Below are 56,155 nucleotides of genomic sequence, written 5' to 3'. Positions count from 1 at the left end.
GCCGAACTAAGGGCAAGACGCGGAAGGGGGAGTTTTGCATACCAGGTTAACAAGAATGAATCTCGCTCGACAACCTCCATAATGGCATGGAAAATAGCTTCTTCTAAACTCCCCCCTAAGGCACATCCGTTGGAGGTTTCATAAACAATGCCCTCCCCATGGCCCAAACTGTAATAGGCGAGTAACTCCGGAACCAGTATGGGACGTTCTTGTAAAAACGAATAGCCCCAGACCCAATTCATTGGGTTATCAGGATGAAACGGTTTAAACGGAAAATGAGGCTTTGCATATTGTTCCTTTTCATGCAAACCTACTCTTTCAGGATTTAGAGCATCTTGCTTTACATGATGATAACTATCACGAACTACCGTCCTTTTGCCGCGGGGCTCAATCCCGCAATATCGTTCCAACCCCTCTAAAATGGCAGTCAGCTCACTCATTTCATATGAATTAGATCGGCCAGCGACTCCCTCGTCCACTTCAAATAACGGCATGTTCACTAAAACATCAGCAAATGGCAGCGTGTAATCCTGCATTTTTCCATTCATGACACCAGTACGAAAATCCAGATAGTCTTTGACTAGTACTGTTTTAAATTCATCCATCGAACGGCTGCGATAACCACTTCCATTAAATTTAGGACTAGATTCTAACCTAATTTGAGCTAATTCTGAAGTATCTTCAGGTAATGGCCTGCAAATCGGGCACAAGGGATTAGGCAAGAAAAGGTGACTAGAATTGGTTAACGTTCTTAGGTTAAGAATGAACACTCTTTCTTCTAAATTGCTGGGTTCTCCTTGAAGAACCCTTTGAACTTCGTTACATATCAATGATGCCATTTGAGATACTCCCGTTCGTGATGCCCATGCATCTTGCATGACACCTTCTCCTGCTGCCACTTTTCGCTGAAGCTGCCACATTTCTTTCCGATCGGATCCAGCTATCAAGCGCCGAATGTCAGCACAGAAAGAACATCCTGGTGTATCGGGATGTACTAAAGGACCAATGATTCCTTCCCCAAAGGATACGAAACCTCGCAGCCACGGGATACCTTTGTTCCTGAATTTTTCTTCCGCTTTTTGATAAATGACTGGATTCCAGCCATCGTGCAGAACCAGAGCTAATTCTGGTTCTCCGGGCACCTCTTCTAATTGGCTTTGACGCCTTACGAGATAATTGCCGGATAATTGATCAAAGACATAATCCGCTAATAAACCCTCTCCGTCAATGAGAATATGGGCGGCCATTAGGATCCCTCCTCTCGAACCTGCACACCATACACCCCTGCCAATTCCTGTTTTAAAAAAGGTTCGAACGCAAGATCATAAACGAAAAGAAGTTTGCTGTTCTGTTTCAAGACCTGAATGGAAGATTGTAATAGCTCCAATTGTGTCATTTCATCACAAGAAGGGATTTCGAGTTTAAATTCCTTTTCTTTCAAAAAAACAGCTGACTCCGCTATCCTTTCGGTTGCATGCACTTGATTTTGTTTATCCAAAAGCGCTTGTTGTAATGCACTCCGTAAAGCAAGCGTTGTATTTAAACCTGTACTAGTGTACCGACGCCCCTCGGATTTTACCGATATTACGGGGAAGCCCAATATTTCATTATCTAAACAGATGGTCGGTGCACCATTTAAGGTTGTCAGGGCATTTAAATAAAATCTGCAGCGTTGATCTTCAATTTCTCCCAGTTGGACGCGAAAAATAGGCTTTAGTCGATCGTCCTTTTTATTTTTCCATTCTTTTTCTAAATAGGCTTGCAAGCCGCGACAAACTGCCTCTTCGCTTGTTTCCCCTGCACCGATGCCAATTAAACCTCTAGGTATGTTTTCACCAGCCTTATCTTTTTGGTCACTTCCTCCTTTGATCATTTGTGAAACATACATTTCAATACCTGTCAGTCCCGCTTCCCTCTTTGCCTCCTCATGTGTAAATCCCGAACAGACAACCTCTGGCAGGAGATCTGCTGGTCCCTCTGACACTGGATTAACCGCTTGAACATAGCACTGCGAAAGAGGAAGCTGTTTCAAGTCTCGCTCCTCCCAGGTATGGAAAATCCCTGTTTCTTCCGAAGTCAATAGACTGAAATATTCCAAGAGGTTACTCGAAGGTTCGTTTTTACTCTTTTCTTGCTTTATCCTTACATCCAGATCTTCCACCAGTCCAGAAGAGACACTTTTATTTGTAACCAATGGATGTGTGATGAATGAAATCCAGTCTCCTTCCAGCGTTTCAAGATCAAGTTTGTAAATTTGGTTACTCTGATTGGACCCTGCAATTCCTGTAGCTTTTTTGAAAAATTCAAATACGGTGACATTGGCCAGAATGGCTCCGGCAGTTGTAGAGAAAGATTGCGGCTGCCGATCTAATTGCAATGAAGATTGATGGATTCGGCGCCATGCTGACTCCCAGCATCCGTCTGATTCCGGATGAACCAATGGACCAGCAAGCCCCACTTGGTCTAAACATATGGCAGGAAAAAATCCTTTCCTTTGCTCTTTGCAAACGATATTCAGATCCATTAGTTCTTTTACATTGCCATCCTGAGAGACATATAGAATCCAATCATATGGGTGCAATGCTTCTTGCCAATAACTCCTTCCGTCCCTTTTTTCAAAGGGTACTTGCAGGGCCTCCACTTCTGAATCAGCATTGTAGGCATTGCGTACTAACTCATGTATCCGCAATTGATTTGTAGGTACTGAATCGGTCAACATAAAGTGGAATTTGGGAAGTCCCGATTCAATTAATGCAGCAGCCAATGAAACCACAAAGGGTCCAGAACCGATAGCCAGAACTTTAGCTTGACGGTATTCTTGAAAACGGTAGGCACCAGAATCTACAAAATTCTCGACAAATTCAATTTGTGAAGCATACTTTTCTAGGACTTTTGGGTTTAAATCATGTGTCCTATCTTGGCTAACATCTCGAACAAAGCCATTCTTGTACAACGTTTCTCCAATCTCATAAACCCTGTTGCGATACGGTGCCGTTAATCCCTCTGTTAAATCTCCCAATGATTGCTCGCCGTTAAACATCGGCACTAATTTTTCAATCCATTGGTAAATCGTATTTCCTTCCATTCGGAATGAACTTAAGTTATTTCTAAAATACACACCACCCTTTGAATCTGGTAGATAAAATGAATCCCTTTTGACCTTCAAACGTGTGGACGAGTTAAGGTTTGTCATCTAGCTCCTCCTTAATTCAAATCAATCCTAATTATGCACTATCATTTTATGTACACGTATTTGTCCATTATGATTAACTAAAAAGAAGTGCCTCCTGCGGCACATGTCCATGCAGGGGCACTTTCTTATTAAAAAATAACTATTTTTTTCTGAGACTCCAAAACAACTAAATAAAACCGAGACCGAAGCCAAAACAACCAAAACCGATACCGACACAGCTAAAACCGAAGCAGCCGCCACAGCCGCCACAACCGCCACAACCAAAACCGCCACAACGACCGAAACCTCCGCAACGACCGAAGCCTCCGCAACGACCAAATCCTCCGCAACGACCGCAGCCCCCGCAACGACCAAACACTCGCATATCTTGGCTCTGAGGATTTAAAGGAATTAATTCACCCACTTGGTAATGATCCATTCCTAATGACTGTAAACCAGACTGAAAATTATGCATTTTTTCCTCCCCTTTGTATTTATTTAACAGGTTGCACCTGAAAAGAGAGTGGAAACGAAGGTAATTTGTCAGTTTTGTGTAAATCAAACTTTAAAGTACCACGAGTACCCTCTCCAACAAAATATGAATTTTTTAGGTTGTTGTCACTGATTTAATAGCCTATTTTACGTTGAAGGTTATAAATAGAATGTCATTCACTTTACGAAGCATTTCGGGGTCAAAAGCAATTTTAAGAAAAAAAAGACCCCCAACCAAATTGGTTGAGAGCCTTTGAAACGCCAAAGATTAACGTTTTGAGAACTGAGGCGCACGACGAGCACCTTTAAGTCCGTATTTTTTACGTTCTTTCATACGTGGATCACGAGTTAATAATCCAGCGCGTTTTAATGTTGGACGGTATTCTGGATCAGCTTGCAATAATGCACGAGCAACACCATGACGGATTGCGCCAGCTTGACCAGTGTATCCACCACCGCTTACGTTTACAAGAACATCATAGCTGCCAACTGTTTCAGTAGCTACTAATGGTTGTCTTACAACAACACGTAATGCTTCAAATGGGATATAATCTTCGATTTCACGACCATTAATTACAATTTTACCTGTGCCTGGAACTAAGCGCACACGTGCGACAGAGCTCTTACGACGGCCAGTACCAATATATTGAACTTGTGCCATAGGTTTTGTCCCTCCCTCTTAATTAACCGCGAAGTTCGTAAACTTCAGGTTTTTGTGCTTGGTGCGGATGTTCTGCGCCAGCGTAGACGTGTAATTTTTTAAAGATTTGACGACCAAGAGAATTCTTTGGAAGCATGCCTTTAACAGCAAGTTCGATCATTTTCTCAGCATAATTCGTACGCATTTCCAAAGCAGTTCTTTGCTTTAAACCACCTGGATGCATAGTGTGACGGTAGTAAATTTTATCATTTAATTTATTACCAGTTAATTCAATCTTTGATGCGTTAAGAATGATTACATTATCACCAGTGTCAACATGTGGTGTAAAAGTAGGTTTGTTTTTACCACGTAAGATTGATGCTACTTCAGAAGCAAGACGTCCAAGAGTTTTGCCCTCAGCATCAATCACGTACCATTTACGCTCGATATTATTGGCATTTGCCATAAACGTTGTACGCATGAGTTTCCCTCCTAATTAAATCCGTTAAAAGATTATTTTTCGCACTTTTAAAGCAATCAACGATTCGATTCTGTTCCGGGAATGAACGTTAAACACCCTTGTGCGCTTAAGTTTTCGATTCATATATTTTCAATCACGATCAAGACTTTCCGGGGCTTTATCGTGGGATTAAAAACACACACATATAATATAATAAATACTCACAGTCCAATTGTCAAGAAAATGTTACACCAGGTGGGGTTGTGTTAGTAAAAAACTTCCCAAAGATATAAACCTTGAGCCGGTGCTGTTTTTCCGGCAAAGCGTCGATCTTTTTTTTCTAAAATAACCGGTATATCCTCAGGCAAAAGATCTCCTGAGCCAACGGCTAGTAATGTTCCCACCAGTATCCGAACCATATTATATAAAAAGCCATTACCGACAAAACGAAGGGTCAGTAAGTCACCACCGTTAATAAAATCAATCGCCTCAATTATCCGTATTTTATCCTCCACTTCTGTCTTTGCTGAGCAAAAACTAGTAAAGTCGTGGGTTCCGAGGAAAAATTTACTTGCCTCCCGCATTGAATCAACATTTAATCCGTAAGGGTACTGATAAGCAAATTTCCGCTGGAATGGATCCCTTTTTGGAGATAAATGCAGAATATAGCGATATTCTTTCCTAACAGCAGCAAATCGTGCATGAAAGGATGCGTCTACCTTCAGAACCGATAAAACCGAAATATCTTCTGGCAGCATTGAGTTCAAAGCGATTTCCCACTTTTGCTCTGAAATAGCAAGTGGGGAATCAAAGTGGATGACCTGCCCCTTGGCATGGACGCCCGCATCAGTACGGCCTGAACCAACGACCTTTATGCTGGCCCCTTTATGCATTTTTGCTAACATCGCTTCTAATTCTGATTGGACCGTCCGTTTATTGGGCTGGACCTGATAACCGGAAAACCCCGAGCCATCATAGGAAATAACACATTTATACCTTTGCATCGTTTCTCCCCATTATGAACGTAATAAGAATAAAAGAATGGTTAACATAGCTAATAGTACTAGTTGCAGGGAATCAGCTAAATGCCAGCTTAATTGCCGGTATTTTGTCCTGCCTTCCCCGCCACGGTAGCCTCTAGCCTCCATCGCAATAGCCAGTTCTTCCGCCCGTTTAAAGGAACTGACAAACAAGGGGATGAGCAGCGGAATCACTGCTTTGATGCGTTCCTTGAAAGGGCCGCTCGCAAACTCGACGCCGCGGGCAATTTGCGCTTTCATGATTTTGTCGGTTTCCTGCATTAATGTCGGAATAAAGCGCAAAGAGATCGACATCATCAACGCCATTTCATGTACTGGAAACTTCACCTTTTTTAAAGGATTCAATAAGGTTTCAAGACCATCGGTAATCTCGATAGGAGTAGTCGTTAAAGTCAGCAATGAGGTCATTAGAATTAAGAAGAAGAATCGTAACGAAATAAAAATGCCCATTCGTAAGCCTTCTTCATAAATTTTTATTGGACCCCATGAAACCAAAAGCGCACCTTCCTTAGTAAAAAACAGCTGAAGGACTAAGGTAAACAGAACAAGCCAGAGCACGGGCTTAAGTCCTCCATATAAAAAGCGAACTGGAATCCGTGACATTCCCAGCATGAAAAAAGTATAAATACCAATTAGTGCATACGTTACTGCATTGTTAGCTAGAAAAATAATACAAACAAATAGAAAGATAATAATTAACTTTGAACGGGAGTCCATCTTATGAATAACGGAATCTGCCGGTACATAACGGCCGAAAATCATTTTTTCCATCATGAGCGCACACCTCTGCTTAAAGCCTCTGTTACCGCAGCAGACAGCTCTTCGATAGACAGATGAATTTTTCCTAACTTCATGCCTGTTTTCTCCTCCAGCTTAAGCTGAAAGCGTACCACTTCCGGGACATCGAGCCCCATTTTAACTAATTCAACTGGGGAAGAGAAAATCTCTTCTGGTGTCCCCTGGTTGACTACCTTCCCTTGCTGCATGATGACAATTTGGTCTGCGTATCTGGCCGCATCCTCCATACTATGAGTGACTAATATTGTCGAAAGGTTTCGTTCCTTGTGGAGCGTATAAAACATATCCATAATCTCTTTGCGGCCGCGCGGGTCTAAACCCGCAGTAGGCTCGTCCAAGACAATCACATCAGGCTCCATCGCTAATACTCCAGCAATCGCGACACGCCGCATTTGTCCTCCTGAGAGATCGAACGGTGACTTTTCTAAAATTTCTTCCGCTAGCCCGACTTGTTTCAATGCCTGCCTTGCCCGTTGCTTTGCCACGGGCTCAGATACACCGAAATTTAGCGGTCCAAAGATGATATCCCTTTCTACTGTTTCTTCAAATAATTGATGCTCAGGGAATTGAAAAACAATCCCTACCTTTTGTCGCACATGCTTCAAGTTCTTGTTTTTCTGCTGCGCTTTAATTTCGCGGTCACCAATTTTAACAATTCCTTTTGACGGCTGCAGGAGGGCATTTAAATGCTGCAAGACGGTCGATTTGCCTGAGCCGGTGTGGCCGATGATTGCCATGTAGGTTCCTGATGGAATATCAATGGAAACATCCTCTATCGCCAGCCGTTCAAAAGGAGTGTTTGCCTGATACCGATAATCTATATGCTGAAGCGAGATGTCCATAGCTCTGTCACCAACTCTTCTTCCGATAAATAATGCTTAGATAAGTCAATTCCTTTTTGCCGAAAAGCTTTGCTCATTTTTACTGAGAAGGGAATATCCAATCCTAATTGAATCAATTGCTCATCCATCGAGAAAATCTCTTCCGGTGTCCCTTCGCGAAAAACTTCTCCTTTATTCATGACAATAATGCGATCCGCTTTTGCAGCTTCCTCCAAGTCGTGGGTAATCGAGATAACAGTTAAAGCTTTCTCAGCTTTTAATAGTCTGACCGTTTCTAATACCTCCCCACGTCCTCTTGGGTCAAGCATTGACGTCGCTTCATCGAGAATAATAATCGAAGGTCTTAAGGCAAGAACACCGGCAATAGCTACCCGCTGCTTTTGTCCACCTGATAGATGGTGGGGCTCTTGATACAGAAATTGATCCATTTTCACTTTTCTTAATGAATCCTCGACTCTTCGGACCATTTCATCCCTAGGTATTCCATTGTTTTCTAGACCAAAAGCCACATCATCCTGCACCGTTGTTCCAACAAATTGGTTATCAGGATTTTGAAAAACCATTCCAATCTGTTTACGGATATCCCATATTGACTCTTCGTTAAGCTGCATACCGCAAACGGTAATTTCACCTTGCTGCGGAAACTGCAAGCCATTTAGGAGCTTTGCCATCGTTGACTTACCGGAGCCGTTATGACCAACGATTGCCAGCCATTCCCCTTCATAGATGTCCAAGCTGACATGGTTTAACGCATAACGTTCCTGTTCATCGTATTGGAAGGATACTTCTTTAAGCGATACAATTGATTCATTCATTGATATTCCTCCTCTCAGCTCATCTCAGCTACCCTTCTCCTATAACAAAAAAAGCCTGCACCTCGTCCCCGGCAGCAACGTGAACAACTGCATAAAAGGGATTTCTATAAAAGAAATGGGAGGAGGTGCATGAGCTAGACGGGGCGTATTTCAATCCACACATCCACACGGGATGCGACAATAATAAAAGATCCCTAATATCGAGTAAAACGAAAAAATGTCTAAATGATATCAAGTCAATCTTTTAAAATTTCTCCAATCAATTGGAGTCACGCTCATCATAACACTCGTTTTGGCTTGGGTCTAACATGATATAAAATTTCCTTTACAGAAAAAGGGCAAAGAACAAGTTTGTTGTAAACTGTCCAGCGCCCTTGTTGTCTGTAAAAGCTTTTATTAAACTAACTCGATAATAACCATTGGTGCACCGTCACCGCGGCGTGGTCCAAGTTTCATAATTCGAGTGTATCCACCTTGACGCTCTTGATAACGTGGTGCGATATCAGCGAAAAGTTTTTGTAATGCACTTGTATTATTTTCAGCATCAGCTACTTCATTACGAACATATGATGCAGCTTGACGGCGAGCATGTAAATCACCGCGTTTGCCTAGAGTGATCATTTTTTCAACAGTCACACGAATTTCTTTCGCACGAGTTTCTGTTGTTTCAATGCGCTCGTTGATAATTAAATCGGTTGTTAAATCACGCAGCATAGCTTTACGCTGTGCACTTGTGCGTCCTAACTTTCTGTATGCCATGAAGGGTTCCCTCCTTTGTTGAAGTCATAAAGCGGAATTTAAGCAGCGTTACAAACGAGCACAAAATCAGTCGTCTTTACGCAGGCCCAATCCAAGCTCTTCTAGTTTCGCCTTCACTTCTTCGAGTGATTTGCGGCCTAAATTACGTACCTTCATCATATCTTCTTCAGTCTTATTTGCTAATTCCTGAACAGTGTTGATACCAGCACGCTTTAAGCAGTTGTAAGAACGAACAGAAAGATCTAGTTCCTCAATTGTCATTTCCAGAACTTTTTCCTTTTGATCTTCTTCTTTTTCTATCATAATTTCAGCATTTTGCGCTTCATCAGTTAACCCGACGAAAATATTCAAATGCTCAGTTAAAATTTTCGAACCAAGTGCAATCGCTTCTTTAGGCCCAGTGCTTCCATCTGTCCAAACATCAAGCGTTAGCTTATCAAAATTAGACATTTGTCCCACACGGGTATTTTCTACCTGAAATGACACACGTGATACTGGCGTAAAAATGGAGTCAATCGGAATCACACCAATTGGCTGATCTTCTCTTTTGTTCTGTTCAGCTGGTGTATAACCACGTCCACGTCTTGCCGTTAAACGCATGCGAAGATGTCCATTTGTCGCTAATGTCGCAATATGAAGGTTGGGATTTAAAATCTCAACATCACTGTCATGGGTAATATTGCCTGCCTTGACAGGTCCTTCGCCTTGCACATCAATTTCAAGTGTTTTTTCTTCGTCAGAATAGACTTTTAAAGCGATTTTCTTAATGTTTAAAATGATGGATGTTACATCCTCTACGACGCCTTCAATTGTTGAGAACTCATGAAGTACCCCATCGACCTGAATCGATGTAACAGCGGCACCTGGGAGTGAAGATAATAGGATACGACGTAAGGAGTTACCCAAAGTGGTACCATATCCACGCTCAAGTGGCTCTACGACGAACTTACCGTACTTGGCATCATCGTTGATCTCAATCGTTTCGATTTTTGGTTTTTCTATTTCAATCATCAAATAACCCTCCTTCAAAACGTCGAAACCTCAATTAGTCATAAATGATAATTGAAATTCCCCCATGTATACGTTCCCGTTTTGTGCACAACAACTGGAATAAATTTTCTGGAAAAAATAAGTATCATATCCATTATAGACGCATGATACGAGTTCTATACAGAAAAATTAAACACGACGGCGTTTTGGTGGACGGCATCCATTATGAGGAACAGGTGTAACGTCTTTGATTGCTGTTACTTCAAGACCAGCAGCTTGAAGAGCACGGATTGCAGCTTCACGTCCTGCGCCAGGTCCTTTTACAGTAACTTCTAAAGTCTTCATACCGTGTTCAATGGAAGTCTTAGCTGCAGTTTCAGCTGCCATTTGTGCTGCGAACGGAGTAGATTTACGAGAACCTCTAAATCCAAGCGCACCCGCACTTGACCATGAAATTGCATTACCATGAACATCAGTGATAGTTACGATCGTATTGTTAAAAGTTGAACGGATATGCGCAATACCTTGTTCAATATTCTTTTTAACACGACGTTTACGTGTATTCGTTTTACGTGCCATTTAAATAACCTCCTTTGCCGATTACTTCTTCTTGTTCGCAACAGTCTTACGAGGACCTTTGCGTGTACGAGCGTTGTTTTTCGTATTTTGTCCACGAACCGGTAAACCACGACGATGACGTAATCCGCGGTAGCAGCCGATTTCCATTAAACGCTTAATGTTAAGAGAAATTTCACGGCGAAGATCACCTTCAACTTTTAATTTGTCGATGATGTCACGGATTTTGTTTAATTCTTCTTCAGTTAAATCACGCACACGAGTATCTGCAGAAACACCGGCTTCTGCTAAAACTTTTTGTGCGGTATTTTTACCAATACCATAAATGTAAGTTAATGAGATTACTACACGTTTTTCACGTGGAACATCTACACCAGCAATACGTGCCATATTGAAGCGCACCTCCTTCAAGATTAACCTTGTTTTTGTTTATGTTTAGGGTTTTCACAGATAACCATAACTTTTCCGCGTCTACGGATAACTTTGCACTTTTCGCAGATCGGTTTAACAGATGGTCTTACTTTCATTATCCTAACCTCCTTAATGGTACGGAGTGCAAGCTGATTATTTGAAGCGGTAAGTAATTCTTCCGCGTGTTAAGTCATATGGAGAAAGCTCAACAGTCACCTTGTCACCCGGAAGGATTCGAATGAAGTGCATTCGAATTTTACCAGAAACATGAGCTAGCACGGTATGACCATTTTCTAATTCTACCTTAAACATTGCATTTGGCAAAGTTTCAATAACTTTACCTTCAATTTCAATAACATCATCTTTGGCCATCATCTCGTCTCCCTTCTGATCATTGTATATAAAGCAATTCTTCTCAGTTGTACTACAATAGCAACCTTATAATACTAACATATTGTTCGTCTTCTGTCCGCAAGTAATTTCTACATTATCAGGAATATGCAATTCCTCATGTAAGTCTTGCCCAACTCTCGGTCCTACATACTCAGTACAATAGAAAAGCTTTTGCTTCCACATACCTATGATTTCTTTTGAAGAGATGTTCGAGAGTCGCTCTTATTGTTTCACCAACGACCATTAATGCAAGTCCTCAAGCAATTGTTCGATATCAGAGAATACTTTCTGAATATCCTGCTGACCATCAATTGTTTGAAGGTAGCCTTTTGTTTCGTAAAAAGTAAGTAATGGCTCTTGCTGTTTGATATTGACGTCTAAGCGATTTTGAACGGTATCAGCATTATCATCTGCTCTTTGGTAGAGTTCGCCGCCGCAGCGGTCGCACACACCCTCTTTTGCAGGAGGATTAAATACTAAATGATAAGTCGATCCACATTCTTTACAAATTCGACGTCCTGTCAAACGATCCATTAGAATACTCTTGTCAACATTTATATTTATCACATAATTGATTTTTTTATTTAAATCAACTAATAGATTTTCCAATGCCTCTGCTTGAGGTACTGTTCTAGGAAAACCATCTAGTAGGAAGCCCTTTTGACAGTCTTCTTTACTTAATCGTTCCCGTACAATGCCAATCGTTACTTCATCAGGAACAAGTTCGCCTTTGTCCATAAAGGATTTTGCTTTTATTCCTAAATCGGTTCCTTCTTTCATCGCTGCACGGAACATATCTCCTGTAGAGATATGAGGGATGCCGTATTGATCCACGATTTTTTCAGCCTGAGTACCTTTACCGGCACCTGGAAGGCCCATTAATACTAAATTCACACGTGTTCCCCCTCGTGCTATAGATAGGGTTCAGGGAACCAGCGGCCCCCAAAACCTTTACTTTATAAAACCTTTATAATGACGTTTAACTAATTGTGCTTCAAGCTGCTTGTACGTATCAAGTGCAACACCAACAACGATTAGCAAGCTTGTTCCTCCAATTTGCGCCGATTGCGGTAAATTGGCTATTTGTATAAAAATAGTAGGAAGTACAGCAATCACAGTTAGGAAGATTGCGCCAACAAACGTTAAACGGTATAAAACGCGCGTTAAGTATTCCTGTGTACTCTTTCCTGGACGAATACCAGGAATATAGCCGCTTTGCTTCTGTAAGTTTTCCGCCGCTTGTTCGGGGTTAACTTGGATAAAAGCATAGAAATAAGTGAACGCGATAATTAATACTGCATATAAAGTCATCCCAATAGGACGAGAATAGTCGAGATTATTGTTTATCCAGTTCGTTACATCATTTGTTCCAAAAAAAGATGCTACCGTTCTTGGTGTTACAATAAATGACACCGCAAAGATGACAGGAATTACACCAGCTGCGTTAACTTTTAACGGCATATGAGTGGATTGCCCACCTACTGGATTACGACCTGCTACCACACGTTTTGCATATTGGATTGGTATTTTACGATTGGCTTGTTGGATGAAAATAACACCAACAACGATTGCGATAACCGCAAGGACGATTAATAAAACCGTAACAATACGTAAGAATATGGCATCTCCAGCGTTTTCAAATTGCTGTACATAGATCTGATTAATAGTGGAAGGCATACCAGCAACAATCCCGGCAAAGATGATGATGGAAATACCATTTCCCACACCTTTTTCAGTAATTTGCTCACCTAACCACATCAGAAAAGCTGTACCTGCAGTTAAAGTTACCGCAATTAAAAGATACGTACCAATTCCAGGTTTTTGAATCAATTGTCCTTGGGCCAAATTATTAAAACCATAGGACATACCTAATGCTTGGATAAATCCAAGAATAATTGTGAAGTAACGGGTGATTTGAGCAATCTTACGACGGCCTGATTCACCTTGTTTGGACCATTCCGTGAATTTCGGAACGACATCCATTTGCAGAAGCTGAATGATAATCGATGCAGTGATATAAGGCATGATACCCATCGCAAAAATGGAGAATTGCTTTAATGCTCCACCGCCAAAGGTATTTAAAATACCGAATACACTTAGCTTATCTTGATTAGCAAGGACATCTGCATTAACATTCGGTACTGGTATAAATGTACCAAGTCGAAATACAACTAACATTAAAAGGGTGAAAATGATCTTTTTTCTTATATCACCCACGCGCATAAAATTGGAGATTGTCTGGAACATTAGTTCACCTCAGTAGTTCCACCAGCAGCTTCGATTGCTTCCTTAGCAGCAGAGGAAAATTTGTGAGCTTTTACAGTCAACTTTTTCTCTAGCGTTCCATTAGCAAGAATCTTAATTCCTGCTTTTTCGTTACTTACTACGCCTGTTTCGATAAGAAGTTCTGGAGTAACTTCTGTACCGTCTTCAAAGCGATTTAAAGTATCAAGGTTGACAATGGCAAATTCTTTACGGTTGACGTTGGTAAAACCACGTTTTGGTAAACGACGGAATAAAGGAGTTTGACCACCTTCGAAACCAAGTCTTACGCCACCGCCGGAACGAGCATTTTGTCCCTTATGACCTTTACCAGCAGTTTTCCCTTGACCAGAACCGATACCGCGTCCTAATCTTTTACGTTCTTTACGGGAACCTTCAGCAGGTTTTAATTCATGAAGTTTCATATTGGCACCTCCTTATGAAAGAAAACAATCAATTATTGTTCTTTTACTGTTACAAGGTGAGCAACTTTAGTGATCATACCGCGAATCGCAGCGTTATCTTGATGCTCAACTGTTTGATTTAATTTACGTAAACCTAAGGCAGTAACTGTTGCACGTTGGTCCTCAGGGCGACCAATTACGCTGCGGTTAAGGGTAATTAAAAGTTTCGCCATTTGAATTCCCCCCTTATCCTAACAGTTCTTCTACTGATTTACCACGTAATTTCGCTACGTCTTCAGCACGTTTTAATTGTTTTAACCCTTCAACAGTAGCACGTACCATGTTGATTGGTGTGTTTGTTCCTAATGATTTAGAAAGGATATCTGCTACCCCTGCTAACTCAAGTACGGCACGAACTGGACCGCCGGCAATAACTCCTGTACCTTCAGAAGCAGGCTTTAGAAGAATTTCACCAGCTCCAAAACGCCCAATTACTTGGTGAGGAACAGTCGTTCCAACCATTGGCACTTCGACTAAGTTTTTCTTTGCATCTTCGATGGCTTTGCGAATCGCATCTGGCACTTCTTGTGCTTTACCAGTACCGAATCCGACATGACCGTTTTTATCCCCGACTACTACTAGAGCAGTGAAGCGGAAACGACGTCCACCTTTAACAACTTTCGCAACACGGTTAACTGTAACTACGCGTTCTTCAAGTTCAAGTTTGTTTGGATCAATACGACGCATCTTTTTGTGTCCCTCCTTTGTCTATTAAAATTGTAAGCCGTTTTCGCGGGCAGCATCTGCTAATACTTGAACACGTCCATGGTATAAGTATCCTCCGCGATCAAAGACAACAGAAGAGATACCTTTTTCTACCGCACGTTTAGCGACTAATTCACCGACCGCTTTTGCAGCTTCAACATTATTAGAAGAATCAAGAGTAAATTCCTTATCTAAAGTAGAAGCACTAGCTAAAGTTACTCCGCTCATATCGTCAATTACTTGAGCATAAATATGTTTGTTAGAACGAAACACATTTAGACGAGGACGAGCTGAGGTACCGCTAAGTTTCGCACGAACACGAGCATGTCTTTTTCTGCGAGTAGCGTTTTTATCAAGCTTCGTAATCATTTACGTCACTCCTTTCATATACCTTTTGCGGCATTACTTACCTGTTTTACCTTCTTTACGACGAACGAATTCACCTTCGTAACGAATTCCTTTGCCCTTATACGGCTCTGGAGGACGTACTCCGCGAATATTGGCAGCTAATTCGCCAACACGTTCTTTATCCGTACCTTTAATCGAAATTTTCGTATTGGAAGGTACTTCAATTTCAAGGCCGGCTTCAGGTTCAAATTCAACTGGGTGTGAGTAACCAACGTTTAAAACAAGTTTGTTCCCTTGCTTTTGCACACGGTATCCTACCCCGATTAACTCTAAGTTTCTTGTAAATCCAGTAGAAACACCCTCAACCATGTTCGCGATTACCGCACGAGTTGTTCCGTGCAATGCGCGGTGTTCCTTCACGTCAGAAGGACGAGTGATTGTGATAATGTTTTCTTCAATGTTAATTGCAATGTCAGGATTAAAAGAACGAGTAAGTTCGCCTTTAGGCCCTTTAACAGTAACTGTATTGTTGTTTAAAGTAACCGTAACTCCTGCTGGAATTTCAATTGGTTTTTTTCCTATGCGAGACATAATGCGCACCTCCATTCATTCAGAAACTCTCTTACCAAACGTATGCTAATACTTCTCCGCCGATTTGTTTTGCACGAGCTTCTTTATCAGTAATAACACCAGTTGATGTTGAGACTAATGCGATACCAAGGCCGTTCAAAACGCGTGGTACCTCAGTAGATTTTGCGTAAACTCGAAGTCCAGGCTTGCTTATGCGCTTAAGACCAGTAATAACACGTTCGTTATTTGCTCCGTACTTTAAGAAGATACGGATGATACCTTGTTTATTATCTTCGATAAATTCGACATCACGTACGAAACCTTCGCGCTTTAAAATTTCAGCAATTTCTTTTTTCAAATTAGAAGCAGGCACTTCTAACTTTTCGTGACGCACCATGTTCGCATTACGAATGCGAGTAAGCATATCAGCAATTGGATCTGTCATGACCATTATTTTTACCTCCTTCCCAGACTTGGGTTTTACCAGCTAGCTTTTTTAACACCAGGAATTTGTCCTTTGTATGCTAATTCACGGAAACAAATACGGCAAAGCTTAAATTTACGGTATACAGAGTGTGGACGTCCGCAACGTTCGCAGCGTGTGTACTCTTGTACTTTGAATTTAGGCGTGCGCTGTTGTTTCGCAATCATTGACTTTTTAGCCACGTTTTCGCCTCCCTATTTTACGATTACTTTTGGAATGGCATTCCAAATTGAGTTAAAAGTTCACGAGACTCTTCATCAGTGTTAGCAGTCGTTACGATAACGATATCCATACCACGAACTTTGCTTACTTTATCGTAATCAATTTCAGGGAAGATTAATTGTTCTTTAATACCTAATGTATAGTTACCGCGACCATCGAATGCTTTTTTAGAAACACCACGGAAGTCACGAACACGAGGTAAAGATACTGAAACTAATTTATCCAAGAATTCGTACATACGCTCACCGCGAAGAGTAACTTTTGCACCGATTGGCATACCTTCACGAAGACGGAAGCCAGCGATTGATTTTTTCGCACGTGTTACGACAGGTTTTTGACCTGTAATGGTTGCAAGCTCTTCCACTGCATTGTCAAGTGACTTTGCGTTTGCAACTGCGTCACCAACGCCCATATTTATAACGATTTTATTAAGTCTTGGAACTTGCATAACTGATTTATAATTGAACTTGCTCATAAGAGCAGGTGTCATTTCTTTAACAAACTTTTCTTTTAGGCGGTTCACTTATTGTACCTCCCTTCTAAATTTTAACTATTTATCTAAAACTACACCGGATTTTGCTACGCGTACTTTTTTGCCATCAACCGTTTTGGAACCTACACGAGTAGGGTTACCTGATTTAGGATCGATAGGCATAACATTTGATACATGGACTGGAGCCTCAAAGCTGATAATTCCGCCTTGTGGATTCACTTGAGAAGGTTTCGAGTGTTTCTTAACGATGTTTACACCTTCGACAAGAACGCGGGATTCTTTAGGATAAGCAGCGAGGATTACACCTGTTTTGCCTTTATCCTTACCAGAGATCACTCTGACCTTATCACCTTTTTTAACATGCATCCGTAAGCACCTCCTTAAAGGCAATTTGGATTTAAATTATAATACTTCTGGAGCTAAAGATACGATTTTCATAAAGTTGTTGTCGCGAAGTTCGCGGGCAACTGGTCCAAAGATACGTGTTCCACGTGGGCCCTTATCATCCTTGATAATGACACATGCGTTTTCATCGAAACGAATGTATGAACCATCAGGGCGACGAGCACCACTCTTTGTACGAACAATAACAGCCTTAACAACGTCACCTTTTTTAACAACGCCACCAGGTGTTGCTTGTTTTACTGTACAAACGATCACATCACCAATACCAGCGGTTTTGCGACCAGAACCACCAAGAACTTTAATCGTAAGTACTTCACGAGCACCAGAGTTGTCAGCAACTTTTAAACGTGATTCTTGTTGAATCATGTGTGTAACCTCCCTTCGGAAATGTTGCAATATCCGAACAATTAAATAATTACTGCCTTTTCTACTATTTCAACTAAACGGAAACGTTTCGTAGCTGAAAGTGGACGAGTTTCCATGATACGTACTACATCGCCAATTTTTGCTTCGTTTTGCTCATCATGAGCTTTAAACTTTTTAGAGTACTTAACGCGTTTACCATATAACGGATGCTTTTTGTGTGTTTCAACTAGAACAGTAACGGTTTTATCCATTTTGTCAGAAACAACGCGCCCTGTGTAAACTTTGCGTTGGTTGCGTTCACTCATTTCGTGAACCTCCTCTCTTTGTTTCTACTTGTTAACGCTAATTTCTCTCTCACGAACAACTGTTTTCATACGGGCAATCGCTTTACGTACTTCGCGAATGCGAGCTGTGTTTTCAAGTTGTCCTGTCGCCAATTGAAAGCGAAGGTTGAAAAGCTCTTCTTTTAAAGATTTTACTTTTTGTTCAATTTCAGCAGTGGTAAGGTCACGTAGTTCATTAGCTTTCACTTGATTCACCACCAATTTCTTCTCGTTTTACAAACTTACATTTGACAGGAAGTTTGTGCATTGCAAGTCGAAGTGCTTCGCGTGCGATTTCTTCAGAAACACCTGCGATTTCGAACATGATTTTTCCTGGCTTAACAACTGCTACCCAGCCTTCAGGTGCCCCTTTACCAGAACCCATCCGTACTTCTAATGGCTTTGCAGTGTAAGGCTTATGAGGGAAAATTTTAATCCAAACTTTACCGCCACGTTTCATGTAACGTGTCATCGCAATACGGGCAGCTTCAATTTGACGGTTTGTGATCCATGAAGCTTCAGTAGCTTGAAGACCGTATTCACCGAAAGTTACTTCAGTGCCGCCTTTTGCGTTACCACGCATTTTACCACGGTGTTGACGGCGATATTTTACGCGTTTTGGCAATAACATGATTATTTGCCTCCTTCCGCATTTTTCTTCTTAGTAGGAAGGACTTCGCCCTTATAGATCCATACTTTAACGCCTAACTTACCATAAGTAGTATCAGCTTCAGCAGTAGCATAGTCAATATCTGCGCGAAGTGTATGAAGTGGAACTGTTCCTTCGCTGTAGTGTTCAGAACGAGCGATATCCGCACCGCCTAGACGACCTGATACCATTGTTTTAATACCTTTAGCACCAGCACGCATCGCACGTTGAATTACTTGCTTTTGTGCACGACGGAAAGATACACGATTTTCTAATTGACGAGCAATATTTTCGGCAACTAATTTCGCATCAACGTCAGCTCTCTTGATTTCAAGGATGTTGATATGAACTCGTTTGCCAGTTAATGAGTTTAATGCTTTACGAAGTGCTTCCACTTCCGTACCGCCTTTACCGATAACCATACCAGGCTTAGCTGTATGGACTGTTACGTTCACACGGTTTGCAGCACGTTCGATTTCTACTTTAGAAACAGAAGCATCTTTTAAACGTTTCGTGATGTATTCACGAATTTTAAGGTCTTCGTGTAAAAGAGTAGCGAAGTCTTTGCCTGCGTACCACTTAGATTCCCAATCACGAATGATTCCAATACGCAAACCGACAGGATTTACTTTTTGACCCACAGCTTATCCCTCCTTCTTTTCTGATAATACGATTGTGATGTGGCTTGTGCGTTTGTTAATTTGGCTTGCACGGCCCATAGCGCGAGGACGGAAACGTTTTAAGGTTGGTCCTTCGTCAACAAATGCTTGTTCAACAACTAGATTGTTTACGTCCATTTCATAGTTGTGCTCGGCATTTGCCATAGCTGATTTTAATACTTTTTCAACGATTGGAGAAGCAGCCTTAGGAGTGAGATTTAAAATCGCCACCGCTTCACCAACTTGCTTACCTCGGATTAAATCAACGACTAAACGTGCTTTACGAGGAGCAATACGAACTGTTCTTGCAACAGCTTTAGCTTGCATTTGGATGCCCTCCTCTCTTAACGTCTTGTTTTCTTGTCATCATTACCATGGCCTTTGTAAGCACGTGTTGGAGCAAATTCTCCAAGCTTGTGTCCTACCATGTCTTCAGTACAATATACAGGCACATGTTTGCGACCGTCATAAACAGCGATTGTATGGCCGATAAATTGTGGGAAAATCGTAGAACGACGAGACCAAGTTTTAATAACTTGTTTACCCTCGGTTTCATTTAACTTTTCGACCTTAACCATTAAATGATCATCAACAAATGGTCCTTTTTTCAAGCTGCGACCCATGAAGGAACCTCCCTTCGTGACTGTTCTACGGCTCTATCTATGAACCGTAGTAAAGTCCCGTTATTTTTTTCGACGACGTACAATAAATTTATCTGATTTGTTTTTCTTCTTACGAGTTTTGTAACCAAGAGTTGGTTTGCCCCATGGAGACATTGGTGACTTACGTCCGATTGGTGAACGTCCTTCACCACCACCGTGTGGATGATCGTTAGGGTTCATTACCGATCCACGAACAGTTGGGCGCTTGCCTAACCAGCGTGAACGTCCGGCTTTACCAATTTTAATAAGTTCATGTTGTTCATTTCCAACTTGGCCGATAGATGCACGGCATTCAGCTAGAATCATACGAACTTCACCAGAAGTTAAACGTACTAGTACGTATTTTCCTTCTTTACCAAGTACTTGTGCGCTTGTTCCAGCAGAACGAACTAACTGGCCGCCTTTTCCTGGTTTTAATTCAATGTTGTGTACTACTGTACCAACTGGAATATTAACTAGTGGAAGGGAGTTACCCACTTTAATATCAGCCTCAGGGCCTGACATTACTTCCATACCAACTACTAGGTTTTTTGGAGCTAAGATATAACGCTTTTCTCCATCCACGTAATTGATTAATGCAATATTTGCAGATCTGTTTGGATCGTACTCGATAGTGGCAACGCGTCCTGGAATGCCATCTTTGTTCCGTTTAAAGTCAATTAAACGATATTGACGCTTGTGGCCGCCACCTTGATGACGAACAGTTAACTTACCTTGGTTATTACGGCCGCCTTTTCTCGTTAGCGGTGCTAAAAGAGATTTCTCTGGAGTACTAGTTGTGATTTCAGCAAAATCAGAAGTAGTCATTCCGCGACGACCGTTGGAGGTAGGTTTGTACTTTTTAATCGCCATTTTATTTCCCTCCTCTTCTTGTTAGGTTCTTATGCTTCAAAGAATTCAATTTCTTTGCTATCAGCAGTTAATTTTACAATTGCTTTACGGCGTTTGTTTGTATATCCGCCGAATTTACCCATACGTTTGAATTTCCCTTTATAGTTCATGATGTTAACTTTCTCTACATCAACACCAAAGATTACTTTAACAGCATCTTTAACTTGTGTTTTGTTAGCTCTAACATCTACTTCGAACGTATATTTCTTTTCAGCCATTAGGTCAGTAGAACGCTCAGTAATAACGGGGCGCTTAATGATATCGCGTGCATCCATTATGCAAGCACCTCCTCTACTTTTTCAACCGCTGCTTTAGTCATGATTAATTTATCATGATTGACAACGTCTAATACGTTGATTCCATCAGCTGTTACAACTGTTACACCAGGGATGTTACGTGCAGATAATGCTACGTTTTCGTCTAGGTCAGCTGTAACGATAAGTGCCTTTTTCTCAACAGAAAGGCCACCTAATACTGTTTTGAATTCTTTGGTTCTTGGTGCATCGAAAGCAAGGCTTTCAAGTACCAAAATGTTTTCTTCTAACACTTTAGAAGATAAAGCAGATTTTATCGCTAAGCGACGAACCTTTTTCGGTAATTTATAGCTGTAGCTGCGTGGTGTTGGTCCAAATACTGTACCACCTCCGCGCCATTGTGGAGAACGAATTGACCCTTGACGAGCACGGCCAGTTCCTTTTTGACGCCATGGCTTACGACCACCGCCGCGCACTTCAGAACGAATTTTAGTTTTATGAGTTCCTTGACGTAATGAAGCACGTTGCATAACAATTGCTTCAAATAATACGTGTTGGTTAGGCTCAATCCCAAAAACAGATTCATTAAGCTCGATATCACCAACTTGTGATCCGCTTTGGTTTAATAATGCTACTTTAGGCATTCCTTTGTTCCTCCTTTCTTAAAAGGTAATTATGCTTTTACCGCACCTTTAATTTTAAGTAATGCTTTTCTAGCTCCTGGAACGTTACCTTTGATTAAAAGTAAGTTGCGCTCAGCATCAACCTTTACAATTTCAAGGTTTTGAACTGTAACTTGGTCTCCACCCATACGTCCTGGTAAAAGTTTACCTTTGAATACGCGGTTTGGAGCAACAGGTCCCATTGAACCAGGGCGACGATGATAACGTGAACCGTGAGCCATTGGGCCGCGAGATTGTCCGTGGCGTTTGATTACACCTTGGAAACCTTTACCCTTTGAGATTCCTGTTACATCTACAGTATCGCCTGCAGCGAAAATATCAACTTTGACTTCTTGACCAACTTCATATGCTGCTAAGTCGTCTCCGCGGAATTCGCGAATGAAGCGCTTAGGAGCAGTATTTGCTTTCGCAACATGGCCCTTTTCTGGTTTGTTGGATAACTTTTCACGTTTGTCTTCAAAACCAACTTGAACAGCTGTGTATCCATCGCTATCTACTGATTTCTTTTGAAGGACTACGTTTGGAGCTACCTCAACTACAGTTACAGGAATTAAGTTGCCGTTTTCTGCAAACACTTGAGTCATACCAATCTTTCTTCCTAAGATTCCTTTGGTCATTTAAGTCACACCTCCTGAATAATTTTTCTTTTATTTTGAATTAAAGCTTAATTTCGATATCAACACCAGATGGTAAATCTAAACGCATTAACGCGTCAACTGTTTGTGGAGTTGGGTTAACGATGTCGATTAGACGCTTATGTGTCCGTTGTTCGAATTGCTCACGTGAATCTTTGTACTTATGGACCGCACGAAGAATCGTATATATAGTTTTTTCAGTTGGCAGCGGAATTGGACCTGAAACGGCCGCACCAGAACGTTTTGCTGTTTCTACGATTTTTTCTGCAGATTGATCAAGGATTCTGTGATCATACGCTTTTAAACGGATACGAATTTTTTGTTTTGCCATTATTTTCCCTCCTTTATTCGCCTATTTTCAAAATAGACATTCTCAGTGAAAATTTCCCACACACTCGCCATGGCAAAGCGGCCGGGTGTGTCAGCAACCTTTCACATCCTCGCAGTCAAAGACCAACATTGTCTATTATACATAAAACATAAAGCAAACGCAACATTTATTACGAATTTTTTTAGGCTTCTATGCTGAACACTTTTCTTATTATATAGACTGACTTTATTAATTTCAATAGCTTTTGAATATCTCCAATAATCTCCTAATTATTTATGGGGAATCAAACAGAACATTATACTATAGAAGAAACTCGGAATTTGGCTTTTAAACACAAAAAAGCAGATGGATCGTCACCCATCTGCTTTTTATATTTAAAAATTATTCAGTAATAGTTGTGATTGAACCTGAACCTACTGTACGTCCGCCTTCACGAATAGAGAACTTAGTTCCTTCTTCGATAGCAACAGGAGCGATTAGTTCAACAATCATTTCGATATGGTCGCCAGGCATAACCATTTCTACGCCTTCTGGAAGATTACAAATACCAGTAATATCAGAAGTACGGAAATAGAATTGTGGGCGATAGTTTGTGAAGAATGGAGTATGACGTCCACCTTCTTCTTTAGATAAAACGTAAACTTGTGCTTTGAACTTTGTGTGTGGAGTGATGGATTTCGGCTTAGCCAATACTTGGCCACGCTCGATTTCTTCACGTGCTACACCACGAAGAAGGGCACCGATGTTGTCACCAGCTTCTGCAAAATCAAGAAGCTTACGGAACATTTCTACACCTGTTACAGTAGTAGATTTTGGCTCTTCAGTGAAACCAACGATTTCAACTACGTCCCCAACTTTAACTACACCACGCTCAACACGTCCTGTAGCAACTGTTCCACGACCAGTGATTGAGAATACATCCTCAACTGGCATCATGAATGGTTTGTCAGTGTCACGAGTTGGTGTTGGAATGAACTCATCAACAGCATTCATAAGTTCGATAACTTTTTCTTCCCATGCAGCTTCGCCTTCTAATGCTTTAAGAGCAGAACCTTTGATAACTGGAGTGTCATCGCCAGGGAAGTCGTATTCTGATAATAGATCACGAATTTCCATTTCTACTAATTCAAGAAGTTCTTCGTCGTCAACCATGTCACACTTGTTCATGAATACTACAAGGTATGGTACACCTACTTGACGAGAAAGAAGGATGTGCTCACGAGTTTGTGGCATTGGGCCGTCAGTAGCAGATACTACAAGGATACCGCCGTCCATTTGCGCAGCACCAGTGATCATGTTTTTAACGTAGTCAGCGTGTCCTGGGCAGTCAACGTGTGCATAGTGACGAGCATCAGTTTCGTACTCAACGTGTGATGTAGAAATTGTGATACCACGCTCTTTTTCTTCAGGCGCACCGTCGATTTGATCATATCCGCGTGCTTCTGCTTTACCAGATTTAGCAAGTACAGAAGTGATTGCAGCTGTTAAAGTTGTTTTACCATGGTCAACGTGTCCAATTGTACCAATGTTAACGTGTGGCTTAGAACGGTCGAATTTAGCTTTTCCCATTAGAAAATCCTCCTCTTAATATATAAGTTAAGTATATTTTTTATGGAAGCTGCAGATGGTTGTCCCAACATATCAGCTTCCATGCTTACAATAGTAGTTATACTTTAAAGAAAGGCGAAAATCAATTACTCACCTTTATTTTTTTTGATGATTTCTTCAGAAATTGATTTTGGTACTTCTTCGTAGTGATCAAAGTGCATCGAGAATACTCCACGACCTTGTGTACTTGAACGAAGTGCGGTTGCATAACCAAACATTTCTGAAAGTGGAACCATTGAACGAACAACCTGTGCGTTACCACGTGCATCCATACCTTCTACGCGGCCACGGCGAGCAGTGATCTGTCCCATGATATCTCCTAAATATTCTTCAGGAATTGTAACCTCAACCCTCATCATCGGTTCAAGGATTACTGGGCTACACTTGGATGCAGCATTCTTAAGTGCCATCGAAGCAGCAATCTTAAACGCCATTTCCGAGGAGTCAACATCATGGTAGGAACCATCAAACAATCTTGCTTTGATATCAACCAATGGATATCCAGCAAGAACACCACGGTTAAGGGAATCTTCTAGACCAGCTTGAACGGCTGGGATGTATTCACGAGGAACGACACCACCGACAATTCCGTTAACAAACTCGAAGCCTTTTCCTTCTTCATTCGGTCCGAATTCAATCCAAACGTGTCCGTATTGTCCACGTCCACCAGACTGACGGGCGAATTTACCTTCAACTTGGGCAGAACCGCGGAAAGTTTCACGATAGGCAACCTGTGGTGCACCTACGTTAGCTTCAACCTTAAATTCACGACGCATACGGTCAACTAAAATGTCAAGGTGAAGCTCACCCATACCAGCAATGATAACCTGTCCAGTTTCCTGGTCAGTATGTGCACGGAAGGTTGGATCTTCTTCTTGAAGTTTTTGCAGAGCCGTAGTCATCTTGTCTTGGTCTGCTTTAGATTTTGGTTCTACTGAAAGTTGAATTACTGGCTCAGGGAATTGCATAGACTCAAGGATAACAAGGTTTTTGTCGTCGCATAGAGTATCACCAGTAGTTGTATCTTTCAGTCCAACAGCAGCAGCAATGTCACCAGCAAAAACTTTTGAGATTTCTTGACGGCTGTTTGCATGCATTTGCAGGATACGTCCTACACGCTCACGTTTTCCTTTAGTAGAGTTCTGAACATATGATCCAGACTCTAGCGTTCCGGAGTAAACGCGGAAGAACGTTAATTTACCAACATAAGGGTCGGTCATAACTTTGAATGCAAGAGCTGAGAATGGCTCTTCATCACTTGAATGACGTTCAATGACTACATCCTCTTCATCAGGTGCATGTCCCTTGATTGCAGGAACATCTAATGGAGATGGAAGATAATCGATAACCGCATCCAGCATTAGCTGAACACCTTTGTTTTTGAATGCTGATCCACAGATTACAGGGTAGAATTCAACATTAACGGTACCTTTACGAATGCCAGCTTTAAGCTCTTCTTTAGTGATTTCTTCACCACCAAGGTATTTCTCCATTAACTCTTCATCAAGTTCTGCTACTGCTTCAACTAGCTTTTCACGATATTCCTCTGCCAGTTCTCTATACTCTTCGGGAATCTCACGTACTTCAATATCAGTACCTAAGTCATTTCCGTAGAATGTTGCGTTCATTTCCACAAGGTCAATGATTCCGTTAAACTGATCTTCAGCGCCGATTGGCAACTGGATTGCATGCGCATTTGCTTGCAAACGGTCATGGATGGTTCCTATAGAATATAAGAAGTCTGCTCCAATTTTATCCATCTTATTAACGTATACAACACGCGGTACACCATAAGTTGTTGCTTGACGCCAAACTGTTTCAGTTTGCGGTTCAACACCTGATTGGGCATCTAGAACAGCTACAGCGCCATCAAGGACACGAAGAGAACGTTCAACTTCAACTGTGAAGTCTACGTGTCCTGGTGTGTCAATGATGTTTACGCGGTGACCTTTCCATGATGCAGTTGTTGCTGCGGAAGTAATTGTGATTCCGCGTTCTTGTTCCTGCTCCATCCAGTCCATCTGAGAGGCACCTTCATGTGTTTCACCGATTTTATGAATCTTACCAGTGTAATAAAGTACACGCTCAGTGGTCGTCGTTTTACCTGCATCAATGTGAGCCATGATACCGATATTACGAGTGTTTGCTAAGGAGAACTCTCTTGCCATTGGGTCTTTCTCCTTCCTAGTATGAAAGTTATAAGGTTAAATTACCAACGATAGTGTGCAAACGCTTTGTTTGCTTCTGCCATTTTGTGTGTATCTTCACGCTTCTTAACAGCTGCACCAGTGTTGTTAGCTGCATCCATGATTTCATTAGCTAAACGCTCTTCCATCGTTTTTTCTCCGCGATTACGTGAATAGTTCACTAACCAGCGAAGACCAAGAGTTGAACGGCGGTCAGGGCGCACCTCAACGGGAACTTGATAGTTTGCACCACCTACACGGCGAGCTTTTACTTCAAGTACTGGCATGATGTTTTTCATCGCTGCATCGAAGATTTCCATTGGCTCTTTGCCGGTACGTTCGCGAATAGTATCAAACGCAGAATAAAGTATCTCTTGGGATTTACCTCTTTTACCGTCAACCATCATTTTGTTGATTAGACGAGTAACTATTTTTGAATTATATAGCGGATCTGGTAATACGTCTCTTTTTGCTACAGGACCTTTACGTGGCATGTATTTTCCTCCTTTCAGTGAAGCTTCTATTTAAAGTTATTATTTTTTCGCTGCTTTTGGTCTCTTTGTACCATATTTTGAGCGGCTTTGCATACGGTTGTTTACACCAGCTGTATCAAGTGCTCCACGGACGATATGATAACGTACCCCTGGTAAGTCTTTTACACGTCCTCCACGGATAAGAACAACACTGTGCTCTTGAAGGTTGTGGCCAATACCAGGAATGTATGCAGTCACCTCGATACCGTTTGTCAAACGCACACGAGCATATTTACGTAACGCTGAGTTCGGTTTCTTCGGAGTCATTGTACCAACACGAGTACATACTCCGCGTTTTTGTGGTGAAGTTACATTCGTTTGTGATTTCTTAAAGCTGTTATAACCTTTGTTTAGCGCAGGAGATTTTGACTTCTCTGCCACTGATTGACGAGGCTTGCGCACTAGTTGGTTAATAGTAGGCATGATTTGTTTCCTCCCTTCATTATTTGTAAGTCCACACATCCAGGTGGTTCATTTTTTGGCAAAAACAAAGTTTTTGCAGACTTCTCTATCTACAAAAACAGTTTTTAACGGATAATTGCAACTGCTGCAGCACCCACTTCAATCCCGCATGCTTTCCCAAGTTTTTTCTTTGAGTCTACATAGAGGACAGGAACATCCGATCCAAGAGCTTCGCTGATAATTTTCGCTGTCATGCTATTGTCAGCATCATTAGCAACTACCATCTCTTTTACTAGTCCTTCTTTAAGTGCCTTCACTGTTTGTTTTGTCCCTATAACGATTCTTTGTGCCTGCAATACTTTTTCATAAGACATAAATCATATCCTCCAAAGTATCAGGTGAATAGGAGCACCTTTGATATAGTAACATCTTCATTAATAGATGTCAACAAATGATTTTACTTTTTTAGACAAACAAATTGATTATAGCTTCTTTAAAATGCGGTACTTGCCATGTAGCAAGTACCGCAGATTATTTAATCAATCGCAACGGTTTCTTCGGATGTTGTATCTCTTAGCACCGGCTCAGCTTTACGGTAACGCTGCATGCCAGTTCCTGCAGGAACAAGTTTCCCGATGATAACATTCTCTTTTAAGCCGAGTAATTCATCGCGCTTGCCTTTAATCGCTGCATCGGTAAGAACTCTTGTTGTTTCTTGGAACGATGCGGCAGACAAGAATGAGTCGGTTTCAAGAGAAGCTTTTGTGATTCCAAGTAAGACTGGACGTCCTGTTGCCGGTAATTTACCGCTTAAGAGTGCTTTTTCATTCGCATCCCTAAACTGATGAATATCAAGAAGTGTGCCTGGTAGAACATCCGTTTCACCAGCATCACTCACACGAACTTTACGGAGCATTTGACGAACCATTACTTCAACGTGCTTATCGCCAATTTCAACCCCTTGCATGCGGTAAACCTTTTGTACTTCACGCAATAGGTATTCTTGAACCGACTTAACGTCTTTCACTTTGATCAGTTCTTTCGGATCAATTGAACCTTCCGTTAACTCTTGGCCGCGTTCAATTGGGTCATTGATTGCTACCTTCAATCGCGCTGTATACGGCGCGTTATAAGTACGAGATTCAACCTCGCCTTGAACAACGATTTCATGCTGACGATCACGTCCCTCATTTATGCCAACGACAATCCCGTCAATTTCTGAAATAACCGCTTGACCTTTCGGGTTACGAGCTTCAAAAATTTCTTGGATACGCGGTAAACCTTGAGTGATATCGTCTCCTGCTACACCGCCAGTATGGAAAGTACGCATCGTTAACTGTGTTCCTGGCTCACCAATGGATTGGGCAGCGATAATACCAACCGCTTCACCAACCTCCACCTCTTGACCAGTTGCCAGATTACGGCCATAACACTTTTTACATACACCATGACGGGTATTACATGTAAATGCAGAACGGATTTTAACCTCTTCAACACCCGCACCAACAATGATTTCGGCTAAATCCTCAGTAATCAAGCCATTTTCAGGAACAAGAACTTCTTTCGTTTCAGGATGCTTAATTGCATTTCTTGCATATCGGCCAATTAGACGTTCGTCCAATCCTTCGATTATTTCAGTACCATCTTTTAAGGCACTAATTAAGAAGCCGCGGTCAGTTCCGCAATCATCTTCACGAACAATGACATCCTGTGCAACATCAACAAGACGGCGTGTTAAATATCCAGAGTCAGCCGTTTTAAGGGCTGTATCAGCAAGACCTTTACGAGCACCGTGTGTAGAGATAAAGTACTCTAATACCGTTAGTCCTTCACGGAAACTTGATTTGATTGGTAACTCAATGATTCGTCCAGCCGGGTTGGCCATCAGACCGCGCATACCAGCAAGCTGTGTAAAGTTGGATGCATTACCACGGGCGCCGGAATCACTCATCATAAAGATTGGATTCGTTTTATTCAAGGACTTCATCAGTTTCCCTTGAATAACATCCTTTGCTTGGCTCCAGATAGCGATAACACGATCGTAACGTTCATCTTCAGTAATCAGACCACGTCTGAATTGCTTTGTCACATTATCTACTTTTGCTTGGGCTTCATGGAGGATCTGTTCCTTTTCTCCAAGTACGACAATGTCTGCTACCCCTACGGTAATACCAGCTTTTGTCGAATGTTTGAATCCTAAATCCTTCATGCGGTCAAGCATTTTTGACGTTTCGGTAATTTTGAAACGTTTGAATACTTCTGCAATGATATTTCCAAGGATTTTCTTTTTGAATGGATCAACCAAAGGCATTTGAATAATTTTCGCCCTAATGTCTTCCCCTTTTTCAACAAAATACTTCTGAGGTGTTTCAACCTCTAGATTATTTCTTGTTGGTTCATTGATATAAGGGAATGATTTCGGCAGAATTTCATTAAAAATAAGCTTACCAACCGTGGTAATTAACAACTTATTGTTTTGTTCTTCCGTAAATGTTTCATTTCCTAATGAGCCAGCATGAACAGCAACTCGTGTGTGGAAGTGAACATAACCATTTTGATAAGCAAGGATTGCCTCGCTCGTATCTTTAAATATCATACCCTCGCCAATTGCGCCTTCTCGCTCTAGGGTTAAGTAATAGTTACCTAATACCATGTCCTGGGAAGGAGTAACAACGGGTTTACCATCTTTAGGATTCAAGATGTTTTGCGCAGCCAGCATTAACAGGCGTGCTTCTGCTTGCGCTTCAGATGATAGCGGTACGTGAACAGCCATTTGGTCGCCGTCAAAGTCCGCATTATATGCAGTACATACAAGTGGATGAAGACGAATTGCCCGTCCTTCAACAAGGGTTGGTTCAAATGCCTGGATTCCTAATCTATGCAATGTTGGGGCACGATTTAATAGAACCGGATGCTCTCTGATGACATCTTCGAGTACATCCCAAACATCTGGTGAAACTCGTTCGATTTTACGTTTTGCTGATTTGATGTTGTGGGCTAAACCTTTCTCTACAAGCTCCTTCATCACAAATGGCTTGAACAGTTCAAGCGCCATTTCTTTTGGAAGACCACATTGATACATTTTCAAGTTTGGTCCAACAACAATAACGGAACGTCCTGAATAGTCAACCCGTTTTCCAAGCAAGTTTTGACGGAAACGTCCTTGCTTTCCTTTTAGCATATGGGAAAGTGACTTTAATGGACGGTTACCAGGACCTGTGACCGGGCGGCCGCGGCGGCCGTTATCAATCAAAGCATCAACAGCCTCTTGAAGCATCCGCTTTTCGTTTTGAACGATAATGCTCGGTGCACCAAGATCTAATAAACGCTTTAAACGGTTGTTACGGTTAATAACACGACGATAAAGGTCGTTTAAGTCAGAAGTTGCAAATCTTCCTCCATCCAATTGAACCATTGGACGAAGCTCTGGCGGAATAACTGGAAGAACATCAAGAACCATCCAATCTGGCTCATTTCCTGAACCACGGAATGCTTCTAACACTTCAAGACGTTTAATAGCACGTGTGCGGCGCTGACCTTGAGCGGTTTTTAATTCTTCTTTTAAAAAGTCAACTTCCTTGTTTAAATCGATATCAGAAAGAAGCTTTTTTATCGCTTCTGCGCCCATGGCCGCTTGGAATTTGTTTCCGTACTTATCACGATACGCACGATATTCTTTTTCAGATAGAAGCTGCTTCTTATCAAGGGCGGTATCACCGGATTCTGTCACTACATACGAAGCGAAGTAAATGATTTCCTCCAAAGCCCGAGGTGACATGTCTAATACTAGTCCCATTCGGCTTGGAATCCCTTTGAAATACCAAATATGTGATACAGGTGCAGCAAGCTCAATATGACCCATTCGTTCACGACGAACCTTTGCACGGGTTACTTCAACTCCACAGCGGTCACAAACGACGCCTTTATAGCGGACACGCTTGTATTTGCCGCAATGACATTCCCAGTCCTTTGTTGGACCGAATATTCTTTCACAGAATAAACCGTCCTTTTCAGGCTTCAAAGTACGATAGTTAATGGTTTCTGGCTTTTTTACCTCTCCGAATGACCACGAGCGGATTTTATCCGGTGAAGCGAGACCAATTTTCATATACTCAAAATTATTAACGTCCAGCAAGGGGCCTACCTCCCTTTCGATCTCCAGGTTTTTCCCTTATTGCGAAGTAAAGCGGAAGCGCACGAATGTGCGCTGCAGCTAGAATAAATAATTACTCTTTTGAACCGACTTTTTCAGATTCAAGGTTTTGCGCTTCAGGTGCAATGGTTAACGTATCGACTTGCTGTAAGTCATCGTCATCCTCCGTATCGCGCATTTCAATTTCTTGTTCGTCACCGGAAAGAATTTTCACATCCAGACCAAGACTCTGAAGTTCTTTAATTAATACTTTAAATGATTCTGGAACGCCTGGTTCCGGAACATTCTCACCTTTGACAATTGCTTCGTATGTTTTCACACGGCCAACAACGTCATCTGATTTAACGGTAAGAATTTCTTGAAGTGTGTATGCGGCACCGTATGCTTCAAGTGCCCAAACCTCCATCTCACCGAAACGCTGTCCGCCAAATTGGGCTTTACCGCCAAGTGGCTGTTGGGTTACAAGTGAGTAAGGCCCCGTTGAACGGGCATGGAGCTTATCATCAACCATGTGTGCTAGTTTAATCATATACATGACGCCTACAGAGACACGGTTATCAAATGGTTCACCGGAACGGCCATCATAAAGAACTGTTTTTGCATCACGGGACATTCCTGCTTCTTCAATCGTTCCCCATACATCCTCCTCAGTGGCTCCGTCAAAAACCGGAGATGCCACATGAATGCCAAGGTAACGAGCTGCCATCCCAAGATGAAGCTCTAACACCTGGCCAATGTTCATCCGTGACGGTACGCCTAAAGGATTTAGCATGATATCAACAGGCGTGCCATCTGGTAAATACGGCATATCCTCTTCAGGTAAAATCCGAGAGATAACCCCTTTATTTCCGTGACGGCCAGCCATCTTATCGCCCTCATGAATCTTACGTTTCTGAACAATATATACGCGGACAAGCTGATTTACTCCCGGTGGAAGTTCATCACCATCTTCACGATTAAACACTTTAACGTCGTGAACAATTCCGCCGCCGCCATGTGGAACTCTTAATGAAGTATCGCGTACTTCACGAGCCTTTTCTCCAAAAATAGCATGGAGAAGACGTTCTTCTGCCGTTAATTCGGTTACTCCTTTTGGCGTAACTTTACCTACAAGCAGGTCACCGTCTTTTACTTCCGCACCGGTGCGAATAATTCCACGCTCATCTAAATTGCGAAGCGCATCTTCACCCACGTTTGGAATATCACGGGTAATTTCTTCCGGCCCGAGCTTTGTATCACGGGATTCAGATTCGTATTCTTCAATATGAATCGATGTATAAACATCGTCTTTTACAAGACGTTCACTCATGATAATCGCATCTTCATAGTTATAGCCATCCCATGTCATAAACGCAACAAGTACATTCCGTCCAAGGGCCAATTCACCTAACTCCATTGAAGGACCATCGGCAAGGATTTCACCTTTTTTCACACGGTTACCGACAGCAACGATTGGACGTTGGTTATAGCAAGTACCTTGGTTAGAGCGGATAAATTTCAAGAGCCGGTATTTTTTAAGATCACCTTTTACCTCTTGACCATCTACTTCTTTAATTTCACGTACCCAAACTTCACGCGCTTCAACATGTTCGACTATACCCTCATGCTTACAAATCACTGCTGCACCTGAGTCTTTTCCAGATACATATTCCATCCCTGTACCTACTCTTGGCGCTTCCGGCTGCATAAGTGGTACAGCCTGCCTCTGCATGTTCGCACCCATCAAGGCACGGTTAGAGTCATCGTTTTCAAGGAATGGGATACACGCGGTTGCCGCAGAGACAACCTGTTTAGGCGATACATCCATATAATCGATGCGATCGCGATTTACGACCGTGTTTTCACCACGGAAACGAGCAACAACATCGTTATCAAGGAAAGAACCATCATCATCAAGACGTGAATTTGCCTGTGCTACTACATAGTTATCTTCTTCATCTGCGGTTAAGTAATCGATTCGGCTCGTTACCTTTCCTGTGTCAGGATCAACACGACGGTATGGCGTTTCGATAAACCCAAAGCGATTAACCTTTGCATACGATGATAATGAGTTAATTAATCCAATATTCGGGCCCTCAGGTGTTTCAATCGGACACATCCGCCCATAGTGGGAATAGTGAACGTCGCGAACCTCAAATCCCGCACGTTCACGGGTTAAACCACCAGGTCCGAGGGCTGATAGACGACGCTTGTGTGTTAATTCAGCAAGCGGGTTTGTTTGATCCATAAACTGCGATAACTGCGAGCTTCCAAAAAACTCTTTTATCGAAGCAATAACTGGACGAATATTAATTAATTGCTGTGGTGTAATCGTTGCTGTATCTTGTATGGACATTCTTTCACGAACCACACGCTCCATCCGAGACAAACCAATCCGGAACTGATTTTGCAGTAATTCACCAACAGAACGAAGACGTCTGTTTCCTAAATGGTCGATATCATCAGTGTCGCCTACTCCATGTAATAAATTGAAGAAATAGCTAATCGATGAGATGATATCTGCAGGGGTAATATTTTTGATTGGTTCAGCCACGTAGGCATTACCTAATACATTAATGACCTTTTCATTTTCATCACCAGGCGCATAAATTTTTATGGCCTGAAGAATGATTTCATCTTCGACAACGCCGCCTGCAGGACTAAAGCCTTTGAAATTAATATCCTTTTCAAGAGCAGGAATAATTCTGTCAAGATTTCTTCTATCAAGAACAGTACCCTTTTCAGCAATAATTTCCCCTGTTTCCGGATCGGCGAGTGACTCTGCTAAACGTTGATTAAATAGGCGGTTTTTAATATGAAGCTTTTTATTGATTTTATAACGGCCTACATTAGCAAGATCATAGCGCTTTGGATCAAAGAAGCGAGATACCAATAAACTCTTGGCATTATCGACAGTTGGCGGTTCACCCGGACGCAGACGCTCATAGATTTCTAAAAGCGCTTTGTCGACACCTTCTGTGTTGTCTTTCTCTAACGTATTGCGAATATACTCGTTATCTCCAATCAATTCGATGATTTCTTGATCAGAGCCGAAGCCAAGTGCACGCAAAAGAACCGTAACGGGCAGTTTCCGAGTACGATCTATTCTCACATATACGACATCTTTGGCATCTGTTTCATACTCGAGCCAAGCGCCGCGGTTCGGAATTACAGTAGCTGTAAATCCTTTCTTTCCATTTTTATCAAGTTTTCCATTATAGTACACGCTCGGTGAACGCACTAATTGTGAAACAATAACGCGTTCTGCTCCATTAATAACAAACGTACCAGTCTCCGTCATAAGTGGAAAATCACCCATGAAGACATCTTGGTCTTTTACTTCACCAGTTTCTTTGTTTACAAGACGTACTTTCACACGCAATGGAGCAGAATATGTAACGTCCCGTTCTTTTGATTCTTCAACAGAATACTTTGGATCGCCAAGGCTGTAATCAATAAATTCCAGTGATAGGTTACCAGTAAAGTCTTCAATTGGTGAAATATCCTGAAACATTTCACGCAATCCCTCATCCAGAAACCATTGATATGAAGAGGTTTGGATTTCAATGAGATTTGGTAATTCTAATACTTCACTGATTCGTGCGTAACTTCTTCGTTGGCGGTGTCGTCCATACTGAACTAGTTGACCTGTCAACTGATTCACCCCTCAAATCAAGCGTTATTTATTAAATCTATTTACGTCTATTAGGAGGATCGTAACATCTTCCCGGTAGACAAAAAGAAAAAGGGTTTTTTAACCAAAAACCACATTTTCACATTTTGGCTATTATTTTGTCATCTTTTCCTTCTTAATCCGTTTTTATACTAAAAAAATAAGTATTTTTAGGAATAATTCGGAAATTATTATGATGGCATTTTATAATGCTACCACAACGGACATATAGAGTCAACTACTTTATTGCCTTAATGATAAAATAGCCTTTGGATTTGTCGGTAGTCTCTACAACGGAAAACATCGTCTCTAATTTTTCAAGTGTAGATGGTGCTCCTTGTTTCTTTTGAATGACCACCCAAAGCGCCCCTCCAGGAACAAGGTGCTCAAAGCTTTGTTCATATATATCATGAACCGTCTTTTTTCCTGCTCTTATTGGCGGGTTTGTTAAAATGGCAGCAAAGCTTGTTTCTTTTACACTTAGGAGCCGGTCACTTTCATAGATTTCAACATTGGCGATTCCATTCAGTGCTGCATTTTCCTTCGCCAACTCTATCGCTCGTTCATTAACATCCACCATGTGAATCACACGGCTGTGGTTGTCTTTGGCAATTGATAAACCGATTGGCCCATAGCCGCAGCCAACATCAAGAACAGGTCCTTCCATCTCCGGCATGATAAAAGACTCAATTAATAAACGGGATCCAAAGTCTACTTCCCTCTTCGAAAAAACACCGTTATCGGTTTTAAAACGAAAAAGGTGATTCTTTAGGGTGAAATCCCAATACTTCGGATCGCTTTCAACCTTTTGAGTTCGAGAATAGTAATGTTCAGACATCAGACTCACCTCCCGGGGAGTATTAAAAATAGAGGTAATCGAGGATATTTATCAAGCGAAAAAAAGCCCGCTTAAAAAGCGAGCTTTTTTATAGAAAAATTACTTAACTTCAACGTTAGCTCCAACTTCAGCAAGTTTAGCTTTAACTTCTTCAGCTTCTTCTTTAGTAACGCCTTCTTTAATAGCTTTAGGTGCATTGTCAACAAGGTCTTTTGCTTCTTTAAGTCCAAGGCCAGTGATTTCACGTACAACCTTGATAACTTTGATTTTTTGGTCGCCAGCGCTAGCTAGGATTACATCAAATTCAGTTTGCTCTTCAACAGCTGCAACAGCTGCGCCGCCAGCTGCTACAGGAGCTGCTGCAGTTACGCCAAATTCTTCTTCGATTGCTTTTACTAGATCGTTAAGTTCTAAAACAGTCATAGATTTAACTGCTTCAATGATTTGTTCTTTAGTCATGATTAAATTTCCTCCTTAGTTTTCGTTCAAATTTATTAGTTTGCGATTAAGATTGTCCAGCTTCTTCGCCTAGGGCGCTTCAGCCTTTCTATTAACTTACGCGCCTTGTTCTTCTTTTTGTTCTGCAACTGCTTTTGTAACAAGAGCAAGATTGCGAATTGGTGCTTGTAGTACGCTGAGTAGCATTGAAAGTAGGCCTTCGCGTGATGGTAGGGCTGCAAGTGCTGTAATTTCTTCAGCTGTTGCAACATTTCCTTCAATCACACCTGCTTTTAATTCAAGTGCTTCATGCTTTTTCGCAAAGTCATTCAAGATTTTAGCTGGTGCTACAACATCTTCAGTACTGAACGCGATGGCGTTCGGACCTGTTAATGCATCATTTAAACCAGCAAGCTCAACTGCTTCAGCAGCACGGCGTGTCATTGAGTTTTTGTAAACTTTAAATTCAACACCTGCTTCACGAAGCTGTTTACGAAGTTCAGTTAATTCGGCAACTGAAAGACCACGGTAATCAACAACAACAGTTGAAACACTAGCCTTTAATTTCCCAGCGATTTCATCAACGATTTGTTGCTTTAATTCGATTGCACTGCTCATCTTTACACCTCCTGTAGAATATCTACATTTATACCTGGAAAGCAAAAGCCTCCATATCGTATTTCAGACATGGAGGCAGCATACATCAGCTGAATGGTTCAGCTTAATCTATTCTCTAACCTCGGCAGGAAATTAAGCGCAAACGCACCTGCTGTCTACAGTACAAATGTTTATTATTTAAACAACAAAACTGATTATAGTAAATCTACTTTGTTTTGTCAATTGGAAAATCTTACTTAACTGCAACGGATGAAGGATCTACCTTCACGCCAGGTCCCATTGTTGAAGCAACTGTTACGTTCTTCATGTATGTGCCTTTTGCAGCAGCAGGCTTAACTTTTAACAAGGTTTCAAACACTGTGTTAAAGTTTTCAACCAATTTTTCGTTTTCAAAAGATGCTTTACCGATTGGTACATGGATATTTCCAGACTTATCAACGCGGTATTCAACTTTACCTGCTTTAATTTCATTGATTGCTCTTGTTACATCAAATGTAACAGTACCTGTTTTAGGGTTTGGCATTAAGCCTTTAGGTCCTAATACACGTCCAAGTTTACCAACTTCACCCATCATGTCAGGAGTTGCAACGATAACATCAAAGTCAAACCAACCTTGTTGGATTTTGGTGATGTACTCTGAATCGCCTACATAATCAGCGCCAGCTGCTTCTGCTTCCTTCACTTTCTCACCCTTCGCGAAAACTAGAACGCGCTGAGTTTTACCAGTTCCGTTTGGAAGTACAACTGCACCACGGATTTGTTGGTCCGCTTTCTTAGGGTCAACGCCTAAGCGGAATGCAACTTCAAGAGTTGCGTCAAACTTTGTGAAATTTGTTTTCTTTGCAAGATCAACTGCTTCTGCAATTGGATATGCCTTTAGGCGATCTACAAGCTTAGCCGCTTCTAAATACTTTTTACCTTTTTTAGCCATTTTTATTTCCTCCTAGAATGTGGTTTTAGCGAATAATTCTCCCACGAATAAGGGCTGCGAGTGAAATATCATCGTCGCAACCCCCACATTACACCAAACAGTTCACACGGATTAGTCCTCGATAACGATTCCCATGCTTCGTGCAGTACCTTCGACCATGCGCATTGCTGCTTCAACGCTTGCTGCGTTTAGGTCAGGCATTTTTTGTTCCGCAATCCCGCGTACTGTATCACGCTTTACTGTTGCTACTTTATTACGGTTAGGTTCACCAGAACCAGACTGAATTCCAGCTGCTACTTTCAAAAGAACGGCAGCAGGAGGAGTTTTCGTAATAAATGTAAATGAACGGTCTTCAAAAACCGTGATTTCAACAGGAATGATCAATCCAGCTTGATCTGCTGTACGAGCGTTAAATTCTTTACAGAATCCCATGATGTTAACACCGGCTTGACCTAGCGCAGGTCCAACTGGCGGCGCTGGGTTTGCTTTACCAGCAGGAATTTGTAATTTAACGACTTTAATTACTTTTTTAGCCACGAGACACACCTCCTTAAAGTCCGTGATGTGGTAATTGGGTACCCTTCATTGGGACCCTCCCACTCAGGCATCTGTCTTTATATTATATTCATAAAGAACTTGATAAAAAGTCCCGTCTCACATTGGAGACATACTGACCTATGAAATATTACCACTTTTTAAAAATGATTTCAAGTTTTTTTACATTAATTTCTCAATCTGTGTAAAATCAAGCTCTACTGGGGTATCCCGGCCGAACATATTAACAAGAACTTTAAGCTTTGATCTGTCCTTGTCTAATTCTTCAATAGATCCGGTAAAGTTTGCGAATGGACCTTCCTTCACTCGTACGGTTTCACCAAGTTCGTAGTTAATATCGACACGTTTTTCTTCTACGCCCATCCGTTTAAGAATCATAACTACTTCTTCTGGAAGAAGCGGTGTTGGTTTGGAACCGGATCCTGCAGAGCCGACAAATCCCGTTACACCAGGCGTATTGCGGACAACATACCAAGAATCGTCCGTCATCACAATTTCAACTAGGACATAACCTGGGAACACTTTCCGTTTGACTACTTTTTTCTTGCCATTTTTGTAATCAGTCTCTTCTTCTTCAGGAACAACGACACGGAATATTTTATCCGACATCCCCATAGATTCCACACGTTTTTCCAAGTTGGCTTTTACTTTATTTTCATACCCCGAGTACGTATGCACCACATACCAATTCTTTTCCATTTAAGAGGACTAGAGCGTCCGTCCCTCCTTATTCTATCAATTAAAATTTATTTTTTTAGCAAATGAAAAAACCCGCATAGACGGGCTTTTAGATAAAATTTCCTTTATTAATCACCATTATACCATGAAAAGTAACTTATTATTCAAGAATTAAACGAATCAATTTTGAAATTCCTAAATCAAGAACGGCGAAGAACGCTGCGAAAAAAACAACGGTCGATAATACAGTAACGGTGGAACGAGTTAATTCACCGCGCTTTGGCCAGCTGACCTTTCTCATTTCGCGGATAACATCACTGAAGAACTTCTTAATGCGCATCTATAGTAACCCCCCAAAATCTAAAAATAATTGCTAAATCTATCTAGTTTTATTTTGTTTCCCGGTGTAACGTTTGCGTTGTGCACGTTTTGCAGAATTTTTTCAATTCTAACCTTTTTGTTTGTGTCTCTTTGCTGACGGTCGAATAATTCCGCGAGCCGCAGTCAACACAAGCAAGAATTACCTTTTTGCTCATATTTCGACACCTTCAAGTAAATTTCTTATTTATCCATAAAAATGTAACACGGACCCTATTTAATGTCAATAACATTTGAGAACGGCTTCATTATAATGGCAATGGTTCAAATCACAAGGAAAATTCACGAATTTCTAAATAGCGCTCAAGCTTTCTTTTCACTCGCTGCAAGGCATTATCAATCGATTTGACATGGCGATTAAGCTCCTCAGAAATCTCTTGATACGATTGACCATCTAAGTAAAGGGCTAGAACCTTCCGCTCCAAATCGCTTAATAATTCAGACATTTTCACTTCTATATGGTCAAACTCCTCTTGATTAATAAACAACTCTTCCGGGTCAAGTACTTTGGCACCTGACAAAACATCCATTAATGTCCGGTCTGATTCTTCATCATAAATAGGCTTGTCCAAAGAGACATAAGAATTCAACGGGATATGCTTCTGCCGTGTTGCCGTTTTAATCGCGGTAATAATTTGACGGGTAATACATAGCTCGGCAAACGCCTTGAAGGAGGTAAGCTTGTCCTCACGAAAGTCTCGAATTGCCTTATAAAGTCCAATCATCCCTTCTTGGACAATATCTTCTTTATCCGCGCCGATTAAAAAATAGGATCTTGCTTTTGCACGTACAAAATTACGATACTTATGGATTAAATAATCCAATGCTTCACTATCACCCTGATGTACTAAGTCGACAATTTCCTCATCTTCCATTACAAAGAAGTGGTCATTGTTTTTTGTCCCGAAGTCTGTACCCAACGTAGATCCCCTCCACCGAACAAGCATACATACTAACAGTATACATTAGAAATATTTTGAAGTCGAGAGCTCATTTCTGTCCTCTGCGCCATTTTTCAAAAATTTCTGCCACTTCATCGCTAATCGGTATTTTGGAAACTGGTTTTTTTTCTTGGATGATCTTCACTTTTTTTTCAATCCCTTTTTCAATCGAGGACATTTCTATAAGGAGCTCGCGGGCAGACATCCTTAAAGCCCCTTGTCCAAAAATCGCCCATTGTTCTGTGAAATCAGAGGTAGCTACATGAACTTGCGTTCTCCGATTGTTTAAACTAATCGCCAGTTTTTCTATCCGCTCATCCGCCGTTTCATTTTCCTTTGTAAAAATGACCTCTACTTTATGGTTTTTATATTTTTTTTCTGTCCCTTGTACATAATAGGCATCAAATACAACAATGACACGGTAACCAGAAAAGGCTTGATATTCAGCCATTCTTTCCACTAAGCGGTCCCTTGCCGCGGGCAGATCACGATCCTTTAACTTCCTTAGCTCCGGCCAGGCACCGATAATGTTATATCCATCAACGAGCAGGATATCCATAAGCTACCTCTCGAGCGGATGCCGTTTTCGGTAAACCTCATACATGAGCAATGCTGCTGCTACAGAGGCATTTAAGGATGTTACCTTCCCTGCCATCGGCAAATGAATGAGAAAATCACATTTTTCCCCGATAAGCCGGCCCATCCCTTTTCCTTCACTGCCGATGACTAGTCCCAGCGGCAGCGTGCCATCCATTTGGCGATAATCTTGCTTTCCTTTGGCGTCCGTTCCAGCAATCCATACGCCTCGTTCCTTTAATTCATCAATCGTCCGGGCCATATTGGTCACGCGGACTACCGGTATATATTCTATTGCGCCTGTCGAAGCTTTTGCTACTGTCGCCGTTAGACCGACAGCCCTTCGTTTCGGAATAATAATCCCATGGGCTCCGGCCGCATCCGCCGTCCTCATAATTGAACCCAGGTTATGCGGGTCCTCAATTTCATCCAACAACAAGAAGAAGGGAGCTTCGTTTTTCTTTTCTGCCGCCGCAAACAAATCATCAATTTCAGCATATTGATAGGCAGCAACATAGGCCAAGACCCCTTGATGATTTTCTCCCGAGATTTGGTCTATTTTTTTCTTCGGGACAAATTGGACGAGCACATTTGCTTCTTTCGCTAATTGGGTAATCTGCTGCATCTGCCCTCGCTGCGACCCTTCAGCAATTAAGATTTTATTAATATCCCTTTCTGATTTAAGTGCTTCGATAACTGGGTTTTTTCCAACGATGTATTCCTGGTCCATCTAGCGTTCCTCCTTACTTTCCTCCACATATAAGAATGCCTTCTGAATAAGCTCCTCTAACCGATCCTGTCTGCCCGTTAAAAATAAATAGCCCATCAACGCTTCAAACGCTGTACTGTAGTGATAGGTCTGGACATCTGTATTTTTCGGAACCGTCCCTGATTTTGCATTTCTGCCGCGGAGGACCACAGCTAATTCTTCTTCGTCCAGCAGGTGATCTTCCTTCATCTGAAAAAGAATTTGGCATTGCGCCTTCGCCGATACGTACTTCGTTGCCGTACGATGCAGCTGATTCGGTCTAACCTTACCGCTGTACAAAAGGTGCCGCCTTACATAGGTTTCAAAGATTGCATCACCCATGTAGGCCAGCGCGAGGCTGTTTAACTGTTTCACATCAACTGTTTGTTCATAATCAAGCATAGAATCAGCCTCTTTTCCACCTAGTACCTTGCGGTGTGTCTTCTAAAATAATATTCATGTCCTTTAATTGATCTCTAATTTGATCGGACAATTGGAAGTTACGGTCTTTCCGTGCCTGAATTCGTTTTTCAATCAACGTATCAATTTCTTCATCCAGTAATTCTTCACTTTCAAGCGTCATCCCTAGGACAAGAAATAATTCGTCGAATTGGTTTGTAAACGCGTCAATAACTTCCACTGCAGTATTCTTTTCTAAAAGGTAATAATTAGCCAGCTTTGAAAGATCAAATAATACGGAAATGGCCTTAGCCGTGTTAAAGTCATCATCCATTGCCTCAATAAATTGTTCACGGGAAGCAGCAATTTTGTTAAGCCATTCATGATTATTATCGGTTAAATTCGTACTCGCCTCTTTGCGATGCTTTAAATTTTGATAAGAGGTTGTCAGGCGTTCCAAGGCAGCCTTTGTGCTCTCCAATAATTCCTCGCTGTAATTAATCGGATTGCGGTAATGGACGGATAACATAAAAAACCGTAACACTTGCGGATTATGTTTTTTAATAATCTCATGAACCAATACAAAATTGCCAAGTGATTTAGACATTTTTTCATTATCAATATTGATATAGCCGTTGTGCATCCAGTAGTTAGCGAAGGGTTTACCGGTAAGGGCCTCTGTTTGAGCAATTTCATTCTCATGGTGCGGGAACGTCAAATCCTGACCGCCGGCATGGATGTCAATCGTTTCGCCTAAATACTTTTTCGCCATTGCTGAGCATTCAATATGCCAGCCTGGCCGGCCAAGGCCCCATGGGCTTTCCCAGTAGATTTCTCCTTCTTTTACCGCTTTCCATAAGGCAAAGTCTAGGTCATCTTGCTTTTTATCACCGACTTCAATTCTTGCTCCAACCTGCAAATCATCGATTGATTGATGGGACAGCTTGCCGTAACCATCAAATTTTCTTGTTCGAAAATAAACATCGCCTTCTGATTCATAAGCATAGCCCTTTTCGATTAATTGGCTGATGAAATCAATGATGATTCCCATGTTTTCCATGACCCGAGGATGGACATTTGCTTTTTGGCATCCTAATGCGGAAACATCCTCATGGTAGGCGTTGATAAAACGGTCGGCAATGGCTGGAACGTCTTCCCCTAACTGATTGGCTGCCCGAATCAACTTGTCATCTACATCGGTAAAGTTCGATACGTACTTGACATCATAGCCGCGGTATCCAAAATAGCGCCGGACCGTATCAAAGACAATCGCCGGGCGGGCATTTCCTATATGAATATAATTATAGACCGTCGGACCGCAAACATACATTTTGACCTTTCCTTCTTCAAGCGGTACGAAAGTTTCTTTCTTGCGCGTAAGTGTATTATAAATTTGAATGTTCATTAAATTTTATCCTTTCACCTTTTATTTCTTCCAGTTCTTTCTTAAGCTCATCTAGTTCATTTTGCATTTCTCTTAAGCGGTCGGCAACTGGATCCGGCAAATCACAGTGGTTCAGGTCTTTATTAATCCGTTTCCCATCTTGAATGACAACCCTGCCCGGAATCCCCACGACGGTTGAATTTGGGGGGACTTCTTTTAAGACAACCGAGCCGCCGCCAATTTTGGAATTTTCTCCAATCGTAATCGATCCGAGTACTTTCGCTCCGGTGGCAATCAGGACATTATCCTTAATCGTAGGATGCCGTTTCCCTTTTTCTTTACCCGTTCCACCCAGCGTTACTCCTTGGTAGATAGTTACATTATCCCCAATTTCACAAGTTTCCCCAATCACCACGCCCATCCCGTGGTCAATAAAGAATTTCCTTCCTATTTTTGCCCCTGGATGGATTTCAATTCCGGTAAAAAACCGACTTATCTGCGATATCACCCTAGCAAGAAAAAGTAATTTGCGATTAAATAATGCGTGTGCCACCCGATGTGCCCAAATAGCGTGTAAGCCTGAATAGGTCAGGATTACCTCAACGGAGCTTCTTGCTGCAGGATCCTGTTCAAAAACGACCCGAACGTCCTCCCTCAACTTTTCGAACATTGCCGTTTCCCCCCTTTGTGCTTAGATAATAAAAAAAACGCCCCTGTCGTATTCGACAGAGACGCTTGTGCGCGGTTCCACTCTGATTAGACCGGATTAGCTCGTTGGAAAACGAAGCTAGATACTGGTCTCACTCTACCTGTTAACGGATAGGTTCCGCCCATTTCTACTAGAGTTGACTCTTTCGAAACGGGGCTCAGAGGTGCATTTCAAAAAATGAGGAGCTTAAACCACTTTCAGCCGGTGATGGTTCTCTCTTTCAGCATCATTTTTTTACTTTTCCTCTTCAACACTTTAGATTGTATGAATTTCTTTCCTTTACTATATTACATTTCCCCAATAATGTTAACCAATAATTTTTTGAATTCTCATTTGGACTTTATTTTTACCTAAGAGTTCGATTGCTTGCGGCAGGTCTGGTCCGTGTGTCTGCCCTGTTACTGCGGCGCGAATCGGCATAAATAGATTCTTTCCTTTTTGGCCGGTGGACTTTTGCACAGCTTTCATCGCTGCCTTAATTCCATCGGCTTGGAAGCTTGCTAGCTGGTCCAGCTCATGGGTAAATGCCTTTAACACTTCCGGAACCTGTTCCCCGGAGAGAATTTCCTTTGCATTTTCTTCATATTCCGCCTCATCTTTAAAGAACATATCTGATAACTCAACGATTTCTGCACCAAAGCTCATTTTTTCCTGTAACAGAGCAGCCAAGCCCCGGGCCCACTGATGCTCTTCATCAGTCAGATTTGCATGTAAACGTCCCGCCTTAATTAAGTGTGGAAGCGCAAGTTCAAGTACACGGTCAACCTCAATCTTTTTCATATATTGATTGTTCATCCATGTAAGCTTTTGCTTATCAAATAAAGCGGGTGATTTGGAGAGGCGATTCGCATCAAACAGCTCAATAAACTCATTCTTAGAGTGAATTTCCTCTTCACCACCTGGCGACCAGCCAAGCAAAGTTATAAAGTTAAATAATGCTTCCGGAAGATAGCCCATATCCTCATATTGTTCAATAAATTGAATAATTGATTCATCCCGCTTGCTTAGTTTCTTGCGGCTTTCGTTGACAATCAATGTCATATGGCCAAAAATGGGCGGCTCCCATTCCAATGCCTCATAAACCATCAGCTGTTTAGGTGTGTTAGAAATATGATCATCCCCGCGAAGGACATGGGAAATCTCCATTAAATGATCATCAATGGCTACAGCAAAATTATAGGTTGGCGTTCCATCCTTTTTAATGATGACCCAGTCGCCCATTCCTTCTGATTCAAAGGAAACAGGTCCTTTTACCATATCATCAAACGTATAGGTAACCCCTTCAGGTACAGCGATACGAATGCTTGGTTCACGGCCTTCACTTTCTAATCTTTGGCGATCCTCCGGAGTTAAATGACGGCATTTACCGGAATAATGGGGATTTTCGCCCCTTTCAGTTTGTGCCTCGCGCTCGGCTTCAATCTCAGCTTCAGTACAATAACATTTGTATGCATGACCCGTTTCTAACAATTGCTTGTAGTAGGTTTCATAAATATCATTTCGTTCCGATTGACGGTACGGGCCAAATTCCCCACCGACATCAACACTTTCATCCCAATCGATGCCAAGCCATTTTAAATATTTTAACTGGCTTTCTTCTCCGCCAGCAATATTCCGCTTTTTATCTGTATCCTCAATACGGATAATAAATTTACCGCCTTGATTCCGAGCAAACAAATAATTGAATAGCGCTGTACGGGCATTTCCAATATGTAAATGTCCTGTTGGACTTGGAGCATACCTTACACGAACTTTGTTTGACATAATAATGCCTCCATGAATAAATTATATGATTTCAACTGACTATTTTATCATTTCTTTTTCAATAAAACTACTACTTGGGAGGCAACGCCCTCTCCTCTGCCGGTAAAGCCTAGCTTCTCGGTCGTTGTCGCCTTTACATTGATTTGCTCTGGTGCTGCTTCTAGCAATTCGGCAATCCGTGCACGCATTTGCTCAATGTAGGGAGCCATTTTTGGTTTTTGAGCAATGATGGTGCAATCGGCATTGACCAGCTCGTACCCCTTATCCTTAACGAGCTGCCATACATGCTCCATCAGCTTCGCGGAGTCGGCATCTTTAAAGTTTGGATCGGTATCGGGAAAATGTTTGCCGATATCACCCTCTCCAATCGCCCCGAGACAGGCATCTGAAACAGTATGTAATAATACATCAGCATCAGAATGACCCAAAAGGCCCTTTTCATATGGAATCGTGATGCCGCCAATAATCAGCGGACGTCCTTCTGTTAATTGGTGAACATCAAAGCCTTGTCCAATTCGAAACATCATTAAAAACCCCTTTTTTTCAAAATTGCTTCCGCAAAAAATAAATCTTCTGGTGTGGTCAGCTTAATATTATCGTAGTTTCCTTCCACCATTGTTACGGGATGGTTTAGCCGCTCCACTAAACTGGAATCATCTGTTCCAAGGAAGGAGTCTTTTTCAGCCTGTTCATATGCCTGTCTAAGCAAGGAAATGCGAAAAGCTTGTGGGGTTTGAACAGCCCACAAGCTTGAACGCTCGACAGTTTCTACTACCACACCATTTTGTATCTTTTTCATCGTGTCCTTTGCCGGTACTCCCATAATAGCAGCACTGGTTTCTTGCGCTGTTTTTGTTAACCGGTGGATTTGCTCTTTTTGGATAAACGGCCTTGCCGCATCATGAACAAGGATAATGCCGTCAGACCTCACTGTTTTCAGTGCATTATAAATGCTATGCTGACGCTCTTCCCCGCCAGGTACTAGATTAATTACTTTCGTCACGTTATACCTTGTCAGCAGTGCTTTAAAAACCGCCTCATCCTGCGGGTGAATGGCTAGAATAATCCCGCTGCAAGCTTCATCCTCTTCGAACACACGTAATGTATGAATCAGCACAGGCATCCCATTAAGCTCTAATAAAAGTTTGTTTTTTCCTGCTCCCATTCTTTTTCCCATACCAGCAGCCGGGAGAATGACTTGGTAAGTCATATGATTACCTCTCTCTATCTATAAAGCTTTTTCGAGTAATTTGGGTTTGGCAAAAATCATTCTGCCGGCAGAGGTCTGAAGAACACTTGTTACAAGAACATCGATTCTTTTTCCAATGTATTCTCTTCCTTCTTCGACAACAATCATCGTTCCATCATCTAAATAGGCTACGCCTTGATGATACTCTTTTCCATCCTTAATCACTTGAACCGTTAGTTCTTCACCTGGAAGAACGACTGGTTTCACGGCGTTCGCTAAATCATTTATGTTTAAAACGGAGACATTCTGCAGTTCACATACCTTATTTAAGTTAAAATCATTGGTGACTAGGATGCCATTTGTTATTTTCGCAAGCTTTACCAGCTTCGAATCCACTTCGCCAATTTCTTCAAAGTCGCCTTCGTAAATTTCAACCTTAATCGAGAGTTCCTTTTGGATTCGGTTTAAGATGTCTAAGCCTCTGCGGCCGCGATTTCGTTTCAACACATCAGAAGAATCAGCGATATGCTGTAATTCTTCAAGCACGAACTGGGGAATAACAATCGTACCTTCCAAAAACCCCGTCTGACAAATATCAGCAACTCGGCCATCAATAATAACACTCGTGTCCAGTATTTTCCAATCTAAACCAATTGCCTTTTCGTTTTCCTCTTCGGCTGACTTTTTCTTATTGCTTCGATTGCCAAAAAGCCCTAGCAATTCATCCCTCTTTTTGAAGCCTACCTGAAAGCCAAGGTAGCCAAACAATAGCGTCAGCAAAATGGGCGCGACCGCATTTAAAAATTGTACCTGTACAGCATTTAGCGCAAAACCAATTAAAAAAGCAACAATCAAACCAAAAATCAATCCTACACTGCCGAAAAGCACATCTGTTACAGGGATTTTCACTAACGAATCTTCAGCCCATTTAATAAAATTAAAGACATAATCTACTGCCCAAAAGGTTATAAGATAAAAAATAATAGCACCTAAAATAGCAGCAACATACGAATTGTTAATCACTGGAATGTCATTGATATGAAATAATTTGAACAATTCCGGTAATAACAAGATCCCCAGCGTACCTCCAATAATGAGGAAGCAAGCTTGCACAATACGTTTTAACATTCCTTCACCTCCTCTAATTCATTATAAACATATTCCTAGAATTGAAACCTTGATTTGTTGATTATTTTTCCAAATTGTAAACGGTTTGAAATATAGTTGTTATCTTCAAGTCTTACTATCCATAGGGTAGCACTGGAAAAAAACCGTGTCAAACAAATGGCGGCGTGGGACGTCCTTTTGCTTTTACAGCTGCCGATCGGTATTTAACCGCTCCTTTATCAATCTAAAGCCTTCTTGGATTTTCTTTGCCCGCACTTCGCCAATTCCTTCTACATCATCCAGCTCCTCCACCGTGGCATTGGTAATGTTTGAAAGCTCACCAAAACTACTGATTAGATTTTCAATAATGACAGTCGGAAGTCTTGGTATCTTATGGAGAATTCGATAGCCGTGCGGATTTTTGTTTTCATCCAAATGAACATAACCAAGATACCCCATAAGTTTTAATAAAACGATATCCTCAATAGAGCCGTTATTCGCTAAAACCTGCATTCGATTGAGGACATCCTGGGCTTTAATGTCACGTTCGAAGGCATAATCCTTAATAATGAGCATGACCTCTTTTTCCAAATCGGTTAAAATCTCCTTCAACTGCAGGCGTATGAGCCGTCCCTCTGTCCCAAGTTCATGCAGATAGGTTAACAATTCATTTTTAATCTTTAAGACCATTTCAAAACGGTGGAGAACTAGTAAAAAATCGTTATATGTAACCGATTCCTCAAACTCTAAAATACTCAAATTAGTGATACTATGCTCCAGCACTACCTTGTACTTTTCCAGCGTCTGAATCGCTTGATTGGCTTTTGCTAAGATGACCGCAATATCCTTTAACGCATAGCGGAAATTTCCTTGATATAGGGTAATGACATTTCGTCGTTGAGAAATCGCGATACATAAGGCTTTTGTCTGCTTAGCAGCCCTTTCGGCTGTGCGATGGCGCATCCCTGTTTCTGTCGATGGTATTTCCGAGTTTGGGACTAGCTGAGCATTAGCAAAAAGAATCTTGCTGCCTAATTCATTTAAGATGATGGCACCGTCCATTTTTGCGAGTTCATATAAAAAGCTTGGAGAAAAAGGGCAATTGATTTCAAAGCCGCCGTCCACAATCCCCTTTACCTTTTCGTTATAACCTACAACGATAAGACCCCCTGTGTTCGCCCGGAGGACATTATCAATTCCCTCGCGAATCGGTGTACCGGGTGCAAGAAACTGTAAAACATCACTGACAGATTGCTCACCAAGCTTCTTATTTTCCATCTGTGTTTTAACCTCCCAGAGCTGCTTTTAGTGCTTCACTGACAGATGAAACACCAATGAGTTGGACACCGGCTGGCCCCTTCCAGCCGCTCAAATTATTTGCAGGTAATATTACGCGTTCAAAGCCCAGCTTTGCGGCTTCCTGAACACGCTGTTCAATTCTTGAAACTCTTCTTACTTCACCAGTTAACCCCACTTCACCAATAATGCAATCCGTTGGTCTCGTTGGTTTATCTCTGAAACTAGAGGCAATACTGACTGCAACAGCGAGGTCAATCGCCGGTTCATCCAATTTGACGCCACCGGCTACTTTTAAATAGGCATCTTGATTTTGCAGCAGCATTCCAACCCGCTTTTCCAAGACCGCCATTAAAAGCGGGACTCGGTTATGGTCAATTCCCGTTGCCATTCTTCTCGGATTACCAAAGCTTGTCGGCGAGATTAAGGCCTGTATTTCAACAAGGACTGGCCGCGTCCCTTCCATCGAGGCAACAACAGTCGAGCCTGCCGCACCGCGTGAACGTTCTTCTAAAAAAATCTCTGATGGATTCTCCACTTCATCAAGACCAAATTCCTTCATTTCAAAAATACCCATTTCGTTAGTGGAACCAAAGCGATTTTTCACGGCTCTAAGAATTCGGTAGGTGTGATGTCTCTCCCCTTCAAAATATAGAACGGTATCCACCATATGCTCAAGCAGCCTCGGGCCGGCAATTGAACCTTCTTTTGTCACATGCCCGACAATAAAGATAGCAATTCCTTTAGTTTTGCCGATTCTCATTAATTCAGACGTACATTCACGGACCTGTGATACACTGCCCGGCGCTGACGTTACATCGGGATGAAAGATGGTCTGAATCGAATCAATGATGACGAAACTTGGGTTTGTACCTTCAATGGTCCGGTTAATTTCTTCCAGGTTTGTTTCAGCATAAACGAACAAATTTGCCGATGATATCCCTAATCGTTCTGCCCGGAGTTTTGTTTGCCGCAACGATTCCTCACCGGAGATATATAAAACCTGATTGCCTTTATTGGCAAGCTGTGAAGATACTTGCAAAAGCAGGGTTGATTTGCCAATCCCGGGGTCTCCGCCAATTAACACTAACGAACCCTTAACCACGCCGCCGCCTAGAACCCTGTTCAGTTCATTTAAGTCGGTTAAAATTCTCGGTTCATTTTCCATTTCAATCGTATTGATCGCCATAGGTTTAGATAAAACGGTTGAACCGCTTTGAGAATGTGCAAAGGCTCCCCGTCTAGCTGCACCCGTTACTTCCACTTCTTCAACCATCTTATTCCACTGTCCACAGCCAGGACATTTCCCCATCCACTTAGGGGATTCATACCCGCACTCTTGACAGATAAACTTTGTTTTTCGTTTTGCCATAAACACTCTACCCCGCTAGTAATATAAAAATAAAAAAAGAGGCACACGATTCGACCTTATTCACGTGTACCTCTGCTTGTTGTAAAGCATCTAAAATCATTATTGATGGTTCTATTTTCCTAAGCTTACTTTCTCGGTCATTTTTACGATAAATTCACCATTATCCACATCAATAATAGCATGCTGACCCGTTAATAGCGTTCCTTTTAATAGCTCTTCAGACAACCGGTCTTCAATATGCTTTTGAATCGCACGGCGTAGAGGTCTGGCCCCATACTCTGGGTCGTATCCCTCTTGCGAAATTTTCTCCTTCGCTGCCTCCGTTAACTCTATTGAAATATCCTGCTCCCTTAAGCGTTTGATTAACTGCTCAGACAACAAGGTGACAATTTCATTAAGATGCTTTCTCTCCAACGCATGGAATACAATGATTTCATCAATCCGATTCAAAAATTCAGGACGGAAGGCTTTCTTGAGTTCCTCCATCACTTTACTCTTCATGTCTTTGTAATCCTGCTCACCATCCTGGATATTAAAACCGACATACTTGTTGCGTTTAAGCGATTCAGCACCTACATTGGAAGTCATAATTAGGACAGTATTACGGAAATCAACTGTTCTTCCTTTTGAATCCGTTAACCGGCCATCCTCAAGTACTTGCAGTAGGATATTAAATACATCTGGATGCGCCTTTTCAATTTCATCCAGCAAGATAACAGAGTACGGTTTCCTGCGGACCTTTTCCGTTAATTGCCCGCCTTCTTCATAGCCGACATATCCTGGCGGTGAACCTACAAGTCTTGATGTAGAATGCTTCTCCATGTATTCGGACATATCAATCCGAATCATCGCATCTTCATCCCCAAACATCGCCTCAGCTAAGGCGCGTGCTAATTCGGTTTTTCCCACCCCAGTTGGTCCAAGGAAAACAAAGGAACCTATCGGGCGCTTCGGATCTTTTAATCCTGCCCTTGCCCGGCGAACGGCCTTTGAGACAGCTTTAACGGCTTCCTCCTGACCAATAATTCGGGAATGAAGGATTTCCTCTAAATTAAGTAACTTTGCTGTTTCCGTTTCGGCAAGCTTGGAGACAGGGACGCCGGTCCAGCTTGAAACCACACTGGCAATATCCTCCACCGTTACTTCATTGTTTTCTTTTCCCTGCTTTTCTTTCCATGTCTTCTTCGTTTCTTCTAGCTGTTCACGAAGACGCTGTTCTGTATCCCTTAATGATGCCGCTTTTTCAAATTCCTGACTTTGAACAGCGGAATCCTTTTCTTTTCGGACTTCCTCAAGTTTAACTTCTAATTCTTTTAAATTAGGAGGTGTTGTATAAGAACGAAGCCGTACTTTTGAACCAGCTTCATCAATCAAATCAATCGCTTTATCAGGCAGGAACCGGTCAGAAATATAACGGTCTGAAAGCTTTACTGCTGCCTGGATGGCTTCATCGGTAATGGAAACGCGATGATGAGCCTCATAGCGGTCACGTAAGCCTTCTAAAATTTGAACTGATTCTGCAGCCGTTGGTTCATCAACACGAATCGGCTGAAACCGTCTTTCCAGCGCCGCATCTTTTTCAATATATTTCCGGTACTCATCTAGCGTTGTGGCTCCAATACACTGAAGTTCTCCACGGGCAAGTGATGGTTTTAAAATGTTCGAAGCATCAATCGCCCCTTCAGCACCGCCAGCGCCAATTAAGGTGTGCAGCTCATCAATGAATAAAATTATATTTCCTGCCTGGCGGATTTCATCCATGACTTTTTTCAGACGGTCCTCAAATTCACCGCGGTATTTCGTCCCTGCTACAACGGTTCCCATATCCAGAGTCATTACTCGTTTATCACGAAGGATTTCCGGTATTTCGTTATTAACAATTTGCTGTGCAAGTCCTTCCGCAATCGCCGTTTTACCTACACCCGGCTCCCCGATTAATACAGGGTTATTTTTCGTTCGGCGGCTTAATACCTCAATAACTCGTTGAATTTCCTTGCTCCTGCCAATTACAGGGTCCAGGCTGCCTTCACGTGCAATAGCTGTTAAATCTCTGGCGAGGCTGTCAAGTGTCGGCGTGTTTGCGCTGACAGAAGCGCCTCCCTGATGACCGCTGGATTCGTTACTGCCTAATAATTGAAGCACCTGCTGGCGTGCCTTATTTAAACTTACACCAAGGTTATTAAGTACGCGGGCAGCAACCCCTTCTCCCTCACGGATTAACCCAAGGAGAATGTGCTCTGTGCCCACATAGGAATGTCCTAACTTACGAGCCTCATCCATTGATAATTCAATGACCTTTTTAGCTCTAGGAGTATAATGAATTGTTTGAGCTGTTTCTTGGCCCTTACCAATTAAATTCTCCACTTCTTTTTGGATTTTATCAGAGCCTAAACCAAGACCATTAAGTGCTTTCGCAGCAATTCCTTCCCCTTCGCGAACTAATCCCAATAAAATATGCTCTGTCCCTATATTGTTATGCAAAAGTCGAATTGCCTCTTCTTGAGCTAAAGCAAGAACTTTTTGTGCTCTTTCAGTAAAACGGCCAAACATCATATTCTCTTCCTCCTCACCTATTTTTCCTGCTCCATTTTTAGTCGTTCCCTAATTAATCCTGCACGTCTGATATCTCGTTCATGCGGCCGTAATGGACCGCCTGCATATTGCTGTAAAAACCCAGGTTGGGTTAAAATCATTAATTCATTTAAAATTGTTTTAGGTAATTTCTCGATATACCCCATATCGATTCCAAGCCGAACATCTGATAAACACCTGGCCGCCTCTTTTGACTCAATAATTCGGCTATTAGCCAGCACGCCTAAGGAGCGGAATATTCTATCTTCTAATTGTATGTTCGAAGTCTTTCGTAATGCTTCACGGGCCGACCTTTCTTGTGAAATAAGCTGGCTCACCACCCCTTTAAGATCACGGCCAATATCCTCTTCTGATTTACCAAGCGTTATTTGATTAGAAATTTGAAAAATATTCCCTAAGGCCTCACTGCCTTCACCATAAATCCCTCTGACAACAAGACCTAATTGGTTGATGGCAGGAATAATTCGACTGATTTGCTGCGTTAAGATTAACCCTGGCAGATGCATCATGACAGAAGCACGAAGTCCTGTGCCAACATTGGTCGGACAGCTTGTTAAGTAACCATGTTTTTCATCAAAGGCATATTGAATGTTACTTTCAAGCCAGTCGTCAATTTCATTTGCCGCATCCAATGCCTCCGATAATTGCAGCCCGGGGAACAGGCATTGAATCCTAATATGATCCTCTTCATTAATCATAATACTAACTTCTTCATTTTCGGTTAATAAAACAGCACCATAGGGCGAATCTTCAGCCAGATGAGGACTAATCAAATGCTTTTCGACTAATACCCTTTTTTGAAGCGGCTGCATTTCATCGATTTTCAACAATTCCATTTGACCAAATTTTTGAAAATCCGATTTCCCTATTGTTTCTTCCATATTTACAATAATCACTTTTGCTTCTTCATGTGAAAAGAGTGTTGGAAATTTATAGTCTTTGAAGTTCCGCGCCAAACGGATTCGGGAACTTAGGACAATATCTGAATCAGGTCCTTCCTCGCTCATCCAGGAGCTGACAGCAGTCTTTAGAAAACGTTCAAGCGACACGCTATTCCCCTCCCTTATCGCTTCCAGCTAATTTTTTCTCTAATGTACGGATTTCATCGCGAATCTCGGCCGCTTTCTCAAATTCTTCTTGGGTGATAGAATTTCTTAAGTTATTCTTCAATTCTTCTATTTGTTTACGAAGATGAAGGCCGCCGCCAATTCTTTTTGGAATTTTGCCGTTATGTGTCCAGTTTCCACTGTGGAGGCGCCTTAAAACTGGATTTAACTGTTCTTCAAAGGTTTCATAGCAATGGGCACAACCAAAGCGACCTACCTTTAAAAACTGCGGAAACGTCATCGAACAGTTCTCACATTGAAGGATTTCCTCCTGGTGGAACGGACTTTGACTTTGCTTTTGAAATGCAGGATCGATATTTAATAAACCTGCTAATAGATTATTAAAGGCAAATCCTGTTTCGCTAGTAAAAATAAACATTTCACCCTTTTCCTGAGCACACTTCTCACAAAGCTGTACTTCGGTCTTTTCACCATTAATTATTTTGGTGAAATGAAGTGCTGCAGGCCTTTGATTACACTCCTGGCAAATCATTGCTTTCACCTCTCCGGCTGCGTCAATTATTTATAATATTTTAAAGATGTTAACATTGCTTTTAACATTCTTGCTCTTAATTCATCCCGATACGGAAGATCAATATATAAAACAGAACGATCAATAACACTCAGCATGATTTTCGCTTCGCGCTTTGTAATAATCTCCTCTTGGACAAGACGGATAATGACATCCTCAGCACTTGTTTGACTAATTCGGCTTTGGACAAGCGTAAGCAATTGGTCAATTAAATGAGCCAAATCATGGGATTGAACTTTGATTATCCGAATATAACCGCCGCCGCCCCGTTTACTTTCTACAATGTACCCTCTTTCAATGGTAAAGCGGGTATTGATTACATAGTTAATTTGCGAAGGAACACATTGAAACTTATCAGCAATTTCACTTCTTTTAATTTCAACAAGATCCTTTTCACTCATTTCCAAAACTTGTTTTAAGTACTTTTCAATAATATCGGAGATGTTCCGCATTTTCCCACCCCCTATCTTTTGACTTTGACTATATTTGACTTAAATTATACTCAAATTTTTCTTTTGATGCAACGATTCACTACTATTGATTTTCCCCAAATCTCGCAGTTGTAAAACCTGTGATTATTTAAATAATATTTGGTTGATTGCTTTAAGAAAGAAAAATAAAAATTGAAAACGCAAAAAAGACAACCTTTTCAGGTTGTCCTAGATTTGCCTGGCAG

69 protein-coding genes and 2 other annotated features (1 of these 71 cut by a window edge) are annotated in these 56,155 nt (G+C 41.7%); all 69 genes read right to left on the bottom strand.

Annotated elements, in window-relative coordinates:
• Window positions 1–1,247, bottom strand: the 5' portion of a protein-coding gene (locus BANVL01_RS20655) for a TOMM precursor leader peptide-binding protein (RefSeq protein WP_066094771.1). 691 nt of this gene lie to the left of the window's left edge; 1,247 of the gene's 1,938 nt are visible here — the first part of the coding sequence; the start codon lies at window positions 1,245–1,247; the stop codon falls past the left edge of the window.
• Window positions 1,247–3,193 carry a putative thiazole-containing bacteriocin maturation protein gene (locus BANVL01_RS20650; protein WP_066094768.1) on the bottom strand — a complete coding sequence of 649 codons (1,947 nt, stop codon included), beginning with the start codon at window positions 3,191–3,193 and terminating at the stop codon, window positions 1,247–1,249. Before BANVL01_RS20650 ends, BANVL01_RS20655 begins: the two co-directional genes overlap by 1 nt.
• A 166-nt stretch (window positions 3,194–3,359) precedes the next feature.
• Window positions 3,360–3,734: a heterocycloanthracin/sonorensin family bacteriocin gene (locus BANVL01_RS20645; RefSeq protein WP_176573610.1), complete on the bottom strand. Its 375-nt coding sequence runs from the start codon at window positions 3,732–3,734 to the stop codon at window positions 3,360–3,362.
• A 198-nt stretch (window positions 3,735–3,932) separates the two neighbouring features.
• Window positions 3,933–4,325, bottom strand: a complete 393-nt coding sequence (rpsI, locus tag BANVL01_RS20640; protein WP_066094763.1) for a 30S ribosomal protein S9 — start codon at window positions 4,323–4,325, stop codon at window positions 3,933–3,935.
• 22 nt (window positions 4,326–4,347) lie between these two features.
• Window positions 4,348–4,785, bottom strand: coding sequence for a 50S ribosomal protein L13 (rplM, locus tag BANVL01_RS20635; protein ID WP_066094760.1), 438 nt, complete (start codon window positions 4,783–4,785; stop codon window positions 4,348–4,350).
• Window positions 4,786–5,030: 245 nt separating this feature from the next.
• The gene (gene truA / locus BANVL01_RS20630) at window positions 5,031–5,768 is read right to left on the bottom strand and encodes a tRNA pseudouridine(38-40) synthase TruA (protein ID WP_066094756.1); all 738 of its coding nucleotides are present in this window, start codon (window positions 5,766–5,768) and stop codon (window positions 5,031–5,033) included.
• Between the two features lie 12 nt (window positions 5,769–5,780).
• Complete coding sequence (locus BANVL01_RS20625; RefSeq protein ID WP_066094753.1) at window positions 5,781–6,578, bottom strand: energy-coupling factor transporter transmembrane component T family protein; 798 nt, start codon at window positions 6,576–6,578, stop codon at window positions 5,781–5,783.
• Window positions 6,575–7,444 carry an energy-coupling factor ABC transporter ATP-binding protein gene (locus BANVL01_RS20620; protein WP_066094750.1) on the bottom strand — a complete coding sequence of 290 codons (870 nt, stop codon included), beginning with the start codon at window positions 7,442–7,444 and terminating at the stop codon, window positions 6,575–6,577. Before BANVL01_RS20620 ends, BANVL01_RS20625 begins: the two co-directional genes overlap by 4 nt.
• Window positions 7,420–8,259, bottom strand: a complete 840-nt coding sequence (locus tag BANVL01_RS20615; protein ID WP_066094747.1) for an energy-coupling factor ABC transporter ATP-binding protein — start codon at window positions 8,257–8,259, stop codon at window positions 7,420–7,422. The genes BANVL01_RS20620 and BANVL01_RS20615 overlap by 25 nt, the downstream gene beginning before the upstream one ends.
• A gap of 396 nt (window positions 8,260–8,655) precedes the next feature.
• Window positions 8,656–9,018 carry a 50S ribosomal protein L17 gene (gene rplQ, locus BANVL01_RS20610; RefSeq protein WP_024027884.1) on the bottom strand — a complete coding sequence of 121 codons (363 nt, stop codon included), beginning with the start codon at window positions 9,016–9,018 and terminating at the stop codon, window positions 8,656–8,658.
• A 66-nt stretch (window positions 9,019–9,084) separates the two neighbouring features.
• A complete protein-coding gene (locus BANVL01_RS20605) occupies window positions 9,085–10,029 on the bottom strand; it encodes a DNA-directed RNA polymerase subunit alpha (RefSeq protein ID WP_066094744.1) in 945 nt (314 codons plus the stop codon).
• 168 nt (window positions 10,030–10,197) lie between these two features.
• Window positions 10,198–10,587 (bottom strand): 30S ribosomal protein S11, encoded by a 390-nt coding sequence (gene rpsK / locus BANVL01_RS20600; protein ID WP_066072366.1) that lies wholly within the window; start codon window positions 10,585–10,587, stop codon window positions 10,198–10,200.
• Window positions 10,588–10,608: 21 nt separating this feature from the next.
• The gene (gene rpsM / locus BANVL01_RS20595; RefSeq protein WP_066094741.1) at window positions 10,609–10,974 is read right to left on the bottom strand and encodes a 30S ribosomal protein S13; all 366 of its coding nucleotides are present in this window, start codon (window positions 10,972–10,974) and stop codon (window positions 10,609–10,611) included.
• A gap of 23 nt (window positions 10,975–10,997) precedes the next feature.
• On the bottom strand, window positions 10,998–11,111 hold the full coding sequence (rpmJ, locus tag BANVL01_RS20590) for a 50S ribosomal protein L36 (protein WP_000868344.1): 114 nt from the start codon (window positions 11,109–11,111) through the stop codon (window positions 10,998–11,000).
• A 37-nt stretch (window positions 11,112–11,148) separates the two neighbouring features.
• The gene (gene infA, locus BANVL01_RS20585; RefSeq protein ID WP_007085268.1) at window positions 11,149–11,367 is read right to left on the bottom strand and encodes a translation initiation factor IF-1; all 219 of its coding nucleotides are present in this window, start codon (window positions 11,365–11,367) and stop codon (window positions 11,149–11,151) included.
• A 264-nt stretch (window positions 11,368–11,631) separates the two neighbouring features.
• On the bottom strand, window positions 11,632–12,282 hold the full coding sequence (locus BANVL01_RS20580) for an adenylate kinase (protein ID WP_066094738.1): 651 nt from the start codon (window positions 12,280–12,282) through the stop codon (window positions 11,632–11,634).
• A gap of 57 nt (window positions 12,283–12,339) precedes the next feature.
• Window positions 12,340–13,635, bottom strand: coding sequence for a preprotein translocase subunit SecY (gene secY / locus BANVL01_RS20575; RefSeq protein ID WP_066094735.1), 1,296 nt, complete (start codon window positions 13,633–13,635; stop codon window positions 12,340–12,342).
• Entirely contained in the window at window positions 13,635–14,075 is a 441-nt protein-coding gene (gene rplO / locus BANVL01_RS20570) for a 50S ribosomal protein L15 (protein ID WP_066094732.1), read from the bottom strand. The genes secY and rplO overlap by 1 nt, the downstream gene beginning before the upstream one ends.
• A 32-nt stretch (window positions 14,076–14,107) precedes the next feature.
• Window positions 14,108–14,287: a 50S ribosomal protein L30 gene (gene rpmD, locus BANVL01_RS20565; protein WP_007085272.1), complete on the bottom strand. Its 180-nt coding sequence runs from the start codon at window positions 14,285–14,287 to the stop codon at window positions 14,108–14,110.
• Window positions 14,288–14,300: 13 nt separating this feature from the next.
• Complete coding sequence (gene rpsE / locus BANVL01_RS20560; RefSeq protein WP_066094729.1) at window positions 14,301–14,801, bottom strand: 30S ribosomal protein S5; 501 nt, start codon at window positions 14,799–14,801, stop codon at window positions 14,301–14,303.
• 24 nt (window positions 14,802–14,825) lie between these two features.
• Window positions 14,826–15,188, bottom strand: a complete 363-nt coding sequence (gene rplR / locus BANVL01_RS20555; protein ID WP_066094725.1) for a 50S ribosomal protein L18 — start codon at window positions 15,186–15,188, stop codon at window positions 14,826–14,828.
• A 33-nt stretch (window positions 15,189–15,221) separates the two neighbouring features.
• Entirely contained in the window at window positions 15,222–15,758 is a 537-nt protein-coding gene (gene rplF, locus BANVL01_RS20550) for a 50S ribosomal protein L6 (RefSeq protein WP_066094722.1), read from the bottom strand.
• 31 nt (window positions 15,759–15,789) lie between these two features.
• Complete coding sequence (rpsH, locus tag BANVL01_RS20545; protein ID WP_066094719.1) at window positions 15,790–16,188, bottom strand: 30S ribosomal protein S8; 399 nt, start codon at window positions 16,186–16,188, stop codon at window positions 15,790–15,792.
• Window positions 16,189–16,217: 29 nt separating this feature from the next.
• Window positions 16,218–16,403 carry a 30S ribosomal protein S14 gene (rpsN, locus tag BANVL01_RS20540; protein WP_007085277.1) on the bottom strand — a complete coding sequence of 62 codons (186 nt, stop codon included), beginning with the start codon at window positions 16,401–16,403 and terminating at the stop codon, window positions 16,218–16,220.
• A 23-nt stretch (window positions 16,404–16,426) separates the two neighbouring features.
• Window positions 16,427–16,966, bottom strand: a complete 540-nt coding sequence (rplE, locus tag BANVL01_RS20535; RefSeq protein WP_066094716.1) for a 50S ribosomal protein L5 — start codon at window positions 16,964–16,966, stop codon at window positions 16,427–16,429.
• Between the two features lie 27 nt (window positions 16,967–16,993).
• On the bottom strand, window positions 16,994–17,302 hold the full coding sequence (gene rplX / locus BANVL01_RS20530) for a 50S ribosomal protein L24 (RefSeq protein WP_066094713.1): 309 nt from the start codon (window positions 17,300–17,302) through the stop codon (window positions 16,994–16,996).
• A gap of 36 nt (window positions 17,303–17,338) precedes the next feature.
• Complete coding sequence (gene rplN / locus BANVL01_RS20525; RefSeq protein WP_066094710.1) at window positions 17,339–17,707, bottom strand: 50S ribosomal protein L14; 369 nt, start codon at window positions 17,705–17,707, stop codon at window positions 17,339–17,341.
• A gap of 41 nt (window positions 17,708–17,748) precedes the next feature.
• The gene (rpsQ, locus tag BANVL01_RS20520) at window positions 17,749–18,012 is read right to left on the bottom strand and encodes a 30S ribosomal protein S17 (RefSeq protein ID WP_066094707.1); all 264 of its coding nucleotides are present in this window, start codon (window positions 18,010–18,012) and stop codon (window positions 17,749–17,751) included.
• 24 nt (window positions 18,013–18,036) lie between these two features.
• Complete coding sequence (rpmC, locus tag BANVL01_RS20515; RefSeq protein ID WP_007085282.1) at window positions 18,037–18,237, bottom strand: 50S ribosomal protein L29; 201 nt, start codon at window positions 18,235–18,237, stop codon at window positions 18,037–18,039.
• Window positions 18,227–18,661 carry a 50S ribosomal protein L16 gene (gene rplP, locus BANVL01_RS20510; protein WP_007085283.1) on the bottom strand — a complete coding sequence of 145 codons (435 nt, stop codon included), beginning with the start codon at window positions 18,659–18,661 and terminating at the stop codon, window positions 18,227–18,229. The genes rpmC and rplP overlap by 11 nt, the downstream gene beginning before the upstream one ends.
• Window positions 18,662–18,663: 2 nt before the next feature.
• Window positions 18,664–19,320, bottom strand: coding sequence for a 30S ribosomal protein S3 (gene rpsC, locus BANVL01_RS20505; protein ID WP_066094704.1), 657 nt, complete (start codon window positions 19,318–19,320; stop codon window positions 18,664–18,666).
• Window positions 19,321–19,323: 3 nt separating this feature from the next.
• Window positions 19,324–19,665: a 50S ribosomal protein L22 gene (gene rplV / locus BANVL01_RS20500; RefSeq protein WP_024027902.1), complete on the bottom strand. Its 342-nt coding sequence runs from the start codon at window positions 19,663–19,665 to the stop codon at window positions 19,324–19,326.
• A gap of 17 nt (window positions 19,666–19,682) precedes the next feature.
• A complete protein-coding gene (gene rpsS, locus BANVL01_RS20495) occupies window positions 19,683–19,961 on the bottom strand; it encodes a 30S ribosomal protein S19 (protein ID WP_007085286.1) in 279 nt (92 codons plus the stop codon).
• 60 nt (window positions 19,962–20,021) lie between these two features.
• Window positions 20,022–20,852, bottom strand: a complete 831-nt coding sequence (gene rplB, locus BANVL01_RS20490) for a 50S ribosomal protein L2 (protein WP_024027904.1) — start codon at window positions 20,850–20,852, stop codon at window positions 20,022–20,024.
• A gap of 29 nt (window positions 20,853–20,881) precedes the next feature.
• Window positions 20,882–21,166: a 50S ribosomal protein L23 gene (rplW, locus tag BANVL01_RS20485; protein ID WP_066094703.1), complete on the bottom strand. Its 285-nt coding sequence runs from the start codon at window positions 21,164–21,166 to the stop codon at window positions 20,882–20,884.
• Window positions 21,166–21,789 (bottom strand): 50S ribosomal protein L4, encoded by a 624-nt coding sequence (gene rplD, locus BANVL01_RS20480; protein ID WP_066094700.1) that lies wholly within the window; start codon window positions 21,787–21,789, stop codon window positions 21,166–21,168. Before rplD ends, rplW begins: the two co-directional genes overlap by 1 nt.
• 29 nt (window positions 21,790–21,818) lie before the next feature.
• A complete protein-coding gene (gene rplC / locus BANVL01_RS20475; protein ID WP_066094697.1) occupies window positions 21,819–22,445 on the bottom strand; it encodes a 50S ribosomal protein L3 in 627 nt (208 codons plus the stop codon).
• A 40-nt stretch (window positions 22,446–22,485) separates the two neighbouring features.
• Entirely contained in the window at window positions 22,486–22,794 is a 309-nt protein-coding gene (rpsJ, locus tag BANVL01_RS20470) for a 30S ribosomal protein S10 (protein ID WP_066094693.1), read from the bottom strand.
• A gap of 381 nt (window positions 22,795–23,175) precedes the next feature.
• Entirely contained in the window at window positions 23,176–24,363 is a 1,188-nt protein-coding gene (gene tuf, locus BANVL01_RS20465) for an elongation factor Tu (RefSeq protein WP_066094690.1), read from the bottom strand.
• A 125-nt stretch (window positions 24,364–24,488) separates the two neighbouring features.
• A complete protein-coding gene (gene fusA, locus BANVL01_RS20460; protein WP_066094687.1) occupies window positions 24,489–26,570 on the bottom strand; it encodes an elongation factor G in 2,082 nt (693 codons plus the stop codon).
• A gap of 41 nt (window positions 26,571–26,611) precedes the next feature.
• On the bottom strand, window positions 26,612–27,082 hold the full coding sequence (gene rpsG / locus BANVL01_RS20455) for a 30S ribosomal protein S7 (RefSeq protein ID WP_066094684.1): 471 nt from the start codon (window positions 27,080–27,082) through the stop codon (window positions 26,612–26,614).
• Window positions 27,083–27,121: 39 nt separating this feature from the next.
• Entirely contained in the window at window positions 27,122–27,544 is a 423-nt protein-coding gene (rpsL, locus tag BANVL01_RS20450) for a 30S ribosomal protein S12 (RefSeq protein WP_066094681.1), read from the bottom strand.
• Between the two features lie 104 nt (window positions 27,545–27,648).
• Window positions 27,649–27,897, bottom strand: a complete 249-nt coding sequence (locus BANVL01_RS20445) for a 50S ribosomal protein L7ae-like protein (protein ID WP_066094678.1) — start codon at window positions 27,895–27,897, stop codon at window positions 27,649–27,651.
• A 161-nt stretch (window positions 27,898–28,058) separates the two neighbouring features.
• Window positions 28,059–31,658 carry a DNA-directed RNA polymerase subunit beta' gene (gene rpoC / locus BANVL01_RS20440; protein WP_066094675.1) on the bottom strand — a complete coding sequence of 1,200 codons (3,600 nt, stop codon included), beginning with the start codon at window positions 31,656–31,658 and terminating at the stop codon, window positions 28,059–28,061.
• Window positions 31,659–31,749: 91 nt separating this feature from the next.
• Window positions 31,750–35,310 carry a DNA-directed RNA polymerase subunit beta gene (gene rpoB / locus BANVL01_RS20435; RefSeq protein ID WP_066094672.1) on the bottom strand — a complete coding sequence of 1,187 codons (3,561 nt, stop codon included), beginning with the start codon at window positions 35,308–35,310 and terminating at the stop codon, window positions 31,750–31,752.
• A gap of 256 nt (window positions 35,311–35,566) precedes the next feature.
• Complete coding sequence (locus tag BANVL01_RS20430; protein ID WP_066094668.1) at window positions 35,567–36,166, bottom strand: class I SAM-dependent methyltransferase; 600 nt, start codon at window positions 36,164–36,166, stop codon at window positions 35,567–35,569.
• A 99-nt stretch (window positions 36,167–36,265) separates the two neighbouring features.
• Entirely contained in the window at window positions 36,266–36,625 is a 360-nt protein-coding gene (gene rplL / locus BANVL01_RS20425; protein ID WP_066094665.1) for a 50S ribosomal protein L7/L12, read from the bottom strand.
• Window positions 36,626–36,721: 96 nt separating this feature from the next.
• On the bottom strand, window positions 36,722–37,222 hold the full coding sequence (rplJ, locus tag BANVL01_RS20420; RefSeq protein ID WP_066072272.1) for a 50S ribosomal protein L10: 501 nt from the start codon (window positions 37,220–37,222) through the stop codon (window positions 36,722–36,724).
• 33 nt (window positions 37,223–37,255) lie between these two features.
• Window positions 37,256–37,401: a sequence feature (ribosomal protein L10 leader region), on the bottom strand.
• 53 nt (window positions 37,402–37,454) lie between these two features.
• Window positions 37,455–38,153, bottom strand: coding sequence for a 50S ribosomal protein L1 (gene rplA, locus BANVL01_RS20415; RefSeq protein WP_066094662.1), 699 nt, complete (start codon window positions 38,151–38,153; stop codon window positions 37,455–37,457).
• 111 nt (window positions 38,154–38,264) lie between these two features.
• Window positions 38,265–38,690 (bottom strand): 50S ribosomal protein L11, encoded by a 426-nt coding sequence (gene rplK / locus BANVL01_RS20410; protein ID WP_066094659.1) that lies wholly within the window; start codon window positions 38,688–38,690, stop codon window positions 38,265–38,267.
• A gap of 180 nt (window positions 38,691–38,870) precedes the next feature.
• Window positions 38,871–39,407: a transcription termination/antitermination protein NusG gene (gene nusG, locus BANVL01_RS20405; RefSeq protein WP_066094656.1), complete on the bottom strand. Its 537-nt coding sequence runs from the start codon at window positions 39,405–39,407 to the stop codon at window positions 38,871–38,873.
• A 139-nt stretch (window positions 39,408–39,546) separates the two neighbouring features.
• On the bottom strand, window positions 39,547–39,726 hold the full coding sequence (gene secE / locus BANVL01_RS20400) for a preprotein translocase subunit SecE (RefSeq protein WP_066094654.1): 180 nt from the start codon (window positions 39,724–39,726) through the stop codon (window positions 39,547–39,549).
• 49 nt (window positions 39,727–39,775) lie between these two features.
• The gene (gene rpmG, locus BANVL01_RS26940) at window positions 39,776–39,922 is read right to left on the bottom strand and encodes a 50S ribosomal protein L33 (protein ID WP_082805083.1); all 147 of its coding nucleotides are present in this window, start codon (window positions 39,920–39,922) and stop codon (window positions 39,776–39,778) included.
• Between the two features lie 111 nt (window positions 39,923–40,033).
• Window positions 40,034–40,684 (bottom strand): RNA polymerase sporulation sigma factor SigH, encoded by a 651-nt coding sequence (sigH, locus tag BANVL01_RS20395; protein ID WP_156482375.1) that lies wholly within the window; start codon window positions 40,682–40,684, stop codon window positions 40,034–40,036.
• A 70-nt stretch (window positions 40,685–40,754) separates the two neighbouring features.
• On the bottom strand, window positions 40,755–41,264 hold the full coding sequence (locus BANVL01_RS20390; protein ID WP_066094648.1) for an NYN domain-containing protein: 510 nt from the start codon (window positions 41,262–41,264) through the stop codon (window positions 40,755–40,757).
• Between the two features lie 3 nt (window positions 41,265–41,267).
• Window positions 41,268–42,011 carry a 23S rRNA (guanosine(2251)-2'-O)-methyltransferase RlmB gene (rlmB, locus tag BANVL01_RS20385; RefSeq protein WP_066094645.1) on the bottom strand — a complete coding sequence of 248 codons (744 nt, stop codon included), beginning with the start codon at window positions 42,009–42,011 and terminating at the stop codon, window positions 41,268–41,270.
• Window positions 42,012–42,431, bottom strand: a complete 420-nt coding sequence (locus tag BANVL01_RS20380; RefSeq protein WP_066094641.1) for a Mini-ribonuclease 3 — start codon at window positions 42,429–42,431, stop codon at window positions 42,012–42,014.
• Window positions 42,432–42,435: 4 nt separating this feature from the next.
• The gene (cysS, locus tag BANVL01_RS20375; protein ID WP_066094638.1) at window positions 42,436–43,833 is read right to left on the bottom strand and encodes a cysteine--tRNA ligase; all 1,398 of its coding nucleotides are present in this window, start codon (window positions 43,831–43,833) and stop codon (window positions 42,436–42,438) included.
• Window positions 43,814–44,482, bottom strand: a complete 669-nt coding sequence (gene cysE, locus BANVL01_RS20370) for a serine O-acetyltransferase (protein WP_066094634.1) — start codon at window positions 44,480–44,482, stop codon at window positions 43,814–43,816. Before cysE ends, cysS begins: the two co-directional genes overlap by 20 nt.
• A gap of 54 nt (window positions 44,483–44,536) precedes the next feature.
• Window positions 44,537–44,781: a binding site (T-box leader), on the bottom strand.
• 46 nt (window positions 44,782–44,827) lie between these two features.
• A complete protein-coding gene (gltX, locus tag BANVL01_RS20365) occupies window positions 44,828–46,285 on the bottom strand; it encodes a glutamate--tRNA ligase (protein WP_066094631.1) in 1,458 nt (485 codons plus the stop codon).
• A 47-nt stretch (window positions 46,286–46,332) separates the two neighbouring features.
• A complete protein-coding gene (gene ispF / locus BANVL01_RS20360; protein ID WP_066094625.1) occupies window positions 46,333–46,809 on the bottom strand; it encodes a 2-C-methyl-D-erythritol 2,4-cyclodiphosphate synthase in 477 nt (158 codons plus the stop codon).
• Between the two features lie 2 nt (window positions 46,810–46,811).
• Window positions 46,812–47,495, bottom strand: a complete 684-nt coding sequence (gene ispD / locus BANVL01_RS20355; RefSeq protein WP_066094623.1) for a 2-C-methyl-D-erythritol 4-phosphate cytidylyltransferase — start codon at window positions 47,493–47,495, stop codon at window positions 46,812–46,814.
• 18 nt (window positions 47,496–47,513) lie between these two features.
• A complete protein-coding gene (locus BANVL01_RS20350) occupies window positions 47,514–48,602 on the bottom strand; it encodes a PIN/TRAM domain-containing protein (RefSeq protein WP_066094618.1) in 1,089 nt (362 codons plus the stop codon).
• A gap of 183 nt (window positions 48,603–48,785) precedes the next feature.
• On the bottom strand, window positions 48,786–49,859 hold the full coding sequence (gene disA, locus BANVL01_RS20345; RefSeq protein ID WP_066094615.1) for a DNA integrity scanning diadenylate cyclase DisA: 1,074 nt from the start codon (window positions 49,857–49,859) through the stop codon (window positions 48,786–48,788).
• Between the two features lie 7 nt (window positions 49,860–49,866).
• Complete coding sequence (gene radA, locus BANVL01_RS20340) at window positions 49,867–51,249, bottom strand: DNA repair protein RadA (RefSeq protein WP_066094612.1); 1,383 nt, start codon at window positions 51,247–51,249, stop codon at window positions 49,867–49,869.
• Window positions 51,250–51,360: 111 nt separating this feature from the next.
• A complete protein-coding gene (clpC, locus tag BANVL01_RS20335; RefSeq protein ID WP_066094609.1) occupies window positions 51,361–53,802 on the bottom strand; it encodes an ATP-dependent protease ATP-binding subunit ClpC in 2,442 nt (813 codons plus the stop codon).
• 17 nt (window positions 53,803–53,819) lie between these two features.
• A complete protein-coding gene (gene mcsB, locus BANVL01_RS20330; protein ID WP_066094606.1) occupies window positions 53,820–54,890 on the bottom strand; it encodes a protein-arginine kinase McsB in 1,071 nt (356 codons plus the stop codon).
• 1 nt (window position 54,891) lies between these two features.
• Window positions 54,892–55,440, bottom strand: a complete 549-nt coding sequence (mcsA, locus tag BANVL01_RS20325; RefSeq protein ID WP_066094605.1) for a protein-arginine kinase activator protein McsA — start codon at window positions 55,438–55,440, stop codon at window positions 54,892–54,894.
• 26 nt (window positions 55,441–55,466) lie between these two features.
• Window positions 55,467–55,931, bottom strand: coding sequence for a CtsR family transcriptional regulator (locus tag BANVL01_RS20320; RefSeq protein ID WP_066094602.1), 465 nt, complete (start codon window positions 55,929–55,931; stop codon window positions 55,467–55,469).
• Between the last annotated feature and the right edge of the window lie 224 nt (window positions 55,932–56,155).

It is taken from the genome of Neobacillus novalis NBRC 102450 (genome assembly GCF_001591805.1).
Lineage (GTDB): Bacteria > Bacillota > Bacilli > Bacillales > Cytobacillaceae > Neobacillus > Neobacillus novalis.
The sequence above is the reverse complement of the archived record's forward strand: the minus strand, read 5'-3'. Positions and strand labels throughout refer to the sequence as shown.

Excerpts from the sequence above, each read along its gene's own strand:
- rplP (WP_007085283.1), bottom strand. The coding sequence starts at position 18,661 with ATGTTATTGCCAAAACGCGTAAAATATCGCCGTCAACACCGTGGTAAA.
- infA (WP_007085268.1), bottom strand. The coding sequence starts at position 11,367 with ATGGCCAAAGATGATGTTATTGAAATTGAAGGTAAAGTTATTGAAACT.
- cysE (WP_066094634.1), bottom strand. The coding sequence starts at position 44,482 with ATGTTCGAAAAGTTGAGGGAGGACGTTCGGGTCGTTTTTGAACAGGAT.
- rpmG (WP_082805083.1), bottom strand. The coding sequence starts at position 39,922 with ATGAGCAAAAAGGTAATTCTTGCTTGTGTTGACTGCGGCTCGCGGAAT.
- rpsM (WP_066094741.1), bottom strand. The coding sequence starts at position 10,974 with ATGGCACGTATTGCTGGTGTAGATGTTCCACGTGAAAAACGTGTAGTA.
- secE (WP_066094654.1), bottom strand. The coding sequence starts at position 39,726 with ATGCGCATTAAGAAGTTCTTCAGTGATGTTATCCGCGAAATGAGAAAG.
- rpsK (WP_066072366.1), bottom strand. The coding sequence starts at position 10,587 with ATGGCACGTAAAACGAATACACGTAAACGTCGTGTTAAAAAGAATATT.
- gltX (WP_066094631.1), bottom strand. The coding sequence starts at position 46,285 with ATGTCAAACAAAGTTCGTGTAAGGTATGCTCCAAGTCCAACAGGACAT.
- BANVL01_RS20430 (WP_066094668.1), bottom strand. The coding sequence starts at position 36,166 with ATGTCTGAACATTACTATTCTCGAACTCAAAAGGTTGAAAGCGATCCG.
- ispD (WP_066094623.1), bottom strand. The coding sequence starts at position 47,495 with ATGACTTACCAAGTCATTCTCCCGGCTGCTGGTATGGGAAAAAGAATG.
- rplD (WP_066094700.1), bottom strand. The coding sequence starts at position 21,789 with ATGCCTAAAGTAGCATTATTAAACCAAAGCGGATCACAAGTTGGTGAT.
- rpsE (WP_066094729.1), bottom strand. The coding sequence starts at position 14,801 with ATGCGTCGTATTGATCCAAACAAACTTGAACTTGAAGAACGCGTAGTT.
- rpmD (WP_007085272.1), bottom strand. The coding sequence starts at position 14,287 with ATGGCGAAACTTTTAATTACCCTTAACCGCAGCGTAATTGGTCGCCCT.
- BANVL01_RS20390 (WP_066094648.1), bottom strand. The coding sequence starts at position 41,264 with ATGGATATCCTGCTCGTTGATGGATATAACATTATCGGTGCCTGGCCG.
- rpsJ (WP_066094693.1), bottom strand. The coding sequence starts at position 22,794 with ATGGCAAAACAAAAAATTCGTATCCGTTTAAAAGCGTATGATCACAGA.
- rpsS (WP_007085286.1), bottom strand. The coding sequence starts at position 19,961 with ATGGGTCGCAGCTTGAAAAAAGGACCATTTGTTGATGATCATTTAATG.
- rpmJ (WP_000868344.1), bottom strand. The coding sequence starts at position 11,111 with ATGAAAGTAAGACCATCTGTTAAACCGATCTGCGAAAAGTGCAAAGTT.
- rplQ (WP_024027884.1), bottom strand. The coding sequence starts at position 9,018 with ATGGCATACAGAAAGTTAGGACGCACAAGTGCACAGCGTAAAGCTATG.
- rplF (WP_066094722.1), bottom strand. The coding sequence starts at position 15,758 with ATGTCTCGCATAGGAAAAAAACCAATTGAAATTCCAGCAGGAGTTACG.
- rpsQ (WP_066094707.1), bottom strand. The coding sequence starts at position 18,012 with ATGAGTGAACGCAACCAACGCAAAGTTTACACAGGGCGCGTTGTTTCT.
- rplM (WP_066094760.1), bottom strand. The coding sequence starts at position 4,785 with ATGCGTACAACGTTTATGGCAAATGCCAATAATATCGAGCGTAAATGG.
- rplA (WP_066094662.1), bottom strand. The coding sequence starts at position 38,153 with ATGGCTAAAAAAGGTAAAAAGTATTTAGAAGCGGCTAAGCTTGTAGAT.
- BANVL01_RS20320 (WP_066094602.1), bottom strand. The coding sequence starts at position 55,931 with ATGCGGAACATCTCCGATATTATTGAAAAGTACTTAAAACAAGTTTTG.
- BANVL01_RS20615 (WP_066094747.1), bottom strand. The coding sequence starts at position 8,259 with ATGAATGAATCAATTGTATCGCTTAAAGAAGTATCCTTCCAATACGAT.
- rplC (WP_066094697.1), bottom strand. The coding sequence starts at position 22,445 with ATGACCAAAGGAATCTTAGGAAGAAAGATTGGTATGACTCAAGTGTTT.
- rplX (WP_066094713.1), bottom strand. The coding sequence starts at position 17,302 with ATGCATGTTAAAAAAGGTGATAAGGTCAGAGTGATCTCTGGTAAGGAT.
- rplB (WP_024027904.1), bottom strand. The coding sequence starts at position 20,852 with ATGGCGATTAAAAAGTACAAACCTACCTCCAACGGTCGTCGCGGAATG.
- disA (WP_066094615.1), bottom strand. The coding sequence starts at position 49,859 with ATGGAAAATAAGAAGCTTGGTGAGCAATCTGTCAGTGATGTTTTACAG.
- cysS (WP_066094638.1), bottom strand. The coding sequence starts at position 43,833 with ATGAACATTCAAATTTATAATACACTTACGCGCAAGAAAGAAACTTTC.
- BANVL01_RS20620 (WP_066094750.1), bottom strand. The coding sequence starts at position 7,444 with ATGGACATCTCGCTTCAGCATATAGATTATCGGTATCAGGCAAACACT.
- rplW (WP_066094703.1), bottom strand. The coding sequence starts at position 21,166 with ATGGATGCACGCGATATCATTAAGCGCCCCGTTATTACTGAGCGTTCT.
- rplR (WP_066094725.1), bottom strand. The coding sequence starts at position 15,188 with ATGATTACGAAGCTTGATAAAAACGCTACTCGCAGAAAAAGACATGCT.
- rplO (WP_066094732.1), bottom strand. The coding sequence starts at position 14,075 with ATGAAACTTCATGAATTAAAACCTGCTGAAGGTTCCCGTAAAGAACGT.
- BANVL01_RS20445 (WP_066094678.1), bottom strand. The coding sequence starts at position 27,897 with ATGTCTTATGAAAAAGTATTGCAGGCACAAAGAATCGTTATAGGGACA.
- BANVL01_RS20350 (WP_066094618.1), bottom strand. The coding sequence starts at position 48,602 with ATGTTAAAACGTATTGTGCAAGCTTGCTTCCTCATTATTGGAGGTACG.
- clpC (WP_066094609.1), bottom strand. The coding sequence starts at position 53,802 with ATGATGTTTGGCCGTTTTACTGAAAGAGCACAAAAAGTTCTTGCTTTA.
- rplL (WP_066094665.1), bottom strand. The coding sequence starts at position 36,625 with ATGACTAAAGAACAAATCATTGAAGCAGTTAAATCTATGACTGTTTTA.
- mcsA (WP_066094605.1), bottom strand. The coding sequence starts at position 55,440 with ATGATTTGCCAGGAGTGTAATCAAAGGCCTGCAGCACTTCATTTCACC.
- BANVL01_RS20650 (WP_066094768.1), bottom strand. The coding sequence starts at position 3,193 with ATGACAAACCTTAACTCGTCCACACGTTTGAAGGTCAAAAGGGATTCA.
- secY (WP_066094735.1), bottom strand. The coding sequence starts at position 13,635 with ATGTTCCAGACAATCTCCAATTTTATGCGCGTGGGTGATATAAGAAAA.
- nusG (WP_066094656.1), bottom strand. The coding sequence starts at position 39,407 with ATGGAAAAGAATTGGTATGTGGTGCATACGTACTCGGGGTATGAAAAT.
- BANVL01_RS20625 (WP_066094753.1), bottom strand. The coding sequence starts at position 6,578 with ATGATGGAAAAAATGATTTTCGGCCGTTATGTACCGGCAGATTCCGTT.
- rpsI (WP_066094763.1), bottom strand. The coding sequence starts at position 4,325 with ATGGCACAAGTTCAATATATTGGTACTGGCCGTCGTAAGAGCTCTGTC.
- rplV (WP_024027902.1), bottom strand. The coding sequence starts at position 19,665 with ATGCAAGCTAAAGCTGTTGCAAGAACAGTTCGTATTGCTCCTCGTAAA.
- fusA (WP_066094687.1), bottom strand. The coding sequence starts at position 26,570 with ATGGCAAGAGAGTTCTCCTTAGCAAACACTCGTAATATCGGTATCATG.
- BANVL01_RS20380 (WP_066094641.1), bottom strand. The coding sequence starts at position 42,431 with ATGCTTGATTATGAACAAACAGTTGATGTGAAACAGTTAAACAGCCTC.
- radA (WP_066094612.1), bottom strand. The coding sequence starts at position 51,249 with ATGGCAAAACGAAAAACAAAGTTTATCTGTCAAGAGTGCGGGTATGAA.
- rplN (WP_066094710.1), bottom strand. The coding sequence starts at position 17,707 with ATGATTCAACAAGAATCACGTTTAAAAGTTGCTGACAACTCTGGTGCT.
- ispF (WP_066094625.1), bottom strand. The coding sequence starts at position 46,809 with ATGTTTCGAATTGGACAAGGCTTTGATGTTCACCAATTAACAGAAGGA.
- tuf (WP_066094690.1), bottom strand. The coding sequence starts at position 24,363 with ATGGGAAAAGCTAAATTCGACCGTTCTAAGCCACACGTTAACATTGGT.
- rplJ (WP_066072272.1), bottom strand. The coding sequence starts at position 37,222 with ATGAGCAGTGCAATCGAATTAAAGCAACAAATCGTTGATGAAATCGCT.
- rpsL (WP_066094681.1), bottom strand. The coding sequence starts at position 27,544 with ATGCCTACTATTAACCAACTAGTGCGCAAGCCTCGTCAATCAGTGGCA.
- rpsG (WP_066094684.1), bottom strand. The coding sequence starts at position 27,082 with ATGCCACGTAAAGGTCCTGTAGCAAAAAGAGACGTATTACCAGATCCG.
- truA (WP_066094756.1), bottom strand. The coding sequence starts at position 5,768 with ATGCAAAGGTATAAATGTGTTATTTCCTATGATGGCTCGGGGTTTTCC.
- rpsH (WP_066094719.1), bottom strand. The coding sequence starts at position 16,188 with ATGGTCATGACAGATCCAATTGCTGATATGCTTACTCGCATTCGTAAT.
- BANVL01_RS20605 (WP_066094744.1), bottom strand. The coding sequence starts at position 10,029 with ATGATTGAAATAGAAAAACCAAAAATCGAAACGATTGAGATCAACGAT.
- rlmB (WP_066094645.1), bottom strand. The coding sequence starts at position 42,011 with ATGGACCAGGAATACATCGTTGGAAAAAACCCAGTTATCGAAGCACTT.